Raw genomic sequence first — 56,915 nt, forward strand, 5'->3', positions numbered from 1 at the left:
ATGCCCGTCGCACCCGCCCGCCGGAGGCGCCCCGCCGCGAACAGCTCGAGCGTGTCGGCGAACTCGGCGAGATCGCGCACGTGCACGGCGCCGGTCACGTCGCACAACGCCGCCCAGGCCGCCACCTCACCGGCGAGCGCGCCCGAATGCGCGGCCACCATCGCCCGTCCGCGCGGCGAGCCACCGACCGGCAGGAGGACGATCGCGACGTCCTGCTCGGCGGCGCGCACCAGCGCGCGGCGCAGCCGGTACACCTGCCGGGCGCTCTCCATCAGCAGCGCGATGACCCGGGTGCCCGGATCGTCCAGCGCGTATTCGACGTAGTCGGCGGTGGTGGTGACGAGTTCCTGACCCGAGGACACCGCGAGGCGAAAGCCGAATCCCCGCCGCGAGCGCAGCATCGTCGAGAAGGCCGACCCGGAGTGGGTGACCAGGCTGACTGGGCCGTCCGGCAGCGGATCCGGCTCCAGGTAGCCCAACGCGCGCACTCCGAGAGCGTTGTTGACGAACCCCATGCAGCCTGCCCCGCAGATCGCCATACCGGCGTCCGCGGCGATCGCGGCGACCTTCTCGCGGAGCCCGTGTGCCGATCCGAACAGCACCGCGGCCGGGATGCCCGCGGTTGCCACCGCCTCCAGCTGCTCGATCAGCGCGGCGTCGGGTACCCCCATCAACGCGAGGTCCACGGGCTCGTCGAGGTCGGCCAGCGAAGGCACGCAACGCATGTCGCCGATGCACTCATAGCGCGGGTTGACCAGATGCACACGCGCAGAACCCCGTTGGGCCTCGATGATCATCCGCTCACCGAGGCTGCCCGGTCGCGCACTGGCACCCACCAGCGCCACGGAGCGGGCGCCGAGCATGGCGGCGACCGCGCCGCGACGTGCCCGATCCGTCGGGTCCATCGGTGACCCGGCTAGGTCCGGCGGCTCAGCGCCGCCAGCACCCGGTTGCGGCCACGCTTCTGGTCGGCCAGCGCCGCCCGTGCGGCCTGCCAGCCCGGGATGCCGCATACGCCGCCGCCGGCGTGTGTCGCCGAGCTGCCGTTGTACAGCCCGGCGACCGGGGTGCGGTAATCGGCGTAGCCGGGTGCGGGCCGCATGTGAAACAGCTGCTCCAGCGAGAGCTCGCCGTGGAAGATGTTGCCGCCGATGAGGCCGTACTCCTGCTCCATCTCGTGCGGTCCGACGATGTCGCGGTGCGTGATCGAGGACTTGAAGCCGGGGGCCACCTGGTCGTAGAGATCGATGAGCCGGTCGGCGTAGGCGTCGAGTTCCTCGGTGTGCGGCGCCTGGCTCCAGTCCGACGGCACCCACTGGGTGAACAGCGACATGATGTGCGTGCCATCGGGATTCAGCGTCTTGTCCAGGGTGGTGGGGATGACGCCGTCGCTGAACGGCATCAGCGCGGGACGGCCGGCGCGCGCGTCCTGGAACGCGGCCTCGATGAAGTCCATGGTCGGCGCCATCTCCACCGAACCCGTGTGATGCTCGGCCTGACCGGAGCTGGGATCGGCGGTGAAGTTCGGCAACTCGGCCAGAGCGAGGTTGATCTTCACCACGCCGCTGCGGCTCTTCCAGTGTTCGATGTCGTTGACGAAGTCGTCGGGCAGCTCGGTGCGCGCGATGTGGTCGAGGAAGGCCGTCCTGGGGTGCAGCGTCGTCACCACCAGGGGTGCGTGGATCTCGTCACCGTTGTCCAGCACCACGCCGGACACCCGGCCGTCCCGCACAGTGAGCCGGGAAACCCGTGCACTGGTGCGAATCTCGGCCCCGAAGCTGCGTGCGGAGCGGGCGATCGCCGCGGACACGCCGCCCATGCCGCCCTCCGGGAATCCCCAACTGCCCAACTGGCCGTCGCCCACGTCGCCGATGGAATGGTGCGCCATGACGTACGCCGTGCCCGGCTCGTACGGCCCCGCCCAGGTTCCGATGACGCCGTTGACCGCCAGTGCGCCCTTTATCTGCGGTGATTCGAACCAGTCGTCGAGCAGGTCGGCGATGCTCATCGTGAGCAGTCGCGTGATATCCGCGGTGATGCGCGGCGTGATCCCGCGTTGCGTCCACGCCAGCTTCGCGAGGTCGAGCAGATCCGAGGGACGTTTGGACCCGATGTTGGGGGGCACCTGGGTGAGCAGCGGGCCCATCACGTCGGCGATGCCTTCCAGCCATTCGTTCCACTTCGGCCACGCGTCGGCGTCCCGCTTCGAGAAGTTGGCCAGCTGTTCGTGCGTGCGTGCCGGGTCGTCCTCGTGGATGGTCAGCGAACCGCCTTCGGGAAACGCCTGGTAGTAGGGGCCCATCGGGTGCACCCGGTAGCCGTGTCGCTCCAGGTTCAGGTCCCGCACGATGGTCGGCGGCATCAGGCTCATCACGTATGACAGCCGGGTGACGCGCAGATGCGGCGCGTCGGACCATGGCGCTTCGGTGGTGGCCGCGCCGCCGAGGGAGCCGCGGGCCTCCAGCACCAGCGTCTTGGCGCCGGACCGGGCGAGATACGCGGCGGCGACCAGACCGTTGTGGCCACCCCCGACGATGACGGCGTCGTACGTATTCGACATCAGAAGACCTTTCGTCCGCACCTGATCGCACGCCTTGACTGACTGTTCAATCTAACCAAGTGCTACGCTACAGACAAGTGGCAGCAACGCGTACGAGGGGGGACGAGGACGTCATGGCCGAACCAGCGCCCGCGACCGAGAACAACGAGGGCCGCCGCATCGAAATGCTACGCGCCGCAGCGGAGCTGATCTGCGAACTGGGCTTCGGCGAGACCCGCATCGCAGATGTCGCCAAGCGGGCCGGTGTCAGTTCGGCGCTGGTGATCTACTACTTCGGCACCCGCGACCGGCTGCTCGTCGACGCGCTTCGCTACTCGGAGGAGTCGTTCTACGAAGCGGCGGAGAAGATGCTGGCCGAGGTTCCGTCACTGCGCGAACGTCTCTCGCTGCTCATCAAGTGGACGTGCGTGCCCGACGGTGACGGGGAGTACGACATACCGGGGGCGTGGGGGCTGTGGTTCGACCTGTGGGCCCAGGCGTTCCGGCACAGCGAGGTCAAGGCCGGCCGCGTCGAGCTGGATGCCCGCTGGCGCAAGATGATCGTCGATGCGGTGAAGTCGGGCATGGAATCGTCGGAGTTGCACACCGACGACATCGACGCGCGGATGTTCGCGCTGGAGTTCTCCGCGCTGCTGGACGGGTTGTCGATACAGGTGGCGCTCGATGATCCCGAGGTCGACGCCGATGTGGCCTACGACATCGCAATGCGGTTCGCCGAGCGCGAACTCAATCTCGCGCCCGCGGCAGCCGCGGGCAGGAAGGCCGGCGGACGGGCTAGGAGGCGCTGAGCGCCCCGACCTGCTCTGCCGCAGGATCGGTGATCGGCGCGGCAGGGCTGCGGTGCAGCACCCTGACGGCGTCGTAGGAGCAGACGCAGTTCACCGCGGACCCTGGCTCGTGCGACACCGAACGCGGACCCGCGTGGTTGGGCACCTCGACCACAAGGGCGGTCGGTGCGCCGACGTCGACGTGCACCTGGGTGCAGGACCCGAGATAGACCACGTGGGCGACCATCCCGGCAATCACGTTGCGCCCCGGGCCGATTGGCTCGTCGGCGCCGTGCAGCGAGATGCGTTCGGGACGGATGACGATCGCGGCGTCACCGGGGGTTGCGGACTTGTCGACGGCGGCGCCCAGCCGGGTGTCGATCGCGGAGCAGATCGCCGACCCGTCGCCGACCTCCAGCACGTTGGCGTCGAAAATGTTGGCCGCACCGAGGAATCCGGCGACGAACGTGGTGGCGGGTGCGGAGTAGATCTCCTCCGGCGCGCCCACCTGCTCTACCCGCCCCTCGGCGAGCACGGCGATCCGGTCGCTCATGGTGAGCGCCTCCTCCTGGTCGTGCGTCACGTAGACGAACGTGATGCCGACCTCGCGCTGCACCGACCGCAGTTCGAGCTGCAGCTGTTTGCGCAGTTTGGCGTCCAGCGCGCCGAGCGGCTCGTCGAGCAGCAGTACCCGCGGCCGCAGCACCAGGGCCCGGGCCAGCGCGACGCGCTGCTGCTGGCCGCCGGACAGCTGGCCGGGTTTGCGTTTGGCGAAGTCGCTCATGCGCACCAGGTCCAGCGCCTCGCCGACGCGACGCTTGGTGTCCTCACGGGATGTCTTCTGGTACTTCAGTCCGAAGGCGACGTTGTCCCACACGGACATGAACGGGAACAGTGCGTAGGTCTGGAAGACGGTGTTGACCGGACGCCGGTGCGGCGGGTCGCCCGCCACGTCGCGCCCGTCGAGCTCGATGCGTCCCGAGTCCGGCTTCTCGAACCCCGCGATCATGCGCAGCGTGGTGGTCTTGCCGCAGCCGGACGAGCCGAGCAGGGAGTAGAACTGGCCCGCCGGGATCTCCAGGTCGATGCCCGTGACGGCGGGCATCCCGGCATAGGACTTGGCCAGTTGATGCAGCTGGATATGCCCGCCGGTCGGCTTGCCCACTCCGCCGCCGGTCACCGTGATCCGCCGATCAGCGGGAGACCGCCGCCGCGAACCTGGCGAAGTTCGCGGAGAATCGCTCGACATCGTCGCGATCGTGCTGAACCGACAACAGCCATTGCTCCACCTTCCCCCAGGGCGGGAGGAATACACCGCCATTGTGCTGCATCAGCCAGTGCAGATGTCCCAGTCGGGCGTCGATCTCCAGGAAATCACGGAACTCACGGACCCGCTCGCGACGGAAGGTGACACATCCCTTGGCCCCGACGCTGACGACGTGCCAGCCACAGCCGTGCCGGGCGATCGTGTTCTCCAGCGATCCGCGCAGGTGGGCGGCGAGCCCGCCGAGATGAGTGTAGGCCTCGGGCGTCAGCACGTCGGTGAGCGTGGCGCGGGTGGCGGCCATCGCGAGCGGGTTGCCGTTGAACGTCCCCACCTGTTCGTAGCGGCCGTCGGCAATCGCGGACATCACCGCGCGTGTCCCGCCGATCGCCGCGACGGCGATACCGCCGCCCAGCGCCTTGGCCAGGCACACGATGTCGGGCACCACGCCCGAAAGCGCCGTGACACCGCCGGGGCCGGCGGTGAACCCCGTCTTCACCTCGTCGAAGATCAGCAGCGCGCCCGCCGCCTGCACCAGATCCCGCACAGCCGCAAGGTATCCGTCGTCGGGCGGGATGATCCCGGCATTCATCATCACCGGCTCGAGGATCATCGCCGCCACCCGGCCGCGATGCTCGTCCAGCGCCCGCTGCACCGCGGCCGCATCGTTGAACGGCACCACGACGACCAGTTCGCGGATCGCGGCGGGGATGCCGGTATTTCCCGCAACGCCGATGGGGTGGTCGCGGGGGCCGATCTCGTCGGCCTCCGGCAGCACCGACACCTGCACCGAGTCGTGGTGGCCGTGGTAGCACCCCTCCACTTTGATGATCAGATCGCGCCCGGTCAGGCAGCGCGCGAGGTGGACGGCGTCCATCGTCGCCTCGGTACCCGAATTGGCGAACCGCCACAGCGGCAGGTCGAACCGGCGCGACAGCTCGTCCGCGATCCAGATCGCGTCCTCGGTGGGCTGGGCGAAGTGCGTGCCGCGCCGGACCCGCCGGCTCACCGCCTCGACGATCGCCGGATGTGCGTGTCCCGCAATGGAAGCGCCGTATCCGCCGTGCATGTCGACGTACTCGGTGCCGTCGACGTCATACACCTTCGAGCCATCCCCGTGGCTCATCCACACCGCCTGGGGCTGGGCGATCTGCCAGTTCGACGTGGCACCGCCCGCCAGGTGTTCGGCGGCGGCGGCGATGAGTTCGGTGCTGCGCGGCTGGCGCTGCAGGAACACCCTCTCTTCGTGAGCGATCAGCTCGTCGACCTGATTGGATTCTGGGCTCGTCACGGGGCTTTGCACCACCGACGAAGACACGGTTGAACCTCCGTTGCGGAACGGTTGACTGAGCATTCAGTCTATGCGAGAGTCAAGAGTAGAGACAAGAGCCTTGAGCTGGGAGGTCTAGATGCCCGTACCCAACGACCCCGAGCGAGGCTTGTCGGGCAGGCCGTTCCTGCGCTCGAACCGACGCCAATTCCTGACCCGCGCAGGGCTTCTGGCCATCACGGCACCCACGCTCGGCGCCTTCCTGCAGGCCTGCTCGAACGCTGCGCCGCCGTCGGCTGGCCCGACGCTCACACTCGCGGCGCCGGACAGCCCCGTGACCTGGGATATCGCCGACGACAACAAGCCGATCGCCGACGGGCTGTCCCCCGAATCGGGTGCGACGCTGCAGGTCTACACCTACGCCGACTACCTCAGCCCGGACGCGGTCAAGTCCTTCCAGGACAAGTACAACACCTCCGTGCAGATATCGACCTTCAACGACACCACCGAGGCGATCACCAAAATCCTGGGTGGCAGCGTCGAATACGACCTCTACTTCCCCAGCTACGACCAGATCGGCCGGCTGGTCACCGGCGGGCTCATCCGCCCGCTGAACCACACCTACGTGCCCAACATCAGCAACATCTGGCCGTTCTTCTCCGACCCCTGGTACGACAAGGAGTGGCGCTATTCGGTGCCATACACCGTCTACACCACCGGCCTGGGCTGGCGCACCGACCAGGTCACCGAAGATATCGGCGCCCGCGCCAATCCCTATGACGCACTGTGGGATCCGCAGTACAAGGGCAAGACGGCGATCATCGACGACTGGCACACCGCCATGTCGATGGTGTTGCTGCGCCTCGGCATCACCGACATCAACACGTCATCGGACGCCGATCTGCAGAAGGTCAGCGCGGCACTGAACGAGCTGGTGGCGGCCACCTCGCCGAAGGTCACCATCACCATGTACAACGACCTGCCCGCGGGCCAGATCGGGTTGACGCAGATGTGGTCGGGCGACGTGGTCAACTCCGTGGCATACCTGCCCGACGGGGTGTCGCCCGACATCCTGCGATACTGGTTCCCGGCCGACGGCAAGGGCCAGGTGGACAACGACCTGATCGTGTCGATCCGCAGCGGCAAGAACCCGGTGCTGGCCCATCTGTTCATCAACCACATGCTCGATCCGGACGTCGCCAAGCAGAACTTCAGCGCGATCGGCTACCAGCCGCCGCAGAACTCGCTGAACCCCGACACTCTGGTGGCCGACGGCTTCATCCCCGAGAACCTCAAGACCGCGGCCGTGCGCCCGGAGTACTTCGACGTCGGATACCGACTGCTGGAGCTGGACGCCAACAATGACGCCGCCTGGCAGAACATCTGGAACGCCTTCAAAGCCGGAGGAGGCTCCTGAGTTTGACCGCGGTTCCGGATGTTTCGCCACCGCCGGTAGCCGATCGGCCGCCGAAGGTACGCACGAGGCTGCTCTGGCCCGCTCTCGCGTCGCCGGGCATCGTCTGGCTGCTGCTGTTCGTCGTCGCGCCCCTGTACGTGGTGCTCGCGATCGTGTTCGGCTACGTCGACCCGATCTTCCGCACCCCGATCCCGGTGTGGAATCCGCTGCAGTGGAATCCGGCCCAGTTCAACTACGTCCTGACCCACATCGTCGGGCCGAACGGGGTGTACGGTCCCGCACTGCTGCGCACGCTCGTCTTCGTCGTGATCGCCAGCATCCTGTGCCTGCTCATCGCCTTCCCGGTGTCCTACTACGTTGCCCGCCTTGCGGGAAAGTGGAAGGGCCTGTTGCTGGTGCTGCTGATCGCCCCGTTCTGGATCAGCTACATGATGCGAATGCTGGCCTGGGTCAACCTTTTACAGGATGACGGGCTGGTCAACCGGATCCTGCGGCTCGGCGGGTTGTTCACGGTCAACGTCAATTGGTTGACCGGCCAGCCGGTGGTGGTGATCCTCGGACTGGCGTATGGCTATGTGCCGTACATGATCCTGCCGCTCTACGCCGGGCTGGACCGGCTTCCCCAGGCCACCCTCGAGGCCGCAAGGGATCTCGGCGCGAACCGCTTCGCCTCGTTCTGGCGGGTGACGCTGCCGATGTGCCGCCCCACCATCGTCGCCGCGGTGCTGCTGACGTGCCTGCCCATGCTGGGCGACTACTTCACCGGTGACCTGCTGTCGGCCTCGCCGACGACGGCGATCGTAGGCAACCTCATCAACAACGCCGTCCAGTCGCCGGGTCAGGCCGGTCAGGCGGGTGCGTTCGTGATGCTCGTGCTGATCGTGACGGTGCTGCCGATGTTCTACTACGTCCGGGTGGTGTCGCGCGGGGACGAGGTGAAGGTGTGAGGCCCGCGGACGCGAGGAGCGAAAACAACACCGCGGACGCGAGGAGCGAAAACAACACCGCGGACGCGAGGAGCAAGAACAGGACCGCGGACGCGAGGAGCGGCACGGCGACGGGTAGGACGGCGAGTGGAAAGCCCCGCATCCGGGGGCCGATCGCCTGGTGGAACGATCCGTGGCGGCCACCGCGGATCCTGGTCGCCGTCACCCTCGGCTATCTGATCTGGTCGCTGCTTCCGGTGCTCATCGCAGTGATGTTTTCCTTCAACGACGGACGGTCGCGCACCCATTGGCAGGGCTTCTCCTTCCGGTGGTACTGGGGCGACCCGACCCGGTCGGTATGGCACGACGCCTCGCTGCACACCGCGCTCATACAGACCCTGAAGCTGGGCGTGATCACCACGCTGATCACCGTCCCGCTCGGCGTGTTGTTCGCCATCGGCATCGACCGCTGGCGGGGCCGGATCCCGGCGGGGGCCAACCTGCTGATGCTGATCTCGTTCGTGGTCCCCGAGGTGCTGCTCGCCGTCTCGCTGCTGTTCGTCGTCACGTCGCTGACCCTGCCGATCACTCTCGGCACCACTGCCCAGGTCATCGGGCTGGTCACCTTCCAAATCGCCTACCCGGCCGTGCTGGTACGAGCCAGGCTCGCAACGATCGGACGACAATACGAGGAAGCCGCGATGGACCTCGGGGCGTCGCCCCTCGGATCGCTGCGCCGGGTCACGCTGCCGATGCTGATGCCCGCGATCTTCGCCAGCACGGTACTGGTGTTCGCCGACGTCATCGACGACTTCGTGCTCGTGCGCTACCTGTCCAGTGACGCCTCGACCGAACCGGTGTCGGTGAAGATCTACAACACCGCCCGCGCGGCGCCAACCCCGGCGCTCAACGCGCTGGCGACGCTGTTGTTGCTTGCGGCGCTGCTGGCGATCGCGATCGGCTTTCTGGTGTTCCGGCGGATGACCCGCGGCGATGCCACCACCGCCGATCGAGGCATCGGAGCCTTCGCCGGCGAGCTCTGACCCGTCGTCGCGCCCATCGGCCTCACCCCTTCATTTCTGCGTCAGGGCTGGGCGCCAGCGGTGTTCACGACCCAGGCCCAGATTTCGGCGGCGAGGATCGCCATGGCGAAGATCGGCTCGGTGGCGGGGGCGCGGGGGGCGGGGGAGTCGTGTGGATACGCAGGGGTTTTCAGCGCTGGACCAGCACGCTCCCGCCCAGTATCCTGACTGTATGGTCAATAAAAATGATCGTGCACCCCTGCCCGCCGACGGCCTGGCCGCGGCGCTGGCGCCCTTTGGCCGGTCTCGTATGCTGCCGCGGGAGGCGTACGTCGATCCGGCAGTCTTCGAATGGGAACATCGCAACATCTTCTCGGGCTGGACGTGCGTGGGCCATGCCAGCGATCTTGGGACCGTCGGTGCCCAGAAGGCGGTCGGCACCGGGGCCAACGGCGTGCTGCTGGTGCGTGCCGAGGACAGCATCCGCGCCTTCGCCAACACCTGCCGCCACCGCGGCCACGAACTGCTGGCGTGCGGCGCCACCGCCAAGGGCCGCGGCATCGTCTGCCCGTACCACTCCTGGTCGTACCGCCTCGACGGCACGCTGCGCAATGCGCCCGGCTTCCGTGACGTCGAGGGTTTCGATGCCGGCGAGTTCGGACTCGACGAGCTGAGGCTGGTGAACTGGCACGGCTGGCTGTTCGTCGACCCCAGCGGGGGCGACGTCGAATTCTCCGAGCACGTAGCCGGTTTCGAGTCCGTCGTCGAGAACTACCACGCCGAGGACCTGACCGTCGTCGCCCGGCACTCCTACGAACTGGAGTGCAACTGGAAGGTCATCGCCGAGAACTACCAGGAGTGCTATCACTGCTCGACCATCCACCCCGAACTGTCCCGGATCAGCCCGCCCAAGAGCGGGGAGAATCTCCAGGTGACAGGACCGTGGATGGGCGGCTGGATGTCGATGATCGACGAGGCCGAAACCATGTCGTTGGACGGTAAGAGCGGCGGGGTCGCCATCCAGGGCCTCACCGAGCACGAGCTGCGCTCCGTCATGTACGTGGTGGGTTATCCCAACTTGTTGATCAGCCTGCACCCCGACTACATCATGACGCACCTGATGACGCCGCTGTCCGTCGACCGGACCCACGTCGAGTGTGCCTGGTCGTTCCCGAAAGACGTTGCGGCCAAACCTGATTTCGACCCGTCGTACGCGGTGGACTTCTGGGATCTGACCAATCGCCAAGACTGGGCCGCCTGTGAGTCGGTGCAGCGCGGGCTGAGCTCACCGCATGCGCGCCCGGGGCCGCTGGCACCCGACGAGGACGGCGTCTACCAATTCGTCACACGGGTCGCCAGGGCCTACGCGGGCGGCTGAGCGTCACGGCGCAAGCGGTGTGCGGTTCCGCTCCGGCCGGGGCGGGACGCCGTTGACGCCGGCGGTGGACTGCGAGTACGTGGCAACGGCGAACCCGACGGCTCGTGCCATCACCGCGAGCGCCTCGCGGTTGACGTTGCCGATGTCGTCGCGGCGGGTGTGATAGTCCGGATCGAACGCGACACCCGCCTTGCCGCCCCACAACCTGGCCTGCACGTCGGTCTTACGCTGTGACGATCCGGTGGTGACTCCGCCGATCGGGACCCCGGCGCGCAGGAAAGGGTTGTCGTCGCGTGTCCGCGCCAGCGGCATGTCCGCGGGTCGCACCCCCGCCAGGTTCAGGAAGCCCGCCAGCGTCCGTTCGACGCCCGCCGATCCGTCGGGCACGGCGTCGAGGGCCACCTCGGGGCTGGGCTGCCCGGACTGGTCGCCGTCGTAGGTGAAGTAGCCGGCATTCGGCGAACCGAGCATATCGGCGTTGAGGTACATGGCGATGTCGGTGAGCGCGTTGCGATCCAGGCCGCGTACGTAGGCCGTCGACCCGGCGCCCCCGATCTCCTTCGAACCCCAGAACGCGAACCGGACCGCGTTGGTCACCTTCGGCTCCGCACCAAGAGCGCTCGCCGCCGCCAGCAGCGCCGCCACCCCCGTGCCGTTGTCGTTGATGCCGGGGCCGCCTGCGATGCTGTCCAGGTGGGCGCCCGCCATCACGACGTTGCCGGCATCGCCGGTCTTGGTCTGTGCCAACACGTTTCGCGACCTCACCTGCACCGCCTGCCGATCGAGGACCAGCCGGACCGGACGGTTGGTGCGTCGCAGCGCGGCGTCGGCCTCCGGGCCGATCACCCCGACCGGGGTATCGAGCCCGCGGTAGTAGCCCTCGGGGAACAGTGCCTCGGGGCTGCCGTCGGGACCCGGGGCGCTGACGACGAGCAAGCCGACCGCGCCCTTGGACACGGCCACGTCGTGCTTGTCGACGACCGAGCAGCCTGCGTCGTCGACCACCGCGATCGCACCGCGGACGTTCACCGGACCGTAGTCGGCGGGCAGGCAACCCGTTGGCTTCTGCGGTCGTAATGTGATGGCGCTGAGCCCTTCACGCGCCGTGGTGTGCAGCAGCGACGCCTGCTCGACCGGGAAGCTGCGGCCGGCGACGGTGAGCCCCGGATTGCCTCCCCTGGTCATGCCCAACCGCTCGAAGTCCGCGATCTGCACCTCGAAACCGTTGTCCCGCAATGTCTTCACGACATAGTCGACGCTGGCGTCGAAGCCCGGGGTGCCCTCCGCGCGGGTGCCGCCGTTCGCGTCGGCGATGTCCTGCAGGGCCCGCAGGTGGGGTTCGAGAGTGTCGGTGGTGATCGCGTCCGCGATGCCGCGGGCGAAATCGGCGGGCGGTGCAGGCGGCGAACCCGTGCAGGATGCCAGCGCGAGCCCCAGCACCGCGAGCGCCGCCGCCCGCCGGTTCGGCGCACTCATGAGTTGCTGATCGGATGGCGCGTGCGGTCGTCGCGAATGGGCACCCCGTTGCGGCCACCCTGGTCCTGCGCGTAGAGACCCACCACGAAAGGCACACCGCCGCCGTTGATCTCCATGGCGGTGCGATTGACGTGGGCCACGGTGTCGGTCGGCTTGTGGTAGTTCGGGTCGAATGGCGCGCCCGCGGTTCCGCCCCACATCTGAGCCTGCTCCTCGGTCATCTCGTCCTCGGCACCAGAGAACAACCCGCCTGCGGGCACACCCGCCTGGGTAAACCCGTCGTAGTCGGACCGGCCGTCGAAGCTGGTGTCCTGCGCGGGTTTTCCCGCACCGTCGAGATAGGCGACGAGGGTGCGCTCGATCCCCGCGGAACCTTCGGGAACGCGCGGGACACCGCTGCGCGGGTTGGGCGGTGCGGATTGATCGCCGTCGTAGGTGAAATAGCCGGGGTTGGGCGAACCGAGCATGTCGAAGTTGAGGTAGAGCGCGATGTCCTTGAGCTGCTCGACGTTCAGTGAGCGCACGTAGTCGGCCGAGCCCCTCAGCCCGGTCTCCTCGGCACCCCAGAAGCCGAACCGCACCGTGTTGCGCACCTGTGGCGAACTACCCAGTTGCAGAGCGGTTTCCAGCACCGCGGCGACACCGGAGCCGTTGTCGTTGACGCCGGGGCCTTCCGGGACGCTGTCGAGGTGCGCACCGACCATCACCACGTCGGCGGTCGAACCGGTCTTCGTCTGGGCGATGACGTTGCGGGTCTTCGCATCGCGCACCCCGGCGTTGAGTTTGATGGTCACCTCACCCGCCTCGCCCCGCAGCCGCTGCCCCTCCTCCTTGGTGACGCTCACCACCGGGATCGTGACGTTGGTCTGTTCACCCAGCGTCCCGCCCATCCGGTCCTCGTCGACGTTGTTGGCGACGAGCATCCCCACCGCGCCGCGTTCGGCGGCCACGGCCATCTTCGCCGCGAAGGGGCAGCTCCCCCGATCGACGAGGACGACCGCGCCCTCGACGGGCAGTCCGTCGTAGTCGCCCGCCGTGCATCCCGGCGACTCCTCGACGGGCGCGGCGACCAGCGGGCCCGACACCCCGTCCGGCGGCGTGCCGATGGTGAACAAGAGCGGGTGGGCCGCGACCGCCCGGTCGCCGACGGTGACGTCGGGTTCGTCGGCGAAGGGCAGCCGCACCTCGAACTCGGGGGTCTGGACGTCAAAGCCCTTATCGCGCAACGCGGTGGCGACGTAGTCGACGCTGGCGTCGTAGCCGGGGGTGCCGAGCGCCCGGTTGCCGCCGTGCGCGTCGGCGATCTCCTGCAGCTTGTCCATGTGGGCCATCATCGCGTCGACGGTCACGCTTTTGCGCAGCTGCTCGGCGAAGTCGGCCGCGACGGGCACACCGTCCCCGGCGGGCGGCACCGCCTGCGGCTCGGCGCCACCGGCGCATCCCCCCACGGTCAACACCAACGTCACCACGATGGCCAGCACCGCCGGCACTCCCCACCTGTTACGCACCATCGGCAACCACGTTAGTCCGGCCCGACGGATGCCGAGGCGCGGCCACCTGCGTCACGCATCCCGACGGTCGAGCACGACCGCCGCCGCGCCGAAGATCAACGCCACGAACACGCCGAAATAGACCAACGAACCCAGCGGCCCCCACGGCACGGCGTAGGCGGGGTACAGCCACGTCACGTCGAGGAACCGGAACATGTTCGCGAACGGCAGAAACGGCCCGACCGCCGGGCCGAAGCCGGGCATGTTGCCCAGCAGCGGTTCGGCCACCATCGGCCACAGCAGCAGCACCGCGACCGCGCCCGCCGAGAACCGCACCAGCGCACCCACGGCCACTCCAAGCACCGCGGCCAGCGCCGCGTACAGGGCGATCGCCCCGGCCAGCCGCCACGTGCCCGCCCCCGTCAACGACAGCGCCGAACCGGCGGGCCGCTCGGCGGCCAGCCCCGCCACCATCACCGCGGCCACCACCGCCAGTGCCGCGCAGCCAGCCGAAAATACCGCGTTAACAACGGCTTTGGCGACCAAGACCAGTGTCCGGTCCGGCATCGCGGTGAAGGTGGTTCGGATCAATCCGCTGCGGTACTCGCCAGTCATCGCCGAGGACGCGAGGACCATCAGCACCGGGACACCGAACACCGCAACCCCCAGCGCCGCCCGCGCCGGCGGCAGCGGGCGAGAGCCGTACGACGTCCATCCCTGGACGGCGGCGAGGCCCAGCGACAGGACGAGCACCCCCAGCGCCGACCACAGCGGCCAGCGGGTGGTCGACAGCTTGATGCCCTCGGCCCGCAGCACCGCCAGAGCCACCGGCGCGCTCACGGCTGCGCCCGATGGTCGACGACCTCGTCGGTCATTTTCAGATAGGCGTCCTCCAGTGAGGCCCGCTGCGCACTGAGCTCATGCAAGGTGACGCCATTGCCAGCGGCCAGTTCGCCGACCACCTCGATGGCCACGCCACGCACCACCAGTCCCGACGCGTCCGGTTCGTCGCGGACGTCGACGCCAGCATCGGAGAGCACCGTGCGCAGCAGGTCGAGCTGCGGGCTGCGCACGCACACCGTATCGCCGCCGGAGCGGCTGACGAACTCGGCGACGGTGGTCGAAGCGATCAGCCGCCCCCGCCCGATCACCACCAGCCGATCGGCGGTGTTGGCCATTTCCGCCAGCAGGTGGCTGGACACGAAAACGGTGCGTCCCTCCCCCGCGAGCCTGCGCATCAACGTCCGCACCCAGTGGATGCCCTCCGGGTCGAGGCCGTTAACCGGTTCGTCCAACAGCAGCACCGGCGGATCGCCCAGCAGCGCCGTGGCGATGCCCAGCCGCTGGCTCATCCCCAGCGACAGGGTTCCCGCTTGGCGTCCGGCCACCTCTGTCAGGCCGACGGCGTCGAGCACGTCATCCACCCTCTTGGCAGGCAGCCGGTTGGTCGCGGCGATCCAGCGCAGATGATTGCGCGCCGACCGGTTCGGGTGGGCCTGCCTGGCGTCCAGCAGCGCGCCGACGGTGCGCAGCGGGTCGCGCAGCTCGCGGTACGGCCTGCCGTCGATGGTCGCGGTGCCCGCAGTGGGGTGGTCCAAACCGAGGATCAGCCGCATGGTGGTGGTCTTGCCCGCGCCGTTGGGTCCCAGGAAGCCGGTGACGACCCCCGGCTCGACGGAGCAGGTCAGGTCCTCGACCGCGCGGGTGCGGCCGAAGGTTTTGGTCAGGCCGACGAGTTCGATCGTCACTCCCGCGAAAGTACGGTTGTTGTACCGATTTCGCGAGAGACCGCGCGAACAACCGTACTTTCGGCGTTCACCAGGACACGGCGGGGCTGGACGCCTGCGCCCAGAACCGCTTCGGAATCCGCCCGGCGCCCCTGGCCAGACGACCGGCGGTGACCGCCGCCGCCATGGCCGCCGCCATCGCGGGCGGATCGGCGGCGCGGGTCACGGCGCTGGCCAGCAGCACGGCGTCGCAGCCGAGCTCCATGGCCAGCGCGGCATCGCTCGCCGTCCCGATGCCTGCGTCCAGCACCACCGGAACCCCGGCCTGCTCGACGATCATCTCGATGTTGTGCGGGTTGGCGATGCCGAGCCCGGTGCCGATCGGCGAACCGAGCGGCATCACCACCGCGCAGCCGGTGTCCTCCAGCCGGCGGGCCAGCACCGGGTCGTCGTTGGTGTAGGGCAGCACCACGAAACCGTCGTCGACCAGCCGCTCGGCGGCCTTCACCAACTCGACGGCGTCGGGCAGCAGGGTGCGTTCGTCGGCGATCACCTCGAGCTTGACCCAGTCGGTGCCCAGCGCCTCGCGCGCCAGCTGCGCGGTCAGCACCGCCTCCCCGGCGCCCCGGCAGCCCGCGGTGTTGGGCAGCGGCGTGATGCCCAGCCGATTGAGCAGGTCCAGCACACCCGTCCCGCCCTCGGCGTCGACGCGGCGCATCGCGACGGTGGTCAGCTCGGTGCCCGACGCGATCAGCGCCTCCTCGAGCACCGCGAGGTTGGCCGCCCCGCCGGTCCCCATGATCAGCCGCGAGCCGAACTCACGGCCCGCGATCGTGAGCTTCGAACTCAGCTCAGCCACCCTGCACCGCCGTCACGACCTCCACCCGCGCGCCGTCGGGCAGCGCGGTGTGCCACTCCGACCGGGGCAGCACCGCCCAGTCCACCGCGACGGCGATGCCCTTGTCCGGAAAGCCGAGCGTCTCCAACAGCGTCGCGACCGTGGTCTGTTCCTCGACCTCAACCGCCGCGTCGTTGACCGTCACCTTCATCGTGTTCCCACCAGTTCCGCCTCGGGTAGCGGCGCGCCGTTCAGCTCGCCCATGATCGCCTCCGCCGTCCATGGCGCAAGCAGGAAACCGGACCTGCCGTGGCCGGTGGCGACCAGCGTCCGCGCGTCGAGCCGGCCGACGATCGGCAGGTTGTCCGGCGTCATCGGGCGCAGTCCCGCCGCGCACTCGGCCAGTTCGTACTCGCCGAGCGCGGGCATCACCGCACACGCGTCGTCGAGGAGTTCCCGCACACCGGTCACCGCGGGGGCGGTGTCGCGGCCGTGTTCGTACTGGGTGGCACCGACGACGACGCCGTCGGCCCGCGGCACCAGGTAGACCTGGCGGCCGTGCACGCGGGCCCGCACCACCCGCTGCGGGGTCGGCATGCAGCCGCGGCGCCAGCGCAGCCGCAGCACCTCACCCTTCACCGGCCGCACCGGAAGGCCGGGCCACAGCGACGGCGCGTCGATTCCGTTGGCGATGACCGTGACATCGGCGCGTACCGAGGCGAGGTCGGTCACCGGCGGAGCCCACTGCACGCCGAGGCGTTCGCACTGCGCCGCGAGGGCGTCCACCACGGCGCGGTTGTCCACCGCGAGCTCGGTCTCCGCCACGAAGCCGTGCCTGATGCCCTGCGCCAGCATCGGTTCGATGTCACGCGCGGCGGTCGTCGGGGTCACCGGATGGCCCTGCGCGGCCAGCCACTCGCCGACCGTGCGCAGGTCGGTCGCGTCGGCCCGGTCCACGGCGACCACCAGCGACTCGTGCGCCGTCACCACGTCCGCGGGCAGGCCGTCCAGGAAGCTGCCGGGACCTTCCTGGCGCCACAACGCCAGCGACGCAAGGCCCAGCCGCAGCAGTCGCTCCTCCCCCGGCCAGCCCTCGCTGTGCGGCGCGATCATGCCGCCCGCCACCCACGACGCACCGCGACGCTGGTCGCGGTGCACCCGCACCGACCAGCCGTCCAGCGCCGCACGCCGCGCGACGGCAAGCCCGATGACGCCGCCACCGATGACGGCCAGTGCGCCTGATTGCATTCCTCTCCCTTCGCCGGCATGACCCGGATCAGGTGCGACGGTAAGGGCAGGTCTGATACGTGCCCACTCTCAGTCCCCTCGCGGGACTCCCGTGTATCGGGCTCCACCCTACTCCGGGCCGCAGGCTAGCGTCACGGTGTGCATACACTTTCGGAACCCTTGGCACGCTTGGCGTCGGCGTCGCTGTACCTGTGCACCGACGCCCGCCGGGAACGCGATGACCTGGCCGACTTCGCCGAAGCGGCGCTTGCCGGCGGGGTCGACATCATCCAGCTGCGCGACAAGGGCTCGCCGGGCGAACAGCGATTCGGACCGCTGGAGGCGCTCCAGGAAATCGGGGCGCTGGCGATTCTCGCCGACGCGGCCCGCCGCCACGGAGCGCTGCTGGCAGTCAACGACCGCGCCGACATCGCGCTGGCCGCCGGCGCCGATGTGCTGCATCTGGGCCAGGACGACCTGCCGCTGCCGGTGGCGCGCGGCATCATCGGCGATCGCCCGCTGATCGGCCGGTCCACCCATGACGAGGCTCAGGTGAGCGCGGCGGTCGACGAGGCGGTGGACTACTTCTGTGTGGGCCCGTGCTGGCCGACGCCCACCAAACCGGGCCGTCGGGCGCCGGGGCTGGATCTGGTGGGATTCGCCGCGCAGCGCGCAGGGGACAAGCCGTGGTTCGCGATCGGCGGCATCGACGAGGAGCGGCTGCCCGACGTGCTCGCCGCCGGGGCGCGGCGGGTGGTGGTCGTCCGTGCCATCACCGCGGCCGAGGATCCTCGGGCGGCGGCCGGCAGGCTCAAGGCGGCGCTGAGCGCTGCTCGTTGACCAGCAGCGGGATGCCCGAGGCCACCTCGCGCAGCCGTTGCCAGCTCGCGGCCAGCCCCGGATGCAGCGGCAGCGCGGCCACGTCGGGTTCGGCGACCCAGCGCAGCTCCGCGCTCTCCCGGTTGGGCACGGTGTCCAGCAACACCGCCGCGTCGGCGATCACCGTGATGTAAGTCCATCGCGCGCCGTCGGTCCCGGCCACCTCGGCCGTCAAGACGGTGGTGCGCACCGTGAGCCGGTCGGCGGCCAATCCGGCTTCCTCATGGGCTTCGCGCACGGCGGCCTCCTCGGCCGACTCGTGGCTGTCGCGGGCGCCGCCGGGCAGCCCCCACGTCCCGCCCTGGTGACTCCACGGCGCCCGGTGCTGTAGCAGCACGGCGGGTGAACCGTCCGGTCTGGGCGCGCGCAGCAGCAGGCCCGCGGCGCCGTGCCTGCCCCAGAAGCGGGCGCCGTCGTCGGCCATCACCCAGCCGTCGCCGTCGCCACGCACCCGTACAGGATAGGTCGGCTCACGCCGACCGGCCCGGGCAGCGGCTGTTCGGAGAATCGGCACGCGTCACGGGTGTAACTCTTAGAATTCTTTTATAGAGTTGGAGCAGTCGGGGACGATAGCCGGAAGAACCCAATACAGAGTCAAAAGATGAGGTTCGCGCAACGTGACAGTTGAGTTGGCGCACCCCTCGACCGAGCCGTTGGCGTCACGGTCGCCGACCACACCAGCGCATCCACGCTGGTGGTTTCTGTGGACGACGCCTGGCCGAATCCTGACGATCGGGTTCCTCCTCGCCGCCCTCGTGGCCGCCAGCGCGTTTGCCACGTCGACCACGATCAACGACCGGCAACGGGCTCTGACCACCGTGCTCGATCACACCGAGCCGCTGTCGTTTGCGGCGGGCCAGCTCTACACCACCCTGTCGGTGGCCGACGCGGCGGCGGCGACCGCCTTCATCGCCGGGGCCGAACCCCGCGACGTCCGCCAGCGCTACGAGCAGGCCATCACCGACGCGGCGGTGGCGGTCACCCGCGCATCCAGCGGCCTCACCGACGAGGAACTCGTCCAGTTGCTCGGCCGGATCAACGCCCAGCTCGCGGTGTACACGGGCCTGGTGGAGACCGCCCGCACCAACAATCGCGCGGGCAATCCGGTGGGGTCGTCGTACCTGTCGGAAGCCTCGTCGCTCATGCAGTCCCAGATCCTGCCCAACGCGCAACGGCTTTACGAGCAGACCTCGGCGCGGGTGGACGCCGAGACCACCACCTCTACCGAGATACCCGCGCCGGTCATCCTGGTTGTGCTGGCGACGCTGCTGTTCGGTGCGTTCGCCAACCGCTGGCTGGCCCGGCGCACCCGGCGGCGGGTGAACATCGGCTTCGTCGCGGGGGGGCTGGCGGTGCTGGTTATGGTGGTTTGGGTGGGTACGGCGCTGGCGATCTCGACCGCGGACAGCCGCAGCGCGAAGGAAACCGCAGCCGATTCCCTCAAGACCGTCACCAACCTGGCGATCACCGCCCAGCAGGCGCGTGCCGACGAGACGCTGGCGCTGATCCGGCGAGGTGACGAAAACGTCCGCAAACAGTCCTATTACCAGCGCATCGACATGATGCAGAAGCAGCTCGCCGACTACATGGCCCGCGACAACTCGATCGACAAGAGCGGCCTTCTCAACGCCGATGAGTTGCTGACCCGGTGGCGGGCGGCCGACGACCGCATCAACGCCTACATCGCGGTCGGCAACTATCAGGCGGCCACGCAGGTGGCGCTCGGCACCGGCCAGGACGATTCGACACCGGCCTTCGACAAGCTCGATTCGGCGCTGAGCAAAGGCATTGAGGAGAGCCGCAGTCAGCTGCGCAGCGACATCCTCAACGCCAGGCGGGTGCTGTCCGGCGCGACGGTGGGCGCGGCGCTGCTCAGTGTGGGGGCGGCGATCGCGGTGGGGCTGGGCCTGTGGCCACGACTCAACGAGTACAAGTGATGACGACGAACACGGGTGCCAAGAAGCTGGCGGCGATCCTCGCCGCGGCCGCGGTGCTGGCGGGCTGCGGCCAGGCGAGCTCGGTGACGCAGACGCCCGGGGTGACGCTGGCGCCGCCGACCCCCGCGGGAATGGAGGAGCTCGCGCCGAGGATCGCGCGGGTGCCGACGACCGACGACGACTGCGACCGGACCGCCAGCCTTCGCCCGTTCACCGATTCCTCGGAGGCCGACGCCGCGGTGGCCGACATTCGCGCCAGGGGCAGGCTCGTCGTCGGCCTCGACATCGGCAGCAATCTGTTCTCCTTCCGCGACCCGATCACCGGCGACATCACCGGTTTCGACGTCGACATGGCCGGCGAGGTGGCCCGCGACATCTTCGGCACTCCGTCACAGGTCGAATACCGGATCCTGTCGTCGGCCGATCGCATGGCCGCACTGGAGAACAATCAGGTCGACATCGTCGTCAAGACCATGAGCATCACCTGTGAGCGCAAGGAGAAGGTCGGCTTCTCGACGGTGTACCTCAACGCCAACCAGCGGATCCTCGCGCCGCGCGATTCAACGATCACACAGCCGTCGGATCTGTCGGGTAGGCGGGTCTGCGTGGCCAAGGGCAGCACGTCGCTGGATCGGATCCAGGAGATCAACCCGCCGCCGCTCATCGTCGCCGTGGTGACATGGGCCGACTGCCTGGTGGCGGTGCAGCAGCGGCAGGTCGATGCGGTCAGCACGGACGATTCGATCCTGGCGGGGCTGGTGTCGCAGGATCCGTATCTGCACATCGTGGGGCCCAGCCTCAACGAGGAGCCCTACGGTATCGGCGTCAACCTGGAGAACACCGGGCTGGTGCGGTTCGTCAACGGCACGTTGGAGCGGGTCCGCCGCGACGGCACCTGGAACACCCTGTACCGCAAGTGGTTGACGGTGCTTGGGCCCGCACCCGCACCTCCGGTCGCGAGGTACGTGGACTGATGGCCGCGCCGGAGGAGAAGGCACCGCCGCGGGAGGCGGTCACCGAGGAGCCCGCCGAACACCCCGAGTCCGAACACCCCGAGTCCCAACACCCCGGGACCGACCACCCCGAAGCCGAGCACGACGATTACGCCGGTCCGGGTACCCAGCCCGCCGACTTCACCGTCGACTCGCTGTCGACGTTGCGGCCCATGGCGACCCAGGCGGTGTTCCGCCCCCAGTTCGACGACGACTCCGAGGGCCTGATGGTGCATTCGGGCGACACCGAGCCCGACGAGCACATGACGACGGTGACGCGCGCACTCTCGCCGATCCGCCGCCTCGGGGGCGGACTCGTCGAGATCCCCCGGGTGCCCGCCAAGGATCCGCTCACCGCGCTGATGACCAATCCCGTTGTCGCCGAATCGAAGCGGTTCTGCTGGAACTGCGGCCGCCCGGTCGGGAGATCGTCGGCGGACGGGCGCGCGTCGTCGGAAGGCTGGTGCCCGCACTGCGGCAGCCCGTATTCGTTTCTGCCCCAACTGAACACGGGCGAACGCGTCGCCGACCAGTACGAGATCAAGGGCTGTATCGCGCACGGCGGACTGGGCTGGGTGTACCTGGCCTTCGACCACAACGTCAACGAGCGGCCGGTGGTGCTCAAGGGTCTGGTGCACTCGGGTGACGCCGAGGCGCAGGCCATCGCGATGGCCGAGCGTCAGTTCCTGGCCGAGGTCACCCACCCCGGCATCGTGAAGATCTACAACTTCGTCGAGCACCCCGACCGGCACGGCAACCCGGTCGGCTACATCGTGATGGAGTATGTCGGCGGGACGTCGCTCAAACCCGCCAAGGGCAAGAAGCTGCCCGTCGCCCAGGCCATCGGCTACATGCTGGAAATCCTGCCCTCGCTGGCCTACCTGCACTCCATCGGGCTGACCTACAACGACCTCAAACCCGAGAACATCATGGTCACCGAGGAGCAGCTCAAGCTGATCGACCTCGGCGCGGTGTCGCGGATCAACTCGTTCGGCTATCTCTACGGCACCCCCGGATACCAAGCGCCCGAGATCGTCCGGACCGGACCGACGGTGGCCAGCGACATCTACACTGTGGGCCGCACGCTGGCGGCCCTGACGCTGAATCTCCGCACCCGCAAGGGCCGCTACGTCGACGGCCTGCCCGAGGACGATCCGGTGCTCACGGAATACGACTCGTTCGGCAGGCTGTTGCGCCGCGCGATCGACCCGGATCCACGCCGCCGGTTCAGCAGTTCCGAGGAGATGTCGGGCCAGCTGCTCGGTGTGCTGCGCGAGGTGGTCGCCCAGGACAGCGGGGTGCCCAGGCCGGGTCTGTCGACGGTGTTCAGCCCGTCCCGCTCGACGTTCGGGGTCGACCTGCTCGTCGCGCACACGGATGTCTACGTCGACGGTCAGGTGCACACCGAGAAGCTGACCGCACCCGAGATCGTCAAGGCGCTGCCGGTACCCCTGGTCGATCCCGCCGATGTCGGTGCGGTGGTGCTGTCGGCCAGTCTGCTCAGTCAGCCTGTGCAGACGCTGGATTCGCTGCGCGCGGCGCGGCACGGCGCGCTGGACTCCGAGGGAATCGACCTGTCCGAGTCGATCGAGTTGCCGCTGATGGAAGTCAGGGCGCTGCTGGACCTCGGTGACATCGCCAAGGCCGACCGCAAGCTCGACGACCTCGCGGAGCGGGTCGGCTGGCGCTGGCGGATGGTGTGGTTCAGGGCGGTCGCCGAACTGCTGTCCGCCGACTACGACTCGGCGACAAAGCATTTCACCGAGGTGCTGGATACGCTGCCAGGAGAGTTGGCACCCAAGCTCGCGCTGGCCGCCACCGCGGAGCTGGCGGGCAACGTCGACGAACGCACGTTCTACAGCACGGTGTGGGGCACCGACAACGGTGTCGTGTCGGCGGGCTTCGGGCTGGCCCGCGCTCAGTCGGTGGCGGGCGAACGCGACGCCGCGGTGCGCACGCTCGACGAAGTCCCGCCGACGTCACGGCATTTCACGACGGCCCGGCTCACCAGCGCGGTCACCCTGCTGTCCGGCCGGTCCACCAGCGAGATCACCGAACAGCAGATCCGCGATGCCGCCCGCCGGGTCGAGGCGCTGCCGGACACCGAGCCGCGGGTGCTGCAGATCCGCGCGCTGGTGCTCGGCACCGCGATGGACTGGCTCGCCGACAACTCCGCCAGCACCAATCACATCCTGGGCTTCCCGTTCACCGAGCACGGCCTGCAGCTGGGCGTCGAGGCGTCACTGCGGGCCCTGGCCCGGGTGGCCCCGACGCAGGCGCATCGCTACGCCCTGGTCGACCTGGCCAACAGCGTGCGCCCGATGAGCACGTTCTGAGCGGTCATCCTTAGAAGTAGACGACCATCAGCTGAGCCAGGAATACCTTGGCGATCATGCTCACCGGGAACAGCACGGCGTAGCCGAGCGCGACCCGCTGATCGGGCACCCTGGTCATCGCGTACGCGTACGGCGCCGGGTTGAGCTGCGACCCGGTCAGGCCGCCCAGCGATCGAGCGGTGCCGTAGCGCAGCACCGAGCGCAGCCCGATCACACACACCAGGGCATGCGCCGCCGAGACGGTCAGGCCGAGCAGCACCAGCTGCACACCGTCGGCGGACAGCGCGGTCACCAGCCCGCCGCCCGCACCCGTGCCGACGGCGACCAGAAAGATCAGCAGCGAGAACTGGTTGAGCGTGTTGGCGACGTTGCCGGGCAGGGTCCAGATGATCGGCCCGGTACGCCCGAGCGCGCCGAGCACGACGCCAACCACCAACGGTGCCGTCGCGGTGCCCAGCACCAGGGTGCCCCCGCCGGGCAACGGGATTTTCAGGAATGCCAGCACCAGACCGATGGCCAGCCCGAGACCGAAGCCGACGGCATTGATGTCGCCCGCGGTGCGTTCGGAATCGCCGAGGGCCTTGGTGATTTCGGCCAGCCGCCCGCGCGGCGCGGTGACCCGCAGCCGGTCGCCGCTCTGCAGCACCAGATCGGGGGTGGCGATGATGTCGACGTCACCGCGCCGCACCCGGCTGACGACGGCGTCGAAGCGTTCCTCCATGCGCAGATCGTGCAGTTCCCGGCCGATGCAGGCGGGATTGGACAGGGTGACCCTGCGGAAGTCGATCTCCGTGCGGTCCATCCACGGCTCGTGCACTGCCGGCCGCCCCAGGTCGGCGACGATGCTCTCGAAGACGTTATCCCTGCCGGTGATCGTCAGCAGGTCCCCATGGGCCAGCGGCTCCTTCTCGTGGGCCACGACGGTGACCCCGTTGCGTGTCAGCCGGGAGATCACCGCCTCGTAGCGTTCGGCCAGCCCGGCCACCGTGAGCCCGGGGTCACCGACCAGCTCGAGGGTGCGCACCACGATCGGCGACACCGACTCCCGGTCCTCGGCCGTGGGTTTGCGCGTGCCCGCGCTGATCAGGTACGAGCAGGCGACGATGGTGAGGAACACGGTGATGGGGTACGCGACGGCGTAGCCGATGGCCGGTTCCGGCGGTATGTCACCACCTGCGGCGAGCTGCTGCTGCACCGCACCAAGGGCCGCGGTGGCGGTGCCCGCGCCGGAGAACGCCCCCGCGATCGTCCCGACGTCGAAGCCGAACGCCTTCCCGACACCGAGCGCCGCCGCGGCCATGGCCAGCACCGCCAGCAGCGACACCACAACGGGTTGCCACCCGGTGCGCAGCGCGCTGACGAATGCGGGCCCCGCGGCGATACCCACCATGTAGCAGAAGACGCACAACGACAGGCTGGTGACGATCGGCGGCAGCGCGACGTCCGGTTCGATCGCCGAGAGGGCCAGCGCGACGAACAGCGCCCCCGCTGGCCCAAAGGAGACCGGCCCGAACCGAATTCGTCCGAAGAGACTTCCGACGCCGACGCAGAAGAACAGCGTGAGCAACGGACTGTCGGCGAACCACTGCATCAGTGCTCCTGACGGCCGTTCGGGTCGAAGGGTTCGACTCTAACCGCTCGTCCGCACCGGCGTGTGCCGAACCGGCGGGCGCTCATCGGTCCGACACCGCCTCATGGCAGGCCCTGGCGATCGCCAGCTCCTCGTTGGTCGGGATCACCAGCACGGTGATCGGCGACGCGTCGGCCGAGATGCGCCGGGGCCCCCTGCCGGGGCCGTCGTTGAGCCGCTCGTCGAGCCGGATACCCAGAGGCGCCAGGCCGGACAGCGAATCGCGCCGGACGGCGGCGTCGTTCTCACCGACCCCCGCGGTGAACGTGATCACGTCGGTGGCGCCGAGCACGGCCAGGTAGGCGCCGATGTACTTGCGCAGCCGGTGGATATACACCTCGTAGGCCAATTGTGCTGCCTCGTCACCGGATTCGATCCGCTTGTGCAGCACGCGGAAATCGGTCTCGCCGCTGAGCCCGCGCACCCCCGACCGCCGGTTGAGCATCGATTCGATATCGTCGACGCTCATCCCCGCGCTGCGCCACAGGTACATGATCACGCCGGGATCGACATCGCCGGCGCGGGTTCCCATCACCAGCCCCTCCATCGGGGTCAGGCCCATGGAAGTGTCCACCGCACGCCCGCCTGCGACCGCCGACGCCGACGCGCCGTTGCCGAGGTGCAGCACGATCTGGTTCAGGGATTCCAGCGGAACGCCGAGTAACGCCGCCGCCTGCGTGCTGACGTACTGGTGCGAGGTGCCGTGGAAGCCGTATCGCCGAATATGCCACTGCGCGGCAATGTCCCGGTCGATGGCGTACGTGGCGGCCGCGGCGGGCAGGTCGTGGAAGAACGCCGTGTCGAAGACGACGACATGCGGGAGGTCGGGCAGGATCTTGCGGGCCACCCTGATGCCGAGCACCGCGGGCGGATTGTGCAGCGGCGCCAGGGGCGAGAGCTCGTCGAGCTGGGCGATCAGCGCGTCGTCGACCACGGTCGGGCGGAACAGGTCCGGACCGCCGTGCACCACCCGGTGGCCGACCGCCATCAGTCCCAGTGTCTCCAGATGGCCGCCGACCTCGGCGAACAAGTCGAACGTCAACCGCAACGCGGACTCGTAGTCGGGTATCGGCTCGTCACGGCGCGCCTTCAGCCCGCCGAACTCGAGCAGCGCCGACGAGTGCCGGTCACCAATCCGCTCCACCATCCCCTTGGCCACCGAAACCCCGGAATCAGGTTGGACCAGACTGTATTTCAGCGACGAGGAGCCGGAATTGAGGACCAGCACGGTTGGTTGCACGGCTAACCCACCTGGGCCTGGATCGCCGTGATGGCGACGGTGTTGACGATATCCTCCACGAGCGCACCGCGGGACAGGTCGTTGACGGGCTTGTTCAGGCCCTGCAGCACCGGGCCGATTGCGATGGCGCCCGCGCTGCGCTGCACCGCCTTGTAGGTGTTGTTCCCTGTGTTCAGGTCGGGGAAGATCAGCACCGTCGCGCGGCCCGCCACCGGCGAGTCCGGCATCTTTGTGGCCGCCACAGACGGCTCGACCGCCGCGTCATACTGGATCGGGCCCTCGACGAGCAGACCGGGCTCTCGCTTTCGCACCAATTCGGTTGCCGTCCTTACCTTTTCCACGTCAGCGCCGGTGCCGGAGGTTCCGGTCGAATAGGAAAGCATAGCCACCCGCGGCTCGATGCCGAACTGGGCCGCGGTGCGCGCCGACGAGATCGCGATGTCGGCGAGCTGCTCGGCCGTCGGGTCGGGCACAATCGCGCAGTCGCCGTAGGCCAGCACCCGGTCGGCCAGGCACATCAGGAAGATGCTCGATACGGTCGACACGTCGGGTTGGGTCTTGATGATCTCGAACGACGGGCGCACCGTGTGCGCGGTGGTGTGCGCCGCACCCGACACCATGCCGTCGACGATCCCGTTGTAGACGAGCATCGTGCCGAAGTAGGAGACGTCGTGCATGGTATCCCTGGCCCGGTCGAGCGTCATGCCCCGGTGGCTGCGGAGGTCGGCGTACTGCGCGGCGAACTCGTCGACCAGCGGGCTGGTACGCGGATCGATGACGGTGGCGGCCCCAAGGTCGGCACCGAGTTCGGCCCCGCGCGCACGGACCCTGGCCTCCTCACCCAGAATCGTCAGGTCGGCGACGCCGCGGTGCAGCAGCCGGCCTGCGGCACGCAGGATGCGGTCGTCGTCGCCCTCCGGCAGCACAATCCGCCGCCGGTCCGCCCGTGCGCGTTCGAGCAGCTGGTGGGCGAACATCTGCGGTGTCGTCACGGTCGGGATGCGGATCGCCAACTGCGCCAACAGGTCCGCGATGTCGACGTAGTTGTCCATCAGGGTCAGCGCGGTGTCGATCTTGCGCGCCGAGGACGCCGTAACCCGGCCCCTGGTCGCGGCCAGCCGGCTCGCGGTGTCGAAGGTGCCCAGACCTGTCGCGATGATGGGTAGCCGCAGCCGCAGGCCTGCCACCAGCGCCGCGACGGACGGGTGCAGCTCGAGCCCGCCGTTGAGGATCAGGCACGACAACGACGGAAAGCCTTCTGCGGCATGAGCGCTCGACACCGCCAGCACCACGTCGGAACGGTCGCCCGGGGTGATGACGGCGACGCCCTCGGTCAGCCGCTCCAGAACGTGTTCGGCCGTCATCCCCGCCACCATCACGCCCATCACCTCGCGCGTGAACAGTTCCGGGTCACCGCTGAGCAGGCGGCCGCCGACCGCCCGCTGCAGATCGGTGACCACGGGCGCGGACAGTAGCGGTTCGTCCGGCAGGACATAGCATTTCAGGTCCAAACCGCGCAGCGCCTCGGTGACGTCTGCTATCTTCGTCGGTTCGCACCGGTTGGCCACCACCGCGGCGGTGTGCGCATGCTGAGCGCGCAGCTCGGCCAGGCACACCTCGACCACCTGGACGATCTCCTCCGGCGTTCGCTCCTTGGCCCGCACGGACAGGACGACCGGCGCGCCGAGGTTGACCGCGATGCGGGCGTTGACGTTCAGCTCGCTCGGCGTGGCGACGTCGGTGTAATCGCTGCCGACGATCACCACCGCATCGCACCGGGCCGCGACGCGGTGAAACCGGTCCACGATGTCGGCGATTGCCGAATCGGGGTCCTCGTGCAGCCGCTGGTAGGTGACGCCCACGCACTCCTCGTAGGGCAGCCCGGCGGTCGTGTGCGCAAGCAGCAGCTCGAGGATGTAGTCGCGATCCTCGCCCGCCCTGGTGATGGGCCGGAACACGCCGACCCGCGCGACGCTCGCGACAAGCCGGTGCAAGATGCCCAACGCGACGGTGGACTTGCCGGTGTCGCTTTCGGGCGAGGCGATGTAGATCGCGGAGATGCGGGCGTCCGAGGTGAGATCCGAGGTCGGGCTGGGCACCCTGACAGCCTGCCGTATCAGCCCAGGCGTCGCAGCCTGGGCTCCAGATCCTTTCGGAAGAGTTCAAGAAATCGTCGCTGATCGTGACCCGGCGCATGGAAGACGAGATGGTTCAGGCCCCAGGTGACGTATTGGCCGACCTTCTCGACGGCCTCGTCGGGATCCGACGCCACGATCCAGCGTTTGGCGACCTGCTCGATCGGAAGGGCATCGGCGGCCTTCTCCATCTCCAGCGGATCGTCGATGCTGTGCTTCTGCTCAGCGGTCAGCGACAGCGGCGCCCAGAACCGAGTGTTCTCGAGGGCCAGCTCGGGGACGGGGTCGTAGGAGATCTTGATCTCGATCATCTTGTCGATCGCGTCGGCGTCCCGCCCGGCGGCTGCCGCGCCTTCGAGGACAGCCGGGATGAGCTTTTCGGTGTAGAGCTCCTCACCCTTACCCGAGGTGCAGATGAAGCCGTCACCGGCACGCCCGGCGTACTTGGCCACCGCGGGCCCGCCCGCGGCGATGTAGACGGGGATGCCGCCGTCGGGCACGTCGTAGATCGACGCCCCCTTGGTGCGGTAGTACTCGCCGTCGAAGTCCACCCGGTCACCGGCCCACAACTGACGCATCAGGCGCACCGATTCGCGCAGCCGGGCGAAGCGCTCCTTGAACTCGGGCCACTCGCCCAGGTATCCCGTCGCGATCTCGTTGAGCGCCTCCCCGGTGCCGACGCCGAGGAAGATGCGGCCGGGATACAGGCACCCCATGGTGGCGAACGACTGCGCGATCACGGCCGGGTTGTAGCGGAATGTCGGTGTCAGCACCGAGGTGCCCAGCACGATGCGGTTCGTGCGTTCACCCACCGCCGTCATCCAGGCCAGGGAGAACGGCGCGTGCCCGCCCTCGTGGCGCCACGGCTGAAAATGGTCGCTGACGGTGGCACTGTCCATGCCGTGTTCCTCGGCCGCCACCGCGAGTTCCACGAGTTCGCGGGGTGCGAACTGTTCCGCCGACGCCTTGTATCCCAGTTTCAGTTCAGCCACGCCTTCTTTTCTACTCCTGCGGGGAACCTAGACTCGCGGGATGGCTGCCACCGGGCCAGAGCTCATCCGGATCACCGACACGGTCCATCTCGCGCGTACCGACCTGGTCAACTGGACGTTGGTCACCGACGACGGCGGTGTGCTGCTCATCGACTCCGGGTTCCCCGGCAGCCGCGCCGATGTGCTGGCGTCGCTGCGCCGCCTCGGGGCGGGGCCCGCCGACGTGACCGCGATCCTGTTGACCCACGCGCATGTGGACCATCTCGGCTCGGCGGTGTGGTTCGCGAAAACCCATGGCACACCGGTGTATTGCCATGCGACCGAGGTCGGGCACGCCAAGCGTGAGTATCTCGAGCAGGCGTCGCCGCTTGGTGTGATGACCCACGCGTGGAATCCCCGGTGGCTGACGTGGACGCTGGCGATCGTGCGCAAGGGCGCCCTGGACCACGCGGGTATCCCGACCGCCGCGGCGCTGACGGCCGACATCGCGGCCACGCTGCCGGGGGCACCCATGCCGATACCCACGCCCGGTCACACCGGGGGGCACTGCTCGTACGTGGTGGACGGCGTCCTCGTCAGCGGTGACGCGCTGGTCACCGGCCATCCGGTGTCGACGCGCACCGGCCCGCAATTGCTGGCGTCGCTGTTCAACCACGATCAGGCCGCGTGTGTGCGCAGTCTTGCCGCGCTGGGAATGCTCGACACCGACGTGCTGCTGCCGGGGCACGGGCCGGTGTGGCGGGGGTCGATCCGCGAGGCGGTCGAGGCGGCCACCCCGCCGCGATGACTTCCGGCGCGGCGCCCTACCGCGCGGTGCATTGACCGTCAGCCGAGGTGGTCGCGCAGTGTCGCACCGGAGTACTCGGCGCGAAAGCTGCCACGTTCCTGCAGTAGCGGGACCACCTGATCGACGAAATCGTCCAAGCCGTGCGGGGTGAGGTGCGGCACCAGGATGAACCCGTCACACGCGTCGGATTGCACGTGCAGGTCGATGTCGTCGGCGACCTGGCTTGCGGTGCCGATGAACTGTTCGCGGGTGGTCACCGCGATGACCAGCTCACGGATGCTGAGCTGCTGCTCCTCGGCCCGGCGCCGCCAGTTCGCGGCGAGCTCCTTCGGATCGCCGTGGCGGACGCGGCCCCGGGTGACGGACGGATCGTCGGCGGGGTCGATCTCGGGCAGCGGGCCGTCCGGGTCGTAGCCGGACAGGTCACGCTGCCACACCTGTTCGAGCATGGCGATCGCGGTCGGGCCACTCACCTGCTGGTGGCGGATGTGGCGTGCCCGGTCGGCCGCCTCGGCGTGCGTATCGCCCAGCACCACGCTGGCCGCGGGAAACACCTTGAGCCGGTCGGGATTCCGCCCGGCGGCGACAGCGCGCGACTTGACGTCGGCGTAGTAGCGGCGGCCCGCCTCCAGCTCGGTGTGCAGCGTGAACAGCGCGTCGGCGTGCTCGGCGCCGAACGCCCTCCCCTCGGCGGAGTCGCCGGCCTGAAGCAACACCGGGTGGCCCTGCGGACCCGCGGGCAGCGTCGCCACACCGGCGACGTCGAATTGCGGCCCGCGATGCTCGACCCGCCGGATCCGGCCGGGGTCGGCGTACACGCCGGAGTCCCGGTCGGCCACCACGGCGCCGGGTGTCCAGCTGTCCCAGAACCGGCGCGCGACGGTGAGGAACTCCTCGGCCCGACGGTACCGGTCGGCGTGGTCGAGAAAGCCGCCGCGCCGGAAGTTGGCTCCGGTGAACGCATCCGATGAGGTCACCATGTTCCAGCCGGCCCGCCCGTCGGACAGGTGGTCCAGGGTGGCGAATTGCCGTGCCACCTCGAAGGGTTCGTTGAACGTCGTGTTGATGGTGCCGACCAGTCCGAGTCGGTCGGTGACCGCCGCCAGCGCAGCGAGCACGGTGAACGTATCCGGCCGGCCCACCACGTCGAGGTCGTGGATGCGCCCCATGTGTTCGCGCAGCCGCAACCCCTCGGCGAGGAAGAAGAAGTCGAACCTGCCCCGTTCGGCCGTGCGGGCCAGGTGCACGAACGAGTCGAAGTCGATCTGGCTGCCCGACCCCGGGTCGGTCCACACCGTGGTGTTGTTCACCCCGGGGAAGTGCGCCGCAAGGTGAATCGGCTTGCGGTGCACACCTTCCCGGATCGGCACGGTCATCCGGTCAACCCCCAGCGCTTGGCGATGAGTTCATGCGAGCGCAGCCGGTCGGCATGCCGGTGGGTGACCGAGGTGACCACCAGTTCGTCGGCGCCGGCGACCCGCCGCAACGTGTCCAGCTGGTGCGCCACCTCATCCGGGTCTCCGACGAATTGCGTTGCGGTGCGGTCCTTCACAGCGCCGAGCTCCGTCTCCGACAGCGGCTGGCGGGTGTCGGGATCGGGGTAGGGCACGGCCCCGGCTCCGGTGCGGACGGCATGCACCCAGTGGCCGTAGCTCGACGCCAGGTGACGGGCCGTGGCGGTGTCGTCGGCGACCACCACATCTGCCGAGACCACGACATAGGGCTCCGGCAGGTAGTCGGACGGGGTGAACGCGGCGCGGTAGGCCTCGATCGCCTCCAGCGCGGTTCCGGGGGTGATGTGGTAACTCGCCACGAACGGCAATCCCCTGCTACCGGCGACAAGCGCGCTCTCCCCCTTGCTGCTGCCGAAGATCCACGGTGTCAGGCCGGCTCCCTCGCCGGGCACTGCGTGCAGGCCGAAGCCGTCGGCCTGAAAGTCGCCGCCGAACATCGCCAGGATGTCGTCGACCTGTACGGCGAAGTCGGGCGCCACCGCGCCCGGCTGCTGCAGCACCGACAGCGTCGCGCGCATCTTGGGGCTGCGCATGACCGCGCTGACGTCGAACGGCGGTGGCACCACCACGCCGCCGACGTCACGCCAGTCCCGCGGTGCGGCGGGCGGCGCGACAGGCTGGGACTGCGCGGCTTGCGCCCTGCGCTGTCCCGATCGGCCGAGTCCGAGGTCGATCCGGTCGGGGTGGAATGCGGCGAGGGTTCCGAACGCCTCGGCGACGGCCGCCGAGGTGGTGAAGCCGAGTTGTACGGCGGCCGAACCCACCCGGATCCGGCTCGTCGCGGCGGCGATCTGGCCGATCAGCACCGCGGGTGAGGAGCTGGCCACCGCGACGAAGTGGTGTTCGGCTATCCAGTACCGCTTGTATCCCCACAGTTCGGCGTGCTGGGCGAGGTCGACGGTGTTGCGCAGGGCGGACGCCGCGTCGGCGCCTTCACTGATCGGTGCGAGGTCGAGGATCGACAGCGGAACGGTCATGAGGGCGACACCTTCGCGTAGCGGTTTTGGGCGGCGGGCAGCCCGAGCCGCCCGCGCAATGTATCGCCGTCGCGGTAGGTATCGGGATATCGGCCCGCTTTCTGCAGCAACGGCACGACCTCGTCGACAATGGCGGGCAGGTCGGTGGCGTTCACGGCGGGCCGCAGCCGCACCCCGTCGACCCCCAGCTCGTGCCAGCGCAGCAGCAGATCGACGAGTTCGGTTGGGGTGCCGTCGAATACGAGCGCATCGGAGCGCAAGTCGGCGGATCGGCCCAATGCGACGACGACGTCGGCATACACCTTCAGGTGAGCCCCGCCCACGCCGGCGACCTGCCCGAGAATGGTGCGGACCGAATCGTCGTCGGTCGGCGTGACGAACACCAGATCGGCATGCCGAGCGGCGAATTCGTAGACGCGCTGGTTGTGGGCGAGCGCGGCGACCACCGGCTGTCCCTGCGGCGGGCGCGGCGTGATCGAGGGTCCCTTCACGGAGAAGTACTTGCCGGTGAAGTCGATGTAGTGCAGCTTGTCCCGGTCGATGTACCGTGCGGTTGCCTGGTCGCGGATGACCGCGTCGTCCTCCCACGAGTCCCACAGCCTGCGCACCACGTCGACGGCCTCACCGGCCTCGTCGAACAGGGCGTCAGCCTTGAGCGACTCGAGCGGCCGCCGCCCGAACAGGGCGGCCTCGTGGGCGGTCGGGCTCACCCGGGGCTGCCAGCCCGCCCGCCCCCGCGACACGAAGTCGAGTGTGGCAATGGCTTTGGAGACGTGGAACGGTTCGGTGTGGGTGACAGTGGCCACGGGTATCAGTCCGATGTGCCGCGTCACCGGCGCCACCCGGGCCGCGACCAGGACGGCGTCGGGGCGACCGGCCAGCCGGCCGGGGTCGATCCGTTCCCGCCGCCCGGATTGCGCCATCAGGGTGTCGTCGATGGTCAGGAAGTCCACCAGACCGCGCTCGGCGGTGGCCGCCAATCCGGCCCAGTACCGGCCGCTGGTCACCGGCCCGGAATCCCCGGTCAGCCGCCACGCCTGCGGGTCCCAGCCGTAGCCGTCGAGTGCGACGCCGAGGTGCATGCGCGGCCCGCTCATATCAGCGCCTTCCGGAATGCGACGGGATAGACCTCCCGCTCGGCGGGCAGCGGCTCGTCGAGGCGCTGGTAACCGGCCGACAGGTACAGGGCCTCGGCCTCGGGCTGGCGATCCCCGGTGCTCAGATACACATACCGATAGCCGAGCGACCGGATGATCCCTTCGAGCTGGTTCAGTAGCGCCTTCGCGTGGCCGCGTCGCCGGTGCCTGCTGTCGGTCCAGATGCGTTTGAGCTCTGCGGTTTCGGCGTCGAAGCGGCGGAACGCACCGCCGGTGACCGGGTCGTCGCCGATCAGCCCGATGATCAGGCCACCTCCCGGCGCGGCGAACTCCTCCGCGGGATAGCCACGAAGCCAGGTCAGGATTGCGTCATGGCTGCCCCGGTAACGCTGGGCGTATTCGACGGCCAGTTCCTCCAGCAGCGGCTGGGCCAGCGGGTCGGCCTGCGTCACCGCTACGAAACGCAGTTGATTCAGCGCAGGCACGGACATCACTCACTTTCTAACGCAGCGAGCACCGGCGCATTCCGTGAGCGCACTTCTGCTCGCGCTGATTTGAAAGTGGGCCGTTACGCGAGACCCACCTTTTGCAGGCAAATCCCGAGTCGCGCGCTGCAAAATGTGGATCCCGCAGAGGTCAGGCCAGCGCGCGATCCAGGTCGGCGATCAGGTCGTCGGTGCCCTCCAGACCGACCGAGATCCGCACCACCCCGTCGCCCAGACCGATCGCTGCCCGGCCCTCCGGCCCCATCGCGCGGTGCGTGGTGGTGGCGGGATGGGTGATCAGCGACTTGGCGTCCCCGAGATTGTTGGAGATGTCGATCAGCCGGGTCTTGTCGAGCACCTCGAACGCCCGTTGCTTTCCGTGGCCTTCCGGCGCGTCCAGCTCGAACGTGACGACCGTGCCGCCACCGGTCATCTGCCGTTTGGCCAGGTCGTATTGCGGATGGGACTCCAGGAACGGGTAGCGCACCCAGCGCACCGCCGGATGGGCTTCGAGGAACTCGGCGATCCGCTGAGCCGAGGCGTTGCTGTAATTCACCCGCACCGCCATCGTCTCCAGCCCCTTGAGCAACGTCCATGCGTTGAACGGGCTGAGCGCCGGACCGGTGTGCCGCATGAGCTGCTGCACGGGTCCGTCGATGTACTCCTTGTCACCGAGGATCGCCCCCCCGAGCACGCGGCCCTGCCCGTCGATGTGTTTGGTGCCCGAGTACACCACCACATCGACCCCGAGCGGGAACCCTTGCTGCAGCAGTGGTGTAGCAAAAACGTTGTCCAGCACCACTTTTGCGCCGGCCGTATGCGCCATGTCGCATACCGCGGCGATATCGACCAACGATTGCATCGGGTTGGATGGCGTCTCGAAAAACACGGCCTGCGCGGGCACGGAGAGCGCCGCTTCCCACTGCGCGAGGTCGTCCCCGTCCACGAACACGGTCTCCACACCCCAGCGCGGCAGGATCTCGCTGCACACCACGAAGCACGACCCGAACAGGCTGCGCGCGGCGACCAACCGGTCACCGGCGCGCAGCAGGGCGCCCAGCGAGGTGAACACCGCCGCCATGCCGCTGGCGGTGCCGAACGCGGCCGGCGCACCCTCGATCAGCCGCAGCCGCTCCTCGAACATCGACACAGTCGGGTTGCCGTACCGCGAGTAGACGTAGCGGTCGATCTCCCCGGTGAAAGCCTTCTCTGCGTCGGCCGCCGACGGGTAGACGTAGCCCGACGTCAGGAACATTCCCTCGGCGGTCTCTTCGAAGCCGGACCGCAGCAGTCCGCCGCGCACTCCGATGGTGGCCTGGCTGACGCCGTCGGGTAGGGGCGTGGGCACCCGGACGGAGGGAACGTCGTCCCCAGCGGGGCCGGTCATGACTGTTTCCAGGGCAGGCCGACGGCCTTCCATCCGGTTCCGCCGCGGTGCTTATCCCCGTCCAGGCCGCCTTCGAAACCCTCGAGGACGTTGTAGGAGGGAGCGATGCCCGCCGCGGTGGCGGTTTCGGCGGCGGGGATCGAGCGGTTGCCGGAGCGGCACAGGAACAGCACCGGCCGATCGGCGGGGGTGACCCCGGCGGCGTTCAGCTCGGCGACGAAGTCCTGGTTACGGGTGCCGTCCGTGCGATTCCACTCCACGAACACCACGTCGCGGTCGAGCGGCGAGAGGTCGGGAACGCCGACGAAGCGCCATTCGGCGTCCGTACGACAGTCGACGAGGACGGCCTCGGGGTTGTCGCTGAGCACCTTCCACGCCTGCTCCGGCGTCACATCTCCGGCATAGCTCACGGCGGTGAGTCTCCCATACCTAGCTGGGCTCGGTCGAACAGACCTTCCATGCACCGTCCTCGCGCACAAACGACGTGGGGACACCGGTTTTGGTGTCGGGGGTCTTGTCGAAATGGTAGGTGACGGTGGCGGAGGCCCGGTCGCCGTCGATCACCACATCGGCGACGTCGTCGACGTAGCGGGCACCGTGCCGATCGACCGATTCCTCTTGTCGCGAAAGGAAATCCGCCTTGTCGCCGAGTTGGTCGCGGCAGGTGTAGACACCGAAGTCGGTGAAGTCCCGCCGCTGCAGCGCATCGTTCTGGCCGACCGCGGCGCGCCCGACCCGCTCTTGCTCGGACAGGCCGTCACCGCCGAGGACGTTGAACAACACGATTCCGATCACGACGACCGTAATGACGGCCAACGCGGCCAGGAAGGGGGCCATGGTTGGCCGGTCCGTCGGGTCGGCCGGTCCGCGCTGGTCGGTCACGACTACCAGAGCTTGCGCAGTTCGGCGCCGACCCGGCGGGCCCTGTCCCGCGCGACGATGATGTCGGGCGCGGTCGCCAGTGCGACGGCGAGCCGGTGCCTGGCATCGGTTTCGTCGGGACGGGTGAACAGCCGGACGTCGCTTTCCTGGGTGGCCAGCGCCTCGGCGAGCACCGCGTTGAGGTCGCCGGCGCCAGCGCGATCGCCGGTGTCGGTGCCGCCGTACCTGATCTCCGCCGCACCCGGCGAGATCATGATGGTGTCCACGCCCAGGCCGAGGATGGCCCTGGCGTGTAGTTCGAACACCGACAGGCGTTGTGAGCGCAGCGTGACCAGGCCGCTGTCCTGCGGACGCGCCCGTACGTCGGAGAAATAGACCTCGTCGCCGCGGACGAGCAGCTCCACCGCGAACACACCGCGCCCACCCATCGAGTTGACGATGCGCGCGGCGATGGACCTCGCGGCGTCCAGGGCCGCGGGCGCCATCTGCAGCGGCTGCCAGGCCTCCAGCACGTCGCCGTCGACCTGACGGTGGCCGATCGGTTCGCAGAAGTGCAGCATCGGCCCGGTCGGGCCGGTGGTGCGGATGGTCAGCAGCGTGACCTCGTGGTCGACCTCGACGATGGTCTCGGCCATCACTCGGTTTATCGGCAGCCGGCCCGCGGCGATCGCACGCTGCCAGGCCGGCTCGACGTCATCGGGGCGCAGCAGCACCGACTGCCCCTCGCCCGGCGCCCCGGCGACCGGTTTGACGATCAGCGGAAAGCCGACGTGGCGGGCGACCGCTGCCAGCTCCTCGACCGACCCGGCGAACCAGAACGGTGCGGTCGGCAGGCCGAGTTCATCGGAGGCCAGCCTGCGCAGCCCTTCGCGGTCGACGCCGAGCCGGGTGCTGCGCGGCGTCGGCACGACCTCGACGGAGCCGCGCTCGGCCACCGCGATCAGCGCGTCGGCGGCGATCACGCCGGATTCGGCCACGACATAGCGCGGGTCCTCGCGGTCGATCAGCGTCGTCAGTTCCTCGGCGTCGTTCATCTTGACGACGGCGCAGCGGTCGGCCACCTTCAGCGCGGGGGCGTCGGCGTAGCGGTCGACGGCGATGACCTCGGCGCCCAACCGCTGGAAGGCCAGTGCGAGCTCGCAGCTCAGCTCACCGGCGCCCAGCAGCATGACGGTTGTCCTGCGGTCGGCACGGGTCGCATCGGGGATCCGCACGGCGGCCAGCGTCGGGTCGGTCGCGTCCTGGCCGGAATCGTCAGGATCGCCCGTGTCTCCCGCGACGCTGTCCCCCGTCACGCTGTCCCCTGTCACGCTGTCCACTGCCACCAGGGTGTCCTCAGCGACCACAGCGTTCTGGGCATCCGCAACCTCGGCCGTCGCGTCCGCGGTGCCGGGTTCCTCCGCGGCGGCCGCCCCGACAACCGGTGCAGTCGTCGGGGCATCCGGCTCGGGCTCACCCGCAAGCCCGGCGTCGATCTCGCCGTCAGTCGTCTTACTCATCGCCCGTCCAGACTGCCAGATAGTCATGCGTCACCGGCGCAGGCGGGGTGCGGGTCTCACGGCGCCGTGATCTCCTCGGCATGCTGAACAAGGATAGATCCGGCACCCGGCCCCCGGGAGTGCCGCAACGCGGACGGCAGGCGGTGGGGAGTTCACCATCGCCGCCGCGCTGGTCCTCGGCGCGATAGTCGCACCACCCGACGCGGTGTCGGCGACCGCCGTCGGCAGACGCCTGAGGTTGCCGCGGCGTCTGATGACCCTGCTCGGCGGGGAGAGCCTGCTCAACGACGCGACGGCGCTCACTGCCTACAAGGTGTCGCTGGCGGCGGCGATCGGTGCCGCCACGAGCTGGGGCGGCGGCATCGGAACGTTCGCGCTCGCGATGGCGGGCGGTATCGCAGTCGGCCGGCCGCTCGGCATGGTCATCGTCGTCATCCGGTCGCGTCTCGACGACCCGTTGGTCGAGAGTGCCATCGGCCTGCTGGCGCCGTTCTTCATCTACCTGATCGCCGAGTCCGTCCACGGCTCGGTTGTGCTGGCCGTGGTCACCGCCGCCCTGATTTCCGGCCAGCGATCCATCCACGCCGGCTATGCGACACACCTGCAGGACTTGGCCGTGTGGAAGTCGCTGCAGGTCGTGCTCGTGTCGTTCGCCTTCCTGCTGATCGGCCTGCAATTGCCAGCGTCGTGCGTGAAATGGCCGGGATCCACGCGTCGGCGATCGTCCTGTCGTCCGTGGCGGTGCTCGCGACGGTCGTCGTGGTGCGCGTGGCCTGGATCTACCTGGTCGCCTACCTACCGAGGCTGGTGTCGCCGCCTACCCGGGCGCGTGGACCGGCACCCAAGCCGTCGTACCTGTTCGTCGTCGCGTGGGCGGGATGCGCGGGGTGGTGTCGCTGGCCGCGGCGTTCGCCGTCCCCCTCACCACGTTGTCCGGCGATCCGTTCCCGGGCCGACCGCAACTGGTGTTCCTCCCGTGCGTGGTGGTCATCGGGGCGCTGCTGCTGCACGGCCTGACGCTGCCGTGGGTGATCAAGGTCCTCAAAGTGCACGTCGAGGACGCGAGCGCCGACGCCATGGCGGTGGCCACTGCGCAGGAACGCGCAGCGCGCGCAGCCGCCGCCCGGCTCGACGAACTGCTGGCCGAGCAGCGGGCGGAAGAAGCGACCGATGCGCAGGAGCAGGCCGCGGCGGTGCTGCGCGCATGGAGCAACCGGCGCCGCAGCTTCGCCCTCAACAAACTCGACCCCGACAAGCTCGACCCCGACGAGGTGGACGTCGGCGAAAGCGCTCCCGCGGCGTTTCGCCGGCTGAGGCTGGAGATGCTCGCCGCCGAACGTGACGCGTTCATCGGCGAACGCGACGCTGGGCATATCGATGAAGAGGCGCTGCGCTCGCTCCTGCATGGTCTCGACCTGGAGGAAGCGACGCTCAACCGGGGCTACCCTTAAACACGAATAACCATTAATTTTCTGAAACGATTGTCGCTATGACCGGTCGCGCGTCGCTGCTGCTTGCGGTGTTCATCGTCGCGGTGTCGGGACTGTTCCTCGCGATGGTGTCCACAGGCGAATCCGGTGAGCGATCCCCGGTCAACGTGCCGGACGGCGCCGAGTCGGCTCGGGCCGATGCGCTGCGGACCCAGTTCCCTGGCGGCGACCAAATGCCCGCGATCCTGGTGGTGACCCGCACCGACGGCGCCGCGCTCACCCCTGCCGACGTCGGCGCGACGGATCAGGCGCGCCAGCGAATGCTCGCCTCCGCGGGCGGAGCATCAGCAGACGCCACGGGCGGCGCCCCGGCAGGGCCACCCAGCGCGGTGTCCGCCGACGGCAGGGCCGCGGTCGCCACCGTGCCGCTGAGCGCCACGTTGTCCGGCTTCGCACTCAACGATGAGGTCAAGGCCGTGCGCGCGGCCGCGACGCAGGGTTTGCCCGACGACCTGCGCGCCGAGGTGACGGGCGGGCCTGCCTTCGGTGCCGACATCGCGAATTCGTTTGCCGGAGCGAACGTCACACTTCTGGCGGTGACGGCGACGGTGGTCGCCCTGCTGCTCATCGTCACCTACCGTTCGCCGGTGCTGTGGCTGGTCCCGCTGGCGGTGATCGGGTTCGCCGACCGCGTCGCCGCCGTCTCAGGAACGGCGATCGCGACGGCGGCGGGGCTCTCGCCCGACGGTTCGACCGCAGGCATCACCAGCGTGCTCGTCTTCGGCGCCGGCACCAACTACGCGCTGCTGCTGATCTCGCGCTACCGCGAGGAATTGGCCCGCACCGCCGATCACCGCGTTGCGCTGCAGGTGGCGGTGCGCGCGGCCAGGCCCGCGATCCTCGCAAGCAACGCGACGGTGGTGCTCGCCCTGCTGACGCTGGTCTTCGCCTCGGCACCGAGCACCCGCAGCCTTGGCGTGCAGGCCGCGTCCGGCCTCGTCGTGGCCGCCGTGTTCACCCTGCTCGTGCTGCCGCCACTGCTGGCGGTGTGCGGCAGGCGGTTGTTCTGGCCGTTCATCCCCCGTGTGGGTGGCGGCGACCTCACCGAAAGCGGTCCGTGGCACCGCGTCGCCACTGCCGTCGCCCGCCGGCCCGGCCCGGTCGCAGCGATCGCCGTCGGGGGGCTTGCCATACTGTGCGCGGGGCTGCTGGGCACGCCCATCGGGCTGTCCCAAACCGAACAGTTCCGGGTACAGGCCGAGTCGGTGACCGGCTACCGCACCGTGGCCGCGCACTTCCCTGGCGGTGTGACCGACCCGGCCCGCGTCATCGGCCACTCGGATCGCGCCGAGCAGATCGAGCGCACCATCACCGCCACACCCGGGGTCGTGTCCGCCGCAGCGGTGGGCCGCTCTCCCGCCGGGCTGACGCAATGGTCGGTCGTCCTCGATGCCGCACCGGGATCCGACGAGGCGTTCGAAACCGTTGATGCCCTGAGACATTCGCTGCATCAGGTCGATCAGGAGGTGCTGGTGGGCGGATCTGACGCCCGGGGGCGCGATGCAGCGGCCGCCGCGGAGCGCGACCGCGCCGTGGTGCTCCCGGCGATTCTGGCCGTCGTGCTCGTCGTGCTCTACGTGTTGCTGCGCTCCGCGCTCGCACCGCTGGTCCTGGTGGCGGTGACGATGCTGTCCGCGGTCGCCGCCCTCGGGGTGGGCGGCTGGGCCAGCGTCCACCTGTTCGGTTTTCCCGCCTTGGACGAAACCACACCGCTGTTCGCGTTGCTGTTCCTGGTCGCGCTCGGCGTCGACTACACGATCTTCCTGGTCACCCGCGCCCGGGAGGAGACGCCGCGCCACGGCACCCGGCAGGGCATCGTGCGTGCGGTGTCCGCGACCGGTGCCGTGATCACCAGCGCGGGCGTGGTGCTCGCCGCGGTCTTCTGCGTGCTCGGAGTGTTGCCGCTGATCGTGCTGACACAGCTGGGCATAATCGTCGGCCTCGGCATCCTGCTGGACACGTTCGTCGTGCGCACGGTCATCATCCCGGCGCTGTTCACTCTGACCGGACCGCGGATCTGGTGGCCCGGGCTGACCGCCCGCCCGTGAATCGCGGGTAGCGTCGGAAGCATGACGCAGGTAGATACCTCGCAGCGCGGCGATCAGACCCCCGCCGCGCAGCGCGGCAATCAGACCCCCGCCGCGCACCCGCACAACGAGCGAACCGAACGCGAACTGCCGCCATTGCACATGCGGCGCAACACATTCGACCCGGTTCCCGAACTGCGCGAGATCCGCGAGAACACCGGTGTGCGGACCGTCGTCAACGCGTTCGGCATGGAGGTCTGCCTGGTCACGCGCTACGAGGACATCAAGGCGGTGCTGGCCGATCACGAGCACTTCGCCAACTCCCGGCCGCCGGGATTCGTCCTGCCCGGGGTGTCGCAGACCGAAGAGGAGCAGGCCACCGTACGGGCGGGAAACCTGCTGGGCCTCGATCCGCCGGAACACCAGCGGTTGCGCCGCATGCTCACACCCGAGTTCACCATCCGCCGGATCAAGCGACTCGAACCACGCATCGTCGAGATCGTCGACCAGCACCTCGACGCGCTGCAACACGCCGGACCACCGGCCGATCTCGTCAGCGGCTTCGCGCTTCCGATCCCATCGCTGGTGATCTGTGAATTGCTCGGGGTCCCGTATTCCGACCGGGACGATTTCCAGCGCCGCACCGCCCGCCAGCTCGATCTGTCGAACCCGATCGACGAGCGCATCGAGCTGCAGCGGCAGGGCAGGGTGTACATGCACTCGCTGGTCGAACGCGCGCGGCTGTCCCCGGACGACGACATCCTCGGCATGCTGATCCGCGAACACGGCGACGAGTTGACCGACGACGAGCTGGTCGGGATCGCCAACCTGTTGCTGGTCGCCGGTCACGAGACCACGTCGAACATGCTCGGACTCGGCACCCTCGCGCTGCTACGCCACCCCGGGCAACTCGCCGCGGTGCGTGACGATCCGGCCGCGGTCGGACCCGCGATCGAGGAGATGCTGCGTTGGCTTTCCATTGTGCACAGCGCGATTCCGCGGATCACGACGGCCGACGTCGAGGTCGCCGGGGTACCGATTCCGGCGGGCCGGCTGGTTTTCGTGTCCCTGCCGTCGGGCAACCGGGATCCCGACTTCGTCGAGGCGCCGGAGGTGTTCGACATCCGCCGCGGCGCACCGGGCCATCTGGCCTTCGGACACGGCGTACATCACTGCCTGGGCGCACCGCTGGCACGGATGGAGATGCGGATCGCGTTTCCCGCTCTGCTGCAACGATTCCCGAGCTTGGCGCTGGCCGAGCCGTTCGAAGAGGTGGAGTTCCGGTCATTCCACTTCATCTACGGCCTGCGGTCCCTGGCGGTGACGTGGTGAGGGTCGTCGCCGACCGGGAGGTGTGCATCGGCGCCGGGATGTGCGTGATGACCGCCGAGGCGGTGTTCGATCAGGACGACGACGGGATCGTGCTGGTTCTCGTCGACGAGGTCCCGCACGCCGAGGAGGTCCGGGTACGTAACGCGGTGCGGGTGTGTCCGTCCGGTGCGCTCAGCTTCGGCGCCTGATAGCGGCGGTCCCCGACCCGATCACTGGACTGTCAGAACGACGACCAGGTTTTCCAGCCCGACCTGCATCACCCTCCCATACGCCTTCTCCACGATGGGGTCGGCCAGCCTGCCGAACAGTCCGCCGAGCCCGGCCTCGGTCTCGATGCGGAGCGACATCCGGGTGCCGTCCTCGTGTTCGGCGTAACTGGCGATGCTCGTGAACCAGAACGGGGCATCGGTCGAGCGGAACACCGTCTTCCGCATTTCCGCGACGTGGGTGAAGCTGCCGGTCCACGAGATCACTGGCCCGAGAAACCGCGACCGGCCACTCCAGACGGTGCCCACCGCCAGTGGGCCGTCGGTGAGCTGTTGCACCTCCACTGTGCCCGGCAGATACGTCGCCGCGTTCGCCGCGTCCGTGCAGAACTCCCACACGGTCGTCACAGGTCGCGGAATCACCACTTCTGCCTCGGAGATGGGCACCGTGGATCCTCTCGCCGCCGGACGTTCGTACACGATCCGCTGCGTTGATTGTGAGCCGTCCCAACGCGCAGCGGGTGACGATTCCAATGGTCAGCCGGCCTCAGGTTTCGTCATCGTCGCGGCGCAGGTCGATGATCCCGGCGCGCGCCAGCAACAGGAGGCTTACCACCAGCACCCAGATCGGGAAGGCCAGTACGAGCCACATGCTGATGTCACTGGCCAGCAGAAGGCCCACCGCCACAAGGTAAGTGACAACCACCAGCCAGCGCGGCATGAGGCCGGTCCTCAGCCAGATGGTGGCCAGCGACATCATGAAGACTGCGGCCATTCGCAAGCCGTACGTTTTGCTCAGCGCCAGCAGCAGCATCTGACCGAAGGTCGCGACGTCCGAAGCGGCCGTGACATCCCGCATCCCCGCCCTGCTGGCGATCATTCCGGCGCCGACGGCCGACGTCGTGAACATCATCGCCAGGAACAGGAGCCCACTGCCGAAGAACACCGACGAGAAGAACTTGTCTTCGAATCGGCCGAAGCCGTCGCGAACCACCCCGATGAACCACAGGAACGAGATGCCGGCGAACGGCATCAGCACCGCGGACACCCGCAGTCGGCCACTGGCGCCGTCGATCCACTGGGAGCCGGGTTCGGCGCCTTCGGGCAGGGCGGTGCGGATCAGGATCAGCGCCGCACCGAATAGGAGGGCGAATAGCACTCCGGCCACAGCCGCGGCGCGCGGAGTCGACAAGCGGCGAAGGTGACGGTCGACCACGCCGTCATCGTCACACGGCTAGGGCTGCCCGGGCAGCAGGCGCACCATGAGGCCATGGCTTTCGGCCAGCAGATTGCCGTCGGGGTCGCGCAACTCGGCGTTGACGAACGCCTTGCGCCCCTCGACGCCGGATACCCAGCCACGGGCCGACAGCGGGGTGTCGATGGGTGTGACCCGGCGGTAATCCACATGCAGGAACGCGGTGCGGCTGATCGGCCTGCCCGCGGCGTGGATCACCATGCCGAACACCGAATCGAACAGCAGCGGCAGCACACCGCCGTGCACCGCGTAATTGCCGCCGACGTGAAACCGGCTGAACCGCACCGACAACTCGACTCCGTCAGGGCCGAACGTCACCACCGTCCACGGCGCCTGCAGCAGGCTGCCCGCGCCGGGCAGATCCAGGGTGCGGTTGGCCGGCCCGACGCCCTCGGCGGCTTCGTACGGATCGAGGAGCTTGACCAGTTCTTCGGCGCGCTCGGCGGCTTCGTCCCAGATGTCGCCGTCGGGATCGGCCGAAACCGCCAGATCCTGTGCCCGGCGGATCGCGGTCAGGAAGCGGGCGAAACCCGGTCCGGGGTGGGCCAGTTCGAAATTCGGGAAGCCGCCGTGGTGGTCGTATTCGGGATCGACGAGGTGCGGGTCGCTCATCGGTGCCTTCTGCTCTTCGCGCAAGCGCTCATCGCGGACTTGCCAGGATGTCGCGGCGCACGATCGTCTGATCACGGCCGGGACCCACCCCGATGCACGAAACATACGCTCCGGCAAGCTCTTCGAGCCGCAGCACATAGTCCCGCGCCTTGGCGGGCAGGTCGGTGAACTGTCGGGCCGCGGAGATGTCCTCCCACCAGCCGGGCAACTCCTCGTAGATCGGCTCGGCGCGGGCGATGTCGGACTGAGTCATCGGCATCTCGTCGGTGCGCTTGCCGCCCACCGTGTAGCCCACGCACACCGGCACGGTCTCCAGGCTGGACAATACATCGAGCTTCGTCAGGAAATAGTCGGTGATGCCGTTGACCCGGGTCGCGTAGCGGGCTATGACGGCGTCGAACCAACCGCACCGGCGGCGGCGGCCCGTCGTCACACCGATCTCGCCACCCGTCTTGGCCAGGTACTCGCCGTTCTCGTCGAACAGCTCGGTGGGGAACGGACCCGAACCCACCCGGGTGGTGTACGCCTTGAGGATTCCGAGCACCGTGGTGATGCGGGTCGGGCCGATGCCGGAGCCGACGGCGGCGCCACCCGCGGTCGGGTTCGAGGACGTGACAAACGGATAGGTGCCGTGATCGACGTCGAGCAGCGTGCCCTGCGATCCCTCCAGCAGCACCGTCTCGCCGTGTTCGAGGGCGGCGTTGAGAAGCAGCCGGGCGTCGGCGATGCGATGGCGGAAGCCCTCGGCCTGCGTCAGCAGGTTCTCCACCACCTCCGCCGGATCCAGCGCCTTGCGGTTGTAGATCTTGACCAGCACCTGGTTCTTGAATTCCAGTGCGGCCGTGATCTTTTCGGCCAGCAACTCGGCGTCGAGCACATCGGCGACGCGGATGCCGATGCGGGCGATCTTGTCCTGGTAGCAGGGGCCGATTCCGCGGCCGGTGGTACCGATCTTCTTGTTGCCCATGTAACGCTCGGTCACCTTGTCGATGGCCACGTGGTAGGGCATCAGCAGGTGGGCATCCGCCGAGATCAACAGCCGGCCGGTGTCGACGCCGCGGTCCTCGAGGCCCTTGAGCTCGGTGAGCAGCACCCCGGGGTCGACCACCACACCGTTGCCGATGACGTTGGTGACGCCGGGGGTGAGGATGCCCGACGGGATCAGATGCAGGGCGAAGTTCTCGCCGGTCGGGAGGACTACCGTGTGCCCGGCGTTGTTACCGCCCTGATAGCGCACGACCCACTGGACCCGGCCACCGAGCAGGTCGGTCGCCTTTCCCTTGCCCTCGTCGCCCCACTGGGCGCCGATGAGGACGATTGCCGGCATGGCGCTGTCTCCCGCTATCTCCTGCTCATACTGCGCTCGTTAGTGTGTGCAGCCGGTGACACACCCTATCCCAGCAGCATCCAGGAGTTGTCTTGACCACCCGCGGACGCGCCGAACAGGCCGGCGACGGCATGGCTGACGGCCACAAGAGAGACGGCACCGCGGTGTTGTCGTTCGGCGGCAGGCGCATCCCCCGGTCGCTGCGTGCGCTGCGCACCGTGGCCGTCGCAGGGCCACCGGACATCGATGCGGCCGCCGAGCGTGTCAGCCGGCTGATCGTGGTCGGCGGTGATGCCGATCTGGCCGACGTCCTGACCCGCCTGATGCGCACCGAACGACTCGACGTGGAGGTCGGCCAGGCGCGTGGGTGGCTCTCGGCTCGCCGGGCCCGCACGGGGCGGGCGCGCCGTGTTCCGCTCATCCGCGACGAGACGGGCACGGTGATCGTCGGCCGTGCGGAATGGACCGGCCCACCGGGGGCGGGCGGCCTGCACGGTGAGGCGGTGGTCGACGACACCGTGCTCTTCGATGGCGACGTGCCCGGTGTACGCGTCGAGCCGACGCCGTCGATGCCCGGGCTGCGTGCCACGGTGCTGTCCGGACGCGGACGTCCGGCGCGCTGGGTGACCGGGCGCGCCGCACAGCTCGGCACGACGGGGGCAATGGTCGTCCGCGACGGTCGCACGGCACCCAGGCCGGTACGGCGCTCCACGTTCTACCGGCACATCGAGGGCTGGCTCAGGGTTTCGTAGAGTTTCGCGGGGTCTTCCTACGGGCCTGTCGTAAGGACGCGTAAGGGCTCGTAAGACCCGTCCTGAGCTACCTTCGTCGGGTGAGCATCCGTCCGCCGCGCCAATCGGTGCGGCCGAGCCCGGTCTTTCTCCTGGCCGTCGCGATCACCGCGGCCGGCGGTGTGCTGGCCTGGATGTCGGCGGCGGATATCCGGCCGTTGGCCTACGTCGGGGTGTTCACCTTCGTCGTCTTCGGCTGGTTGGTGTCGCTGAGCCTCCACGAGTTCGGTCACGCGGTCACGGCGTGGCGGTTCGGGGATCGCGACGTCGAGATGCGCGGGTACCTGACGCTGAACCCGCTGAAGTACTCGCACCCGATGCTGTCGCTGGGCCTGCCGGTGCTGTTCATCGCGCTCGGCGGCATCGGCTTTCCCGGCGGCGCCGTCTACCTGCGTACGACGTTCATGACAGCGAGGCAGCGGACGCTGGTCAGCCTGGCCGGGCCCGCCGCCAATGCGACGCTCGCCGCGCTGATCCTCGGCCTGACGCGGCTGTTCTACGACCCGGCGCACACGGTGTTCTGGGCGGGCATGGCGTTCCTGGGTTTTCTGCAGGTGACGGCGCTCGTCCTGAATCTGCTGCCCATTCCCGGGTTAGACGGGTACGGCGCGCTGGAACCGCATCTGAGCCCGCAGACGCAGCGCGCCCTGCAACCCGCCAAACAGTGGGCGTTCTTCGTGCTGCTGCTCCTGCTGCTGTCGCCCGCCGGCAACCGGTGGTTCTTCGACATCGTGTTCTGGTTCGTCGACCTCGCCGGAACGCCACCCTGGCTGGTGGGGACGGGCGGCCAGCTGACCCGGTTCTGGTCGGCCTGGTTCTAGGCGGGTTGTCCGCCGCAACCCGGGCTGCTTGCCACATATGCGCTTTTACGCATATATTGCTGGCATGGGTGCGGGACACGATCACGGCCATGCGGACGCCCGCGTGAGCCGGATGATCTTCGCTGCGGCGATCCTCTCGGTGTTCTTCGTCGTCGAACTCACGACGGCGTTGATGATCGACTCGATCGCGCTGCTGGCCGACGCGGGACACATGCTGACCGACCTGGTCGCGATGTTCATGGGACTGACGGCCGTGCTGATCGCCCGGCGCGGCAGCTCGTCGCCGGCCAGGACCTACGGTTGGCACCGGGCCGAGGTGTTCACCGCGGTGGCCAACGCCGTGTTGCTGCTGGGCGTTGCGGTGTTCATCCTCTACGAGGCGTTCGAGCGCCTGGGCAACGCGCCCGAGGTCCCCGGCGTCCCGATGATCGTCGTCGCCCTGGCGGGCCTGCTGGCCAACCTCGTCGTCGTCCTGCTGCTGCGGTCGCACTCTGAGCAGAGCCTGGCGGTGAAGGGCGCATACATGGAAGTCGTCGCCGACACCGTAGGCAGCATCGGTGTGCTGATCGCCGGCATCGTCACGGTGACGACGAGCTGGCCGTATGCCGACGTCGTGGTGGCCGTGCTGGTCGCGCTGTGGGTGCTACCCCGCGCCATCGCCCTGGCCCGCGCGGCGCTGCGAATCCTGTCGGAATCGTCGCCGAGTCACATCGACGTGGAGGAACTCCGCGATGCTCTGTCCTCGGTGGATGGCGTCACCGAGGTCCACGACCTGCACGTCTGGACCCTGGTGCCGGGCAAGGACATGGTCACCGCACACCTGACCAGCAAGGCGGACTCGGCGCGCGTGCTCGGCGACGCCAGGGCGGTGCTGATCGCCCGCGGACTCGACCACGCCACCGTTCAGGTGGAAACCCCAGAAGGCGGGCGGGACTGCGGCTGCGCCGCGAAGTGGTAGCCCGGCGTCAGTCGAGGCCGAGTTCGGCGCGGGCCGAGGGATCGCAGTCGTCGAGCAGATCCAGGCAGCGCTGGTTCTCGTCGGTCTCGCCGATCGAATCCGCCGCGCGCGCCAGGGCGGCAACGCAGCGCAGGAAACCCTGGTTGGGTTCGTGGCGATAGGGAACCGGGCCGAAGCCCTTCCACCCGTTGCGGCGCAGCTGGTCGAGGCCGCGGTGATAGCCGGTGCGGGCGTAGGCGTACGCGGTGATCGCCTTGTCGTCGTCGAGGGCCTGCTCCGCCAGCGCGGCCCAGGCGACCGACGCGGACGGATGCGCCGCGGCGACGATCGCGGGGTTCTCGCCGGCCAGCAGATCCTCCTCGGCTTCGCTGTCGCCGGGCAGCAGCACCGGCTCCGGTCCCAGGAGATCACCCATGCGCATCATGTGGTCATTGTGCCGTGTCCCCGGCGGCCTCAACCGGCGGGCCCGCGGCACCGCCTGGCATACCTCGATAGGCTCCATCGGTAGCGTCGTACGGGAGGACCACAGCACGGATGTCGAACCCATCGGGGCCAGACCAGGAAAACCAGCCATCGGAGGGCGCCGAACGCGCCGCAGCCTCCGGCGAGCAGGCCGAACCGACCGGCCCGGCGGGACCCGCCGAACTGCGCGACGCGCCCGACGCCGAGACGGAGGTGTTTGCGCCGCCCACAGGGCCGGCAGATCCGCAGCCGGCCGAGCGCCGATTCACCGCCCCGTCAGGCTTCGACGGTTCGACGCAGAAGATCGGCACTCCGCCGCCGGACCCGGCCACCGAGGTCTTCGCGGTAGCGGACGCACCCGCGGGAGCTGCGGCCGCCGGCGCGGCGACCGAACCGTTCAATCCACAGAAAGTGGCGGCGCCACAGCACATTCCACCCAGGGATGACGCGCAGGCGCCACGCCGTAGCTGGGGTTGGGTGATCGCGGTCGTCCTTGTCATCGCGGCGCTGGTGGCCATCGCCGTGCTGGCGTTGGTGTTGTTGACCCGGGGTTCGGACTCACGGGCGTCGCAGGAGGATCAGGTCCGCACCACGATCCAGAACTTCGACGTCGCCATCCAGAACGGCGACCTGGCGACGCTGCGCACCATCACCTGCGGTGCCACCAGGGACAGCTACGTCCGATACGACGACGAGGCATGGGAGGAAACCCACGCCAGGGTGGCCGCGGCCAAACAGTATCCGGTGGTGGCCAGCATCGATCAGGTGGTGATCAACGGCGACCACGCCGAGGCCAACGTCACCACCTTCATGGCATACGCACCGCAGACCAGGTCCACCCGCAGCTTCGACCTGGAGTTCCGCGACGAGCAGTGGAAGATCTGCCAGGCCCCCCAGTAGCGGCGGGGCGCACAGTAGGCCCCTCACCCCGCGGCGGCCCCTCACCCCGCAGTCCCCGCGGGCCCGCTGCGTCCCCGCGGGCCCGCGCCGAAATCCACGTTTTGCAGCGACCCACTCGCACTTCGGCTGCAAAACGTGGAGTTCGGCGCAGAAGAGTGCCTGGGTCAGCCGGCTGACACGCTCCGGCCCGCGCTGTGCAGGTCGTTGCAGGCCTCGATGATGCGCTCGCTCATCGACGCCTCGGCCTTCTTCATGTAGACGCGCGGGTCGTAGGCCTTCTTGTTGCCGACCTCGCCGTCGATCTTGAGCACACCGTCGTAGTTGGCGAACATGTGCCCGGCGATCGGGCGGGTGAACGCGTACTGGGTGTCGGTGTCGACGTTCATCTTGACGACGCCGTACTTCAAGGAGTCCTCGATCTCCGACTTCAGCGAGCCCGACCCGCCGTGGAACACGAAGTCGAAGGGCTTGGACTCCGCGGCGAGACCCAGCTTGGCCACCGCCACCTTCTGCCCCTCGGCCAGCACCTCCGGCTTGAGCACCACGTTGCCCGGCTTGTACACGCCGTGGACATTGCCGAACGTCGCCGCGAGCAGATACTTGCCCTGCTCACCAATACCCAGGGCCTCGATCGTCTTCTCGAAGTCCTCCGACGAGGTGTAGAGCTTGTCGTTGATCTCGGCCTCGACGCCGTCCTCCTCACCGCCGACGACACCGATCTCGACCTCGAGGATGATCTTGGCCGCCGCCGCCGCCTTCAGCAGTTCCTGAGCGATCGCCAGGTTCTCGTCGATGGGCACCGCCGAGCCGTCCCACATGTGCGACTGGAACAGTGGGTTCTTCCCCTCGTCCACCCGCTTTTGTGAGATCGCCAACAGCGGCCGGACGTAGGTATCGAGCTTGTCCTTGGGGCAGTGGTCGGTGTGCAGCGCGACCGTGATCGGGTACCTGTCGGCGATCACGTGAGCGAACTCCGCCAGCGCCACCGCACCGGTCACCATGTCCTTGACGCCGAGGCCGGAAGCGAACTCCGCGCCGCCTGTCGAAAACTGGATAATCCCGTCGCTACCTGCGTCGGCGAAGCCTTTGATCGCTGCGTTCACCGTCTCCGACGAGGTGCAGTTGATGGCCGGGAACGCGAACGAATGGTCCTTGGCGCGGCTCAGCATCTCGGCGTAGATCTCGGGAGTAGCGATGGGCATGTTGTCCTACCTCTCGAATGCGATCTTTGGGCCGACTGGCCCTGTTCCAAGTCGTTTGCCCCTGTCATCCGAATCGTAGACCCCGGCGCCTCTCAGGTCTCCCTGTCTGCAACACGCCGGTAGTCTGGTCGCCGTGACGGTCCTGGCATCCCCGGAAACGGTGACCTATTTGGCGCTGCTTCCCGGCTTTCTCGAACCGGTCAACCTGCTGAATTCATTCGGCACGTGGACGCTTGCCGGCTTGCTGCTGGTCGTGTTCATCGAATCGGGCCTGCTGTTTCCGCTGTTGCCCGGCGATTCGCTGCTCTTCACCGCGGGCCTGGTCGCCGCAGGCGGCTCCGAAGAGGTGCCGCCGTTCGCCCCGCTGTGGTTGCTGATGGTCCTCATTCCCCTGGCTGCAGTGCTCGGCGACCAGGTCGGCTATGCGATCGGTAAGAACGGCGGAGAGCGACTGTTCAAGAACGACGACGCCAAGATCTTCAAGAAGCGCTACCTCGACGAATCGCATGCGTTCTTCGAGAAGCACGGCCCCATCACCATCTTCCTGGCGCGATTCGTGCCGATCGTGCGGACCTACGCGCCGCTGGTCGCGGGCGCGTCGAATATGCGCTACCGAACCTTCCTGAAGTGGAACGTGGTCGGCGGCATTGTCTGGGGAGCCGGGTTGACCCTGCTGGGGTATCTGCTCGGCCAGATCGGCTTCATCCGCGAACACGTCGACCTGATCTTCATCGTCATCGTGCTGGTCTCGATCATCCCGATCGTCCTCGAAGTCACGCGACGGTCCCGCAACGGGCGCGCCACTCCGGCCTCAGAAACCTGACCTTCGGCTCCGCCTCAGAAACCTGACCTTCGGCTCCGCCTCAGAAACCTGACCTTCGGCTCCGCCTCAGAAACCTGACCTTCGGCTCCGCCTCAGAACCCCGACGGACCCAGCGCCGCAAACAGGTCGCGCAGCCCGGTCAGCGAATGCGCGGGCAGGAACAGGTCGCAGTACGGCAACGCGGCAGCCATCGAACCCACCAGCGGGACGAACCCGGGTTGCGCGGCGCGTGGGTTGAGCCACACCAGCAGGTGCGCCCTGCGCCGCACCCGCTCCAGCGCATGTTCGAGCAGTTCGGGCGGATCGCTGTCCCAGCCGTCCGACGCGATGATCACCACCGCGCCGCGCAGCGCGTTGCCGTGCGGAGCGGCCAGCAGCTCGCCCATGCAGCGGCCCAGATGAGTTCCGCCGTAGCGGTCGGGCACCGCGGCGTTGACCCTGGTAAGCGCGACCTCGGCGGAGCGGTGGGACAGCACCGCGGTCAGCCGCGTCAGCGAGGTCGAGAACGCGAACACCTCCGGGCGGATGCCCGCGCGCCGCAGGGCGGCCGCCCGCATCAGGTGCAGGTAGACCGTTGCGTAGGGCGCCATCGACCGGCTGACGTCGCACACCAGCACCACGCGGCGGGTCCGCAGACGCGGCCGGGTCCGGGCCAGCCTCAGCGTCTCCCACCCGGTGCCACGCGATCGCCGCATCGTTTCCCGCAGGTCGATCCGCTTGCCGTTGCGGTCGGCTTCGCGCCGAAGGCTGCGCCTGCGCGGCCAGCGCTGCATCGCATGCTCCAGCCAGTCTCCGAGCCGGCGCAGATCGTCGGGATCGAACCGGTCGAACGGCTCGTCGGCGCGGCCCGCGAAAGGGCTGGGTAGGGGGTCGGGCACCAGCCACCCGATGTCGTCGGAACACTCCGGATGCGCCGGGGCGGTGCGGGTGATCCACGGCAGGGAGCCGGTGCCGCCGCGGGCGTCGTCGCCGCCCTGCGAGCCGGACTCGGGCACCGGCGAGGACCCGCGGCGTTGCCTCATGCCCGGCGGGTCTAGCCCCAGCACCGCCCCGTCGAAGACGGCGCCGAAGGTCGCGTCGAACGCCGGGAGGTCCTCGACCCGGTTGACCAGGGTCAGCCGGGCCGCCCAGTACAGCTGGCTTCGTGAGCGCGGCGCCAGCTGACGCAGCGCGGCGACGAACCCGGCCGGCCCGCTGGCTGCCACGTGGACACCGCAGCGGCGCAGCCGGGCGACGAGGGCGACTGAGAACCCCGCGAGGTCACAACCGCGGAGCGCCAGCGGAGCGGTCATCAGGGCCGGGGAGCGGTCAGGAGATCAGCGCCGCGCATTCCTGGCGATGCGAAGCCGGCCCAGGGTGAAGATCAGGGCCGCCAGCGCGAATGCCGCCGCAATGGGCCCGTACTTCTTCACCAATCCGCCCCCGGCGAGCTCGAGCAGATCGATCGGGGCTGCCTCGCGGGGCGGCTCCGCCGGAGCCTGTGGCTGCTGCGGTGCGGCCGCGTCCGGACGGGCAGCACCGTTCGAGCTGACGTCGGCGACACCGTTCGAGCTGACGTCGGCGACACCGTTCGAGCTGACGTCGGCAGCGGGTGTCGCCGCGGGCGCAGCCAGTTTGGCCTCCAGCGACTGCACGAACTCGCCGAGCAGCTTCTCAGAGACCTGCTGCAGCATCCCGCTGCCGAACTGGGCCAGCTTGCCCACGACCTTGAGGTCGGTGTCGACCGTGACGCGGGTCTGGTCGCCGGCGTCGTGCAGCTGTGCGGTCACGGTGGCCGCCGCGTTGCCGCTACCCCGTGATTCCTTGCCCCGCCCGTCGATCACCGCGCGGTGTGCGTCGTCGTCCCGCTCGACGAAGTGGGCCTTGCCGTTGAACTCGCTCGTCACGGGGCCGACCTTCAGCTTGACCTTGCCGAGCACGTCATCCCCTTCACGGCCGGTCAGCGACGCCCCCGGCATCAGCGGAATGACCTGCTCGAGGTCGGTGAGCACGTCCCAGGCCTTGTCGATGGGAACGCTGACCGTGAACTCGTTGGCGATCTTCATGGCGGTTGTCCTCTCTACGGTTCACCCTGAGCTGTACTCGACAAGGGCGTCGCGAATCAAGATGCGATCGTCCGGTGTCTTGGCCAGTGCCCCGATTCCGGCCAGTGCCCGTTCGGTGGCCGGGTCGACGAGGTCGGCCACGCCGAGGGCCGCCAGGGCCGCGACCCAGTCGATGGTCTCCGCGACGCCGGGCGGCTTGTCCAGGTCGAGGGTGCGCGCGGCGCCGACGAATTGGACGGCATGTTCGATCAGCGCGGTGGTCGCACCGGGGACGCCGCGGCGAACGACGGCCACGGCTCGGATCGGGTCCGGGTAGTCGATCCAGTGGTACAGGCAACGACGACGCAACGCGTCGTGCAGGTCGCGGCTGCGGTTGGACGTCAGCACCGCCACGGGCGGCCGCTCGGCGACGAACGTGCCCAGCTCGGGGATCGTCACCGCGGCCTCGCCGAGGAACTCGAGCAGCAGCGCCTCGAATTCGTCGTCGGCGCGGTCGATCTCGTCGATCAGCAGCACCGGCGGCGTCGGGCCTCGGTACCGCACGCATTGCAGGATCGGCCGCTCCACCAGATACGCCTCGGTGTAGAGGTCGGCCTCGTCGATGCCTGCGGCCCCGCCAGTCCGGTGCGCCTCGGCCAGCCGGATGCTCAGCAGCTGCCGCTGATAGTTCCAGTCGTACAGCGCCTCACTGGCGGTCAGCCCCTCGTAGCACTGCAGTCGGATCAGCGGCGCACCGGTGACCCGGGCCAGCGTCTTGGCCGCGGTCGTCTTGCCCACGCCGGGCTCACCCTCCAGCAGCAGCGGCCTGCCCAACGCGATGGCGAGGTAGATCGCCGACGCCGTGCCCTCATCGAGCAGGTAGTCGTGGGCGTCGAACCGGCGGATGACGTCGTCGACGCCTGCGAACCCGCTCACGGCGGCGTCCCCACCGAGGCGGCCAACAACCGCTCATAGTCGTCCCAGGTGTCGACGTCCGGCGGCAGGTGTCCGTCGACGTCGACTGCCCGGACCGCGATGTCGCCCCCCTCGATCAGCTTCCACACGCCCTTGTCGCCGTGCAGGCGGGCGACGTCGGGGAACACCGCCCTGCCCAGCCAGAACGGGTGGCCGACGCCGTCGGCGTATCTACACACCGCGATCGGCGCGTCGCCGCGGCCGTCGATCAACCGCCGCACGGCGTGCACCGACACGGACGGCTGATCGCCGAGCAGCAGTACCAGTCCGGCAGTCCGCGGGTCGACTACGGCCAGCGCGGTGCGCAGCGACGCCGAACAGCCCGAACCGAAGTCTTCGGCGACCACCACCTCGATTGCGTCCAACGCCACCGCGGCGCGCACGGCGTCGCCCGCGGCGCCGAGCGTCACGATCAGCTGATCGAACCGGCAGGCCCGGGCCATCGCCAGGGTCGCCCCCAGCAGAGTCGAATCACCGTATGGCAGAAGCTGTTTTGGTGTTCCGAGGCGGCGGGAGGAGCCGGCCGCCAGCACCACACCGGCGATGCGTTCAGTGGCCATGCGCCGCGCAGTGGTGCTCGTCGCCGGGCGAGGCCGACGTGGCCGCGGCCGCGTGCATCCCACCGAGCCGGCGGCCAGGGATGATCTCGGCGATGATCTCGGCGATGATCGACACCGCGATCTCCGCCGGTGTCCGCGCGCCGATCGGCAGCCCCACGGGAGTGTGCACCAACGCACGCTGTGCGCCGGTGAGGTCGAGCCCGGCCAGTACCGACGCACCGCGCGCCGGGCTGGCGACCAGACCGACGTACCCGACCCCTGCGTCGAGCGCCGCCATCACGGTCTGCGCCTCGGGGCCGCCGTGACTGGCGATCACCACCGCGGTGGCCCCCGCGAATCCGGTGCCGTCCTGCCCGTCGCGCTCGACCTCGTAGCCGAGCACCGAACAAAGCTGCGCGAGCGCGTCGGCGATCGGGCTGGTCCCGCAGATCCGGATCAACGGGACGGGAACCCGTGGCGCGAGGAAGATCTCCAGCGCGCCGCCGGACAGGCAGGGGTTGACGACGACGCATGCGCCGGGCGCCTCGGGGAAGTGGACGTCGCCGTCGGGCAGCACCCGCAACAGCACGCTCTCCCCCGCCTGCAGCGCGCCGAGGGCGGCCTTGCGCACCGACGCCTGGGCGCATTGACCGCCGACGAATCCCTCGATCGTCCCGTCGGGCAACAGGATCGCCTGATCCCCCGGATGCGCCGAGGTGGGCTGCTGGGCCCGGACCACGGTGGCATGCACGAACGGCATCCGCTCGCGCAGCAGCTGCTCGGCGCGTTGACTGATCAGCATCTGGACTCCCGGATCAGATGGGCGGCGTCGCCCGGCCCTGCATGGCCTCCCACACCCGCGACGGGGTGAGCGGCATATCGGCGTGCCGAACCCCGTACGGCGCCAACGCATCCACCACGGCATTGACGACCGCGGGCGGCGAGCCGACGGTGGCGGATTCGCCGATGCCCTTGGCGCCGATGGGGTGATGCGGCGAGGGTGTGACGGTGAAACCGGTCTCGAAGTGCGGCACCTCCAT

Annotated in this window: 54 protein-coding genes, 1 pseudogene and 1 riboswitch (1 of these 56 running past the window's edge); of the genes and pseudogenes, 19 read left to right on the forward strand and 36 right to left on the reverse strand. The window is 69.0% G+C overall.

Going from position 1 to position 56,915, the window contains the following annotated elements; genetic code table 11:
- Together ADBZ6K_RS21305 and ADBZ6K_RS21310 are read right to left on the reverse strand one after the other, a co-directional pair.
- On the reverse strand, positions 1-905 hold a 905-nt coding region (locus ADBZ6K_RS21305), incomplete at its 3' end, for a CoA-binding protein (protein WP_526350397.1).
- Positions 906-916: 11 nt separating this feature from the next.
- On the reverse strand, positions 917-2,560 hold the full coding sequence (locus ADBZ6K_RS21310; RefSeq protein WP_526350399.1) for a phytoene desaturase family protein: 1,644 nt from the start codon (positions 2,558-2,560) through the stop codon (positions 917-919).
- 113 nt (positions 2,561-2,673) lie between these two features.
- Between ADBZ6K_RS21310 and ADBZ6K_RS21315 the strand changes: the two genes are divergently transcribed.
- Positions 2,674-3,348: a TetR/AcrR family transcriptional regulator gene (locus ADBZ6K_RS21315; protein WP_526350401.1), complete on the forward strand. Its 675-nt coding sequence runs from the start codon at positions 2,674-2,676 to the stop codon at positions 3,346-3,348.
- On the opposite strand, the gene ADBZ6K_RS21320 is transcribed toward ADBZ6K_RS21315, so the two are convergent.
- The gene (locus ADBZ6K_RS21320) at positions 3,335-4,432 is read right to left on the reverse strand and encodes an ABC transporter ATP-binding protein (protein ID WP_526350523.1); all 1,098 of its coding nucleotides are present in this window, start codon (positions 4,430-4,432) and stop codon (positions 3,335-3,337) included. The two genes, ADBZ6K_RS21315 and ADBZ6K_RS21320, sit on opposite strands and share 14 nt — an antisense overlap.
- An 88-nt stretch (positions 4,433-4,520) precedes the next feature.
- Positions 4,521-5,882 (reverse strand): aspartate aminotransferase family protein, encoded by a 1,362-nt coding sequence (locus ADBZ6K_RS21325; RefSeq protein ID WP_526350403.1) that lies wholly within the window; start codon positions 5,880-5,882, stop codon positions 4,521-4,523.
- A gap of 118 nt (positions 5,883-6,000) precedes the next feature.
- On the opposite strand from ADBZ6K_RS21325, the gene ADBZ6K_RS21330 reads away from it, so the two are divergent.
- From ADBZ6K_RS21330 to ADBZ6K_RS21345, 4 genes are all read left to right on the forward strand, one after another.
- Positions 6,001-7,278 carry a polyamine ABC transporter substrate-binding protein gene (locus tag ADBZ6K_RS21330; protein WP_526350405.1) on the forward strand — a complete coding sequence of 426 codons (1,278 nt, stop codon included), beginning with the start codon at positions 6,001-6,003 and terminating at the stop codon, positions 7,276-7,278.
- A 2-nt stretch (positions 7,279-7,280) separates the two neighbouring features.
- Positions 7,281-8,225 (forward strand): ABC transporter permease, encoded by a 945-nt coding sequence (locus ADBZ6K_RS21335; protein WP_526350407.1) that lies wholly within the window; start codon positions 7,281-7,283, stop codon positions 8,223-8,225.
- A complete protein-coding gene (locus ADBZ6K_RS21340; RefSeq protein WP_526350409.1) occupies positions 8,222-9,247 on the forward strand; it encodes an ABC transporter permease in 1,026 nt (341 codons plus the stop codon). Before ADBZ6K_RS21335 ends, ADBZ6K_RS21340 begins: the two co-directional genes overlap by 4 nt.
- A gap of 211 nt (positions 9,248-9,458) precedes the next feature.
- Complete coding sequence (locus tag ADBZ6K_RS21345; RefSeq protein WP_526350411.1) at positions 9,459-10,604, forward strand: aromatic ring-hydroxylating oxygenase subunit alpha; 1,146 nt, start codon at positions 9,459-9,461, stop codon at positions 10,602-10,604.
- Between the two features lie 3 nt (positions 10,605-10,607).
- Here ADBZ6K_RS21345 and ADBZ6K_RS21350 read toward each other — a convergent pair whose 3' ends face one another.
- From ADBZ6K_RS21350 to thiO, 7 genes are all read right to left on the reverse strand, one after another.
- Positions 10,608-12,080, reverse strand: a complete 1,473-nt coding sequence (locus ADBZ6K_RS21350) for a M28 family peptidase (protein WP_526350413.1) — start codon at positions 12,078-12,080, stop codon at positions 10,608-10,610.
- Complete coding sequence (locus ADBZ6K_RS21355) at positions 12,077-13,591, reverse strand: M28 family metallopeptidase (protein ID WP_526350415.1); 1,515 nt, start codon at positions 13,589-13,591, stop codon at positions 12,077-12,079. The genes ADBZ6K_RS21350 and ADBZ6K_RS21355 overlap by 4 nt, the downstream gene beginning before the upstream one ends.
- A 51-nt stretch (positions 13,592-13,642) precedes the next feature.
- Positions 13,643-14,410 carry an ABC transporter permease gene (locus ADBZ6K_RS21360; protein ID WP_526350417.1) on the reverse strand — a complete coding sequence of 256 codons (768 nt, stop codon included), beginning with the start codon at positions 14,408-14,410 and terminating at the stop codon, positions 13,643-13,645.
- Positions 14,407-15,318: an ATP-binding cassette domain-containing protein gene (locus ADBZ6K_RS21365; RefSeq protein ID WP_526350419.1), complete on the reverse strand. Its 912-nt coding sequence runs from the start codon at positions 15,316-15,318 to the stop codon at positions 14,407-14,409. Before ADBZ6K_RS21365 ends, ADBZ6K_RS21360 begins: the two co-directional genes overlap by 4 nt.
- Before the next feature lie 67 nt (positions 15,319-15,385).
- Complete coding sequence (locus ADBZ6K_RS21370; protein WP_526350525.1) at positions 15,386-16,147, reverse strand: thiazole synthase; 762 nt, start codon at positions 16,145-16,147, stop codon at positions 15,386-15,388.
- A gap of 1 nt (position 16,148) precedes the next feature.
- Positions 16,149-16,346: a sulfur carrier protein ThiS gene (thiS, locus tag ADBZ6K_RS21375; RefSeq protein ID WP_526350421.1), complete on the reverse strand. Its 198-nt coding sequence runs from the start codon at positions 16,344-16,346 to the stop codon at positions 16,149-16,151.
- Positions 16,343-17,383 (reverse strand): glycine oxidase ThiO, encoded by a 1,041-nt coding sequence (gene thiO, locus ADBZ6K_RS21380; protein WP_526350423.1) that lies wholly within the window; start codon positions 17,381-17,383, stop codon positions 16,343-16,345. Before thiO ends, thiS begins: the two co-directional genes overlap by 4 nt.
- Positions 17,372-17,486: riboswitch (TPP riboswitch) on the reverse strand. Its footprint overlaps the gene before it by 12 nt.
- Positions 17,487-17,542: 56 nt before the next feature.
- On the opposite strand from thiO, the gene thiE reads away from it, so the two are divergent.
- A complete protein-coding gene (gene thiE / locus ADBZ6K_RS21385; RefSeq protein WP_526350527.1) occupies positions 17,543-18,202 on the forward strand; it encodes a thiamine phosphate synthase in 660 nt (219 codons plus the stop codon).
- Here thiE and ADBZ6K_RS21390 read toward each other — a convergent pair.
- On the reverse strand, positions 18,174-18,692 hold the full coding sequence (locus ADBZ6K_RS21390) for an NUDIX hydrolase (RefSeq protein WP_526350425.1): 519 nt from the start codon (positions 18,690-18,692) through the stop codon (positions 18,174-18,176). The two genes, thiE and ADBZ6K_RS21390, sit on opposite strands and share 29 nt — an antisense overlap.
- Positions 18,693-18,858: 166 nt before the next feature.
- Between ADBZ6K_RS21390 and glnX the strand changes: the two genes are divergently transcribed.
- From glnX to ADBZ6K_RS21405, 3 genes are read left to right on the forward strand one after another with little or no spacing between them, the layout of a single operon-like run.
- Positions 18,859-20,178, forward strand: a complete 1,320-nt coding sequence (gene glnX, locus ADBZ6K_RS21395; RefSeq protein WP_526350427.1) for a protein kinase G-activating protein GlnX — start codon at positions 18,859-18,861, stop codon at positions 20,176-20,178.
- Complete coding sequence (locus ADBZ6K_RS21400) at positions 20,178-21,152, forward strand: glutamate ABC transporter substrate-binding protein (RefSeq protein WP_526350429.1); 975 nt, start codon at positions 20,178-20,180, stop codon at positions 21,150-21,152. The genes glnX and ADBZ6K_RS21400 overlap by 1 nt, the downstream gene beginning before the upstream one ends.
- Positions 21,152-23,506 (forward strand): serine/threonine-protein kinase, encoded by a 2,355-nt coding sequence (locus ADBZ6K_RS21405; protein ID WP_526350431.1) that lies wholly within the window; start codon positions 21,152-21,154, stop codon positions 23,504-23,506. The genes ADBZ6K_RS21400 and ADBZ6K_RS21405 overlap by 1 nt, the downstream gene beginning before the upstream one ends.
- A 10-nt stretch (positions 23,507-23,516) precedes the next feature.
- Here the strand turns inward: ADBZ6K_RS21405 and ADBZ6K_RS21410 are convergent, their stop codons facing one another.
- From ADBZ6K_RS21410 to fgd, 4 genes are all read right to left on the reverse strand, one after another.
- Complete coding sequence (locus tag ADBZ6K_RS21410) at positions 23,517-25,097, reverse strand: aspartate:alanine exchanger family transporter (RefSeq protein ID WP_526350433.1); 1,581 nt, start codon at positions 25,095-25,097, stop codon at positions 23,517-23,519.
- 82 nt (positions 25,098-25,179) lie between these two features.
- Positions 25,180-26,376 (reverse strand): acetate/propionate family kinase, encoded by a 1,197-nt coding sequence (locus ADBZ6K_RS21415; protein WP_526350435.1) that lies wholly within the window; start codon positions 26,374-26,376, stop codon positions 25,180-25,182.
- Between the two features lie 2 nt (positions 26,377-26,378).
- Positions 26,379-28,436 carry a phosphate acetyltransferase gene (gene pta, locus ADBZ6K_RS21420; RefSeq protein ID WP_526350529.1) on the reverse strand — a complete coding sequence of 686 codons (2,058 nt, stop codon included), beginning with the start codon at positions 28,434-28,436 and terminating at the stop codon, positions 26,379-26,381.
- Positions 28,437-28,492: 56 nt separating this feature from the next.
- Complete coding sequence (gene fgd, locus ADBZ6K_RS21425) at positions 28,493-29,503, reverse strand: glucose-6-phosphate dehydrogenase (coenzyme-F420) (protein WP_526350437.1); 1,011 nt, start codon at positions 29,501-29,503, stop codon at positions 28,493-28,495.
- A gap of 40 nt (positions 29,504-29,543) precedes the next feature.
- Here fgd and ADBZ6K_RS21430 point away from each other — a divergent pair, with 40 nt between their 5' ends.
- Complete coding sequence (locus tag ADBZ6K_RS21430) at positions 29,544-30,290, forward strand: MBL fold metallo-hydrolase (protein ID WP_526350439.1); 747 nt, start codon at positions 29,544-29,546, stop codon at positions 30,288-30,290.
- 38 nt (positions 30,291-30,328) lie between these two features.
- Here the strand turns inward: ADBZ6K_RS21430 and ADBZ6K_RS21435 are convergent, their stop codons facing one another.
- The 8 genes from ADBZ6K_RS21435 to purT all read right to left on the reverse strand — a co-directional run bounded on the left by ADBZ6K_RS21435 (position 30,329) and on the right by purT (position 38,131).
- Complete coding sequence (locus tag ADBZ6K_RS21435; RefSeq protein ID WP_526350441.1) at positions 30,329-31,666, reverse strand: NtaA/DmoA family FMN-dependent monooxygenase; 1,338 nt, start codon at positions 31,664-31,666, stop codon at positions 30,329-30,331.
- Positions 31,663-32,781: an LLM class flavin-dependent oxidoreductase gene (locus tag ADBZ6K_RS21440; RefSeq protein ID WP_526350443.1), complete on the reverse strand. Its 1,119-nt coding sequence runs from the start codon at positions 32,779-32,781 to the stop codon at positions 31,663-31,665. Before ADBZ6K_RS21440 ends, ADBZ6K_RS21435 begins: the two co-directional genes overlap by 4 nt.
- Complete coding sequence (locus ADBZ6K_RS21445; RefSeq protein ID WP_526350445.1) at positions 32,778-33,878, reverse strand: LLM class flavin-dependent oxidoreductase; 1,101 nt, start codon at positions 33,876-33,878, stop codon at positions 32,778-32,780. Before ADBZ6K_RS21445 ends, ADBZ6K_RS21440 begins: the two co-directional genes overlap by 4 nt.
- A complete protein-coding gene (locus ADBZ6K_RS21450; RefSeq protein WP_526350447.1) occupies positions 33,875-34,369 on the reverse strand; it encodes a GNAT family N-acetyltransferase in 495 nt (164 codons plus the stop codon). Before ADBZ6K_RS21450 ends, ADBZ6K_RS21445 begins: the two co-directional genes overlap by 4 nt.
- 145 nt (positions 34,370-34,514) lie before the next feature.
- Positions 34,515-35,750 carry an O-succinylhomoserine sulfhydrylase gene (locus ADBZ6K_RS21455; protein WP_526350449.1) on the reverse strand — a complete coding sequence of 412 codons (1,236 nt, stop codon included), beginning with the start codon at positions 35,748-35,750 and terminating at the stop codon, positions 34,515-34,517.
- Positions 35,747-36,160, reverse strand: coding sequence for a rhodanese-like domain-containing protein (locus ADBZ6K_RS21460; protein ID WP_526350451.1), 414 nt, complete (start codon positions 36,158-36,160; stop codon positions 35,747-35,749). The genes ADBZ6K_RS21455 and ADBZ6K_RS21460 overlap by 4 nt, the downstream gene beginning before the upstream one ends.
- Positions 36,161-36,179: 19 nt before the next feature.
- The gene (locus ADBZ6K_RS21465; protein ID WP_526350531.1) at positions 36,180-36,587 is read right to left on the reverse strand and encodes an Rv0361 family membrane protein; all 408 of its coding nucleotides are present in this window, start codon (positions 36,585-36,587) and stop codon (positions 36,180-36,182) included.
- Between the two features lie 47 nt (positions 36,588-36,634).
- Complete coding sequence (gene purT, locus ADBZ6K_RS21470; RefSeq protein ID WP_526350453.1) at positions 36,635-38,131, reverse strand: formate-dependent phosphoribosylglycinamide formyltransferase; 1,497 nt, start codon at positions 38,129-38,131, stop codon at positions 36,635-36,637.
- A 148-nt stretch (positions 38,132-38,279) separates the two neighbouring features.
- On the opposite strand from purT, the pseudogene ADBZ6K_RS21475 reads away from it, so the two are divergent.
- The 4 genes and pseudogenes from ADBZ6K_RS21475 to ADBZ6K_RS21490 all read left to right on the forward strand — a co-directional run.
- Positions 38,280-39,582 (forward strand): annotated as a pseudogene (locus ADBZ6K_RS21475) (cation:proton antiporter); the annotation flags it as partial.
- 38 nt (positions 39,583-39,620) lie between these two features.
- Positions 39,621-41,669 (forward strand): MMPL family transporter, encoded by a 2,049-nt coding sequence (locus ADBZ6K_RS21480; RefSeq protein ID WP_526350455.1) that lies wholly within the window; start codon positions 39,621-39,623, stop codon positions 41,667-41,669.
- A 141-nt stretch (positions 41,670-41,810) separates the two neighbouring features.
- Complete coding sequence (locus ADBZ6K_RS21485) at positions 41,811-42,980, forward strand: cytochrome P450 (protein ID WP_526350533.1); 1,170 nt, start codon at positions 41,811-41,813, stop codon at positions 42,978-42,980.
- Positions 42,977-43,168 (forward strand): ferredoxin, encoded by a 192-nt coding sequence (locus ADBZ6K_RS21490; RefSeq protein ID WP_526350457.1) that lies wholly within the window; start codon positions 42,977-42,979, stop codon positions 43,166-43,168. The genes ADBZ6K_RS21485 and ADBZ6K_RS21490 overlap by 4 nt, the downstream gene beginning before the upstream one ends.
- A gap of 21 nt (positions 43,169-43,189) precedes the next feature.
- On the opposite strand, the gene ADBZ6K_RS21495 is transcribed toward ADBZ6K_RS21490, so the two are convergent.
- The 4 genes from ADBZ6K_RS21495 to ADBZ6K_RS21510 form a co-directional block, all read right to left on the reverse strand.
- Entirely contained in the window at positions 43,190-43,633 is a 444-nt protein-coding gene (locus ADBZ6K_RS21495) for an SRPBCC family protein (RefSeq protein WP_526350459.1), read from the reverse strand.
- A gap of 100 nt (positions 43,634-43,733) precedes the next feature.
- On the reverse strand, positions 43,734-44,378 hold the full coding sequence (locus tag ADBZ6K_RS21500) for a hypothetical protein (RefSeq protein ID WP_526350461.1): 645 nt from the start codon (positions 44,376-44,378) through the stop codon (positions 43,734-43,736).
- Positions 44,379-44,420: 42 nt separating this feature from the next.
- Positions 44,421-45,053, reverse strand: coding sequence for a PaaI family thioesterase (locus tag ADBZ6K_RS21505; protein WP_526350463.1), 633 nt, complete (start codon positions 45,051-45,053; stop codon positions 44,421-44,423).
- Between the two features lie 28 nt (positions 45,054-45,081).
- Entirely contained in the window at positions 45,082-46,380 is a 1,299-nt protein-coding gene (locus ADBZ6K_RS21510) for an adenylosuccinate synthase (RefSeq protein ID WP_526350465.1), read from the reverse strand.
- Positions 46,381-46,511: 131 nt separating this feature from the next.
- On the opposite strand from ADBZ6K_RS21510, the gene ADBZ6K_RS21515 reads away from it, so the two are divergent.
- From ADBZ6K_RS21515 to ADBZ6K_RS21525, 3 genes are all read left to right on the forward strand, one after another.
- Positions 46,512-47,132 (forward strand): peptidase M50, encoded by a 621-nt coding sequence (locus ADBZ6K_RS21515; RefSeq protein WP_526350535.1) that lies wholly within the window; start codon positions 46,512-46,514, stop codon positions 47,130-47,132.
- Between the two features lie 80 nt (positions 47,133-47,212).
- On the forward strand, positions 47,213-47,992 hold the full coding sequence (locus tag ADBZ6K_RS21520) for a site-2 protease family protein (RefSeq protein ID WP_526350467.1): 780 nt from the start codon (positions 47,213-47,215) through the stop codon (positions 47,990-47,992).
- Between the two features lie 64 nt (positions 47,993-48,056).
- On the forward strand, positions 48,057-48,950 hold the full coding sequence (locus tag ADBZ6K_RS21525) for a cation diffusion facilitator family transporter (protein ID WP_526350469.1): 894 nt from the start codon (positions 48,057-48,059) through the stop codon (positions 48,948-48,950).
- A 7-nt stretch (positions 48,951-48,957) separates the two neighbouring features.
- Here ADBZ6K_RS21525 and ADBZ6K_RS21530 read toward each other — a convergent pair whose 3' ends face one another.
- The gene (locus ADBZ6K_RS21530; RefSeq protein ID WP_526350471.1) at positions 48,958-49,374 is read right to left on the reverse strand and encodes a DUF3151 family protein; all 417 of its coding nucleotides are present in this window, start codon (positions 49,372-49,374) and stop codon (positions 48,958-48,960) included.
- Positions 49,375-49,484: 110 nt separating this feature from the next.
- Here ADBZ6K_RS21530 and ADBZ6K_RS21535 point away from each other — a divergent pair, with 110 nt between their 5' ends.
- Positions 49,485-50,312: an Rv0361 family membrane protein gene (locus ADBZ6K_RS21535; RefSeq protein WP_526350473.1), complete on the forward strand. Its 828-nt coding sequence runs from the start codon at positions 49,485-49,487 to the stop codon at positions 50,310-50,312.
- 164 nt (positions 50,313-50,476) lie between these two features.
- Here the strand turns inward: ADBZ6K_RS21535 and fbaA are convergent, their stop codons facing one another.
- Positions 50,477-51,514: a class II fructose-bisphosphate aldolase gene (gene fbaA / locus ADBZ6K_RS21540; RefSeq protein ID WP_526350475.1), complete on the reverse strand. Its 1,038-nt coding sequence runs from the start codon at positions 51,512-51,514 to the stop codon at positions 50,477-50,479.
- A gap of 133 nt (positions 51,515-51,647) precedes the next feature.
- On the opposite strand from fbaA, the gene ADBZ6K_RS21545 reads away from it, so the two are divergent.
- Complete coding sequence (locus ADBZ6K_RS21545; RefSeq protein WP_526350477.1) at positions 51,648-52,337, forward strand: VTT domain-containing protein; 690 nt, start codon at positions 51,648-51,650, stop codon at positions 52,335-52,337.
- A 92-nt stretch (positions 52,338-52,429) separates the two neighbouring features.
- On the opposite strand, the gene ADBZ6K_RS21550 is transcribed toward ADBZ6K_RS21545, so the two are convergent.
- The 6 genes in view from ADBZ6K_RS21550 to ADBZ6K_RS21575 are tightly spaced (at most 24 nt apart) and all read right to left on the reverse strand, a layout consistent with a single transcriptional unit that may run on beyond the window.
- Positions 52,430-53,629, reverse strand: a complete 1,200-nt coding sequence (locus ADBZ6K_RS21550) for a vWA domain-containing protein (protein ID WP_526350479.1) — start codon at positions 53,627-53,629, stop codon at positions 52,430-52,432.
- Between the two features lie 24 nt (positions 53,630-53,653).
- Complete coding sequence (locus tag ADBZ6K_RS21555; protein WP_526350481.1) at positions 53,654-54,382, reverse strand: SRPBCC family protein; 729 nt, start codon at positions 54,380-54,382, stop codon at positions 53,654-53,656.
- Between the two features lie 21 nt (positions 54,383-54,403).
- Positions 54,404-55,297, reverse strand: a complete 894-nt coding sequence (locus ADBZ6K_RS21560) for an ATP-binding protein (protein WP_526350483.1) — start codon at positions 55,295-55,297, stop codon at positions 54,404-54,406.
- Entirely contained in the window at positions 55,294-55,896 is a 603-nt protein-coding gene (locus ADBZ6K_RS21565) for a nucleotidyltransferase family protein (protein ID WP_526350485.1), read from the reverse strand. Before ADBZ6K_RS21565 ends, ADBZ6K_RS21560 begins: the two co-directional genes overlap by 4 nt.
- Positions 55,886-56,677, reverse strand: a complete 792-nt coding sequence (locus ADBZ6K_RS21570) for an XdhC family protein (protein ID WP_526350487.1) — start codon at positions 56,675-56,677, stop codon at positions 55,886-55,888. The genes ADBZ6K_RS21565 and ADBZ6K_RS21570 overlap by 11 nt, the downstream gene beginning before the upstream one ends.
- Positions 56,678-56,690: 13 nt before the next feature.
- Positions 56,691-56,915: the end of an aerobic carbon-monoxide dehydrogenase large subunit gene (locus tag ADBZ6K_RS21575; protein ID WP_526350489.1), read on the reverse strand. Its footprint extends 2,169 nt past the window's final position; 225 of the gene's 2,394 nt are visible here — the last part of the coding sequence; the start codon falls outside the window, past its right edge; it ends in the stop codon at positions 56,691-56,693.

It is taken from the genome of Mycobacterium sp. (genome assembly GCF_044223235.1).
Lineage (GTDB): Bacteria > Actinomycetota > Actinomycetes > Mycobacteriales > Mycobacteriaceae > Mycobacterium.

Bases quoted from the DNA above. Each gene is read 5' to 3' on its own strand.
- ADBZ6K_RS21310 (WP_526350399.1), bottom strand. From the start codon at position 2,560: ATGTCGAATACGTACGACGCCGTCATCGTCGGGGGTGGCCACAACGGT.
- ADBZ6K_RS21315 (WP_526350401.1), top strand. From the start codon at position 2,674: ATGGCCGAACCAGCGCCCGCGACCGAGAACAACGAGGGCCGCCGCATC.
- ADBZ6K_RS21320 (WP_526350523.1), bottom strand. From the start codon at position 4,432: ATGCCCGCCGTCACGGGCATCGACCTGGAGATCCCGGCGGGCCAGTTC.
- ADBZ6K_RS21330 (WP_526350405.1), top strand. From the start codon at position 6,001: ATGCCCGTACCCAACGACCCCGAGCGAGGCTTGTCGGGCAGGCCGTTC.
- ADBZ6K_RS21345 (WP_526350411.1), top strand. From the start codon at position 9,459: ATGGTCAATAAAAATGATCGTGCACCCCTGCCCGCCGACGGCCTGGCC.
- ADBZ6K_RS21350 (WP_526350413.1), bottom strand. From the start codon at position 12,080: ATGAGTGCGCCGAACCGGCGGGCGGCGGCGCTCGCGGTGCTGGGGCTC.
- ADBZ6K_RS21355 (WP_526350415.1), bottom strand. From the start codon at position 13,591: ATGGTGCGTAACAGGTGGGGAGTGCCGGCGGTGCTGGCCATCGTGGTG.
- thiS (WP_526350421.1), bottom strand. From the start codon at position 16,346: ATGAAGGTGACGGTCAACGACGCGGCGGTTGAGGTCGAGGAACAGACC.
- thiO (WP_526350423.1), bottom strand. From the start codon at position 17,383: ATGCAATCAGGCGCACTGGCCGTCATCGGTGGCGGCGTCATCGGGCTT.
- ADBZ6K_RS21400 (WP_526350429.1), top strand. From the start codon at position 20,178: ATGACGACGAACACGGGTGCCAAGAAGCTGGCGGCGATCCTCGCCGCG.
- ADBZ6K_RS21405 (WP_526350431.1), top strand. From the start codon at position 21,152: ATGGCCGCGCCGGAGGAGAAGGCACCGCCGCGGGAGGCGGTCACCGAG.
- ADBZ6K_RS21410 (WP_526350433.1), bottom strand. From the start codon at position 25,097: ATGCAGTGGTTCGCCGACAGTCCGTTGCTCACGCTGTTCTTCTGCGTC.
- ADBZ6K_RS21430 (WP_526350439.1), top strand. From the start codon at position 29,544: ATGGCTGCCACCGGGCCAGAGCTCATCCGGATCACCGACACGGTCCAT.
- ADBZ6K_RS21435 (WP_526350441.1), bottom strand. From the start codon at position 31,666: ATGACCGTGCCGATCCGGGAAGGTGTGCACCGCAAGCCGATTCACCTT.
- ADBZ6K_RS21440 (WP_526350443.1), bottom strand. From the start codon at position 32,781: ATGACCGTTCCGCTGTCGATCCTCGACCTCGCACCGATCAGTGAAGGC.
- ADBZ6K_RS21445 (WP_526350445.1), bottom strand. From the start codon at position 33,878: ATGAGCGGGCCGCGCATGCACCTCGGCGTCGCACTCGACGGCTACGGC.
- ADBZ6K_RS21450 (WP_526350447.1), bottom strand. From the start codon at position 34,369: ATGTCCGTGCCTGCGCTGAATCAACTGCGTTTCGTAGCGGTGACGCAG.
- ADBZ6K_RS21455 (WP_526350449.1), bottom strand. From the start codon at position 35,750: ATGACCGGCCCCGCTGGGGACGACGTTCCCTCCGTCCGGGTGCCCACG.
- ADBZ6K_RS21465 (WP_526350531.1), bottom strand. From the start codon at position 36,587: ATGGCCCCCTTCCTGGCCGCGTTGGCCGTCATTACGGTCGTCGTGATC.
- purT (WP_526350453.1), bottom strand. From the start codon at position 38,131: ATGAGTAAGACGACTGACGGCGAGATCGACGCCGGGCTTGCGGGTGAG.
- ADBZ6K_RS21480 (WP_526350455.1), top strand. From the start codon at position 39,621: ATGACCGGTCGCGCGTCGCTGCTGCTTGCGGTGTTCATCGTCGCGGTG.
- ADBZ6K_RS21485 (WP_526350533.1), top strand. From the start codon at position 41,811: ATGCGGCGCAACACATTCGACCCGGTTCCCGAACTGCGCGAGATCCGC.
- ADBZ6K_RS21505 (WP_526350463.1), bottom strand. From the start codon at position 45,053: ATGAGCGACCCGCACCTCGTCGATCCCGAATACGACCACCACGGCGGC.
- ADBZ6K_RS21510 (WP_526350465.1), bottom strand. From the start codon at position 46,380: ATGCCGGCAATCGTCCTCATCGGCGCCCAGTGGGGCGACGAGGGCAAG.
- ADBZ6K_RS21515 (WP_526350535.1), top strand. From the start codon at position 46,512: ATGGCTGACGGCCACAAGAGAGACGGCACCGCGGTGTTGTCGTTCGGC.
- ADBZ6K_RS21525 (WP_526350469.1), top strand. From the start codon at position 48,057: ATGGGTGCGGGACACGATCACGGCCATGCGGACGCCCGCGTGAGCCGG.
- ADBZ6K_RS21530 (WP_526350471.1), bottom strand. From the start codon at position 49,374: ATGATGCGCATGGGTGATCTCCTGGGACCGGAGCCGGTGCTGCTGCCC.
- ADBZ6K_RS21535 (WP_526350473.1), top strand. From the start codon at position 49,485: ATGTCGAACCCATCGGGGCCAGACCAGGAAAACCAGCCATCGGAGGGC.
- fbaA (WP_526350475.1), bottom strand. From the start codon at position 51,514: ATGCCCATCGCTACTCCCGAGATCTACGCCGAGATGCTGAGCCGCGCC.
- ADBZ6K_RS21550 (WP_526350479.1), bottom strand. From the start codon at position 53,629: ATGACCGCTCCGCTGGCGCTCCGCGGTTGTGACCTCGCGGGGTTCTCA.
- ADBZ6K_RS21555 (WP_526350481.1), bottom strand. From the start codon at position 54,382: ATGAAGATCGCCAACGAGTTCACGGTCAGCGTTCCCATCGACAAGGCC.
- ADBZ6K_RS21565 (WP_526350485.1), bottom strand. From the start codon at position 55,896: ATGGCCACTGAACGCATCGCCGGTGTGGTGCTGGCGGCCGGCTCCTCC.
- ADBZ6K_RS21570 (WP_526350487.1), bottom strand. From the start codon at position 56,677: ATGCTGATCAGTCAACGCGCCGAGCAGCTGCTGCGCGAGCGGATGCCG.